General features: G+C 56.0%; 62 protein-coding genes (2 of these 62 running past the window's edge). 52 read left to right on the forward strand and 10 right to left on the reverse strand.

What is annotated here, in order from left to right:
* The 6 genes in view from pglZ to ACQGQ5_RS04320 are tightly spaced (at most 60 nt apart) and all read right to left on the reverse strand, a layout consistent with a single transcriptional unit that may run on beyond the window.
* Positions 1 to 663 carry the beginning of a BREX-1 system phosphatase PglZ type A gene (gene pglZ / locus ACQGQ5_RS04295; RefSeq protein WP_455735356.1) on the reverse strand. It extends 1,947 nt beyond the left edge of the window, so the window shows 663 of its 2,610 coding nt (coding positions 1-663); the start codon lies at positions 661 to 663; its stop codon lies off the left edge, out of view.
* Between the two features lie 12 nt (positions 664 to 675).
* Entirely contained in the window at positions 676 to 4,254 is a 3,579-nt protein-coding gene (gene pglX, locus ACQGQ5_RS04300) for a BREX-1 system adenine-specific DNA-methyltransferase PglX (protein WP_455735357.1), read from the reverse strand.
* Between the two features lie 10 nt (positions 4,255 to 4,264).
* Positions 4,265 to 7,789, reverse strand: coding sequence for a BREX system P-loop protein BrxC (gene brxC / locus ACQGQ5_RS04305; protein WP_455735358.1), 3,525 nt, complete (start codon positions 7,787 to 7,789; stop codon positions 4,265 to 4,267).
* A 13-nt stretch (positions 7,790 to 7,802) separates the two neighbouring features.
* Entirely contained in the window at positions 7,803 to 8,360 is a 558-nt protein-coding gene (locus tag ACQGQ5_RS04310; protein WP_455735359.1) for a DUF1788 domain-containing protein, read from the reverse strand.
* 15 nt (positions 8,361 to 8,375) lie between these two features.
* Positions 8,376 to 8,993 carry a DUF1819 family protein gene (locus ACQGQ5_RS04315; protein ID WP_455735360.1) on the reverse strand — a complete coding sequence of 206 codons (618 nt, stop codon included), beginning with the start codon at positions 8,991 to 8,993 and terminating at the stop codon, positions 8,376 to 8,378.
* Positions 8,994 to 9,053: 60 nt separating this feature from the next.
* A complete protein-coding gene (locus ACQGQ5_RS04320; protein ID WP_455735361.1) occupies positions 9,054 to 9,269 on the reverse strand; it encodes a helix-turn-helix domain-containing protein in 216 nt (71 codons plus the stop codon).
* A 228-nt stretch (positions 9,270 to 9,497) separates the two neighbouring features.
* On the opposite strand from ACQGQ5_RS04320, the gene ACQGQ5_RS04325 reads away from it, so the two are divergent.
* The 17 genes from ACQGQ5_RS04325 to ACQGQ5_RS04405 all read left to right on the forward strand — a co-directional run bounded on the left by ACQGQ5_RS04325 (position 9,498) and on the right by ACQGQ5_RS04405 (position 26,198).
* Positions 9,498 to 11,390 (forward strand): helix-turn-helix domain-containing protein, encoded by a 1,893-nt coding sequence (locus tag ACQGQ5_RS04325; protein WP_455735362.1) that lies wholly within the window; start codon positions 9,498 to 9,500, stop codon positions 11,388 to 11,390.
* A 430-nt stretch (positions 11,391 to 11,820) separates the two neighbouring features.
* Positions 11,821 to 12,345: an RNA polymerase sigma factor gene (locus tag ACQGQ5_RS04330; protein WP_455735363.1), complete on the forward strand. Its 525-nt coding sequence runs from the start codon at positions 11,821 to 11,823 to the stop codon at positions 12,343 to 12,345.
* Between the two features lie 285 nt (positions 12,346 to 12,630).
* On the forward strand, positions 12,631 to 12,933 hold the full coding sequence (locus ACQGQ5_RS04335) for a DNA ligase (RefSeq protein ID WP_455735364.1): 303 nt from the start codon (positions 12,631 to 12,633) through the stop codon (positions 12,931 to 12,933).
* Positions 12,930 to 14,072 carry a DUF2800 domain-containing protein gene (locus ACQGQ5_RS04340; RefSeq protein ID WP_455735365.1) on the forward strand — a complete coding sequence of 381 codons (1,143 nt, stop codon included), beginning with the start codon at positions 12,930 to 12,932 and terminating at the stop codon, positions 14,070 to 14,072. Before ACQGQ5_RS04335 ends, ACQGQ5_RS04340 begins: the two co-directional genes overlap by 4 nt.
* Positions 14,065 to 14,631: a DUF2815 family protein gene (locus ACQGQ5_RS04345; protein ID WP_455735366.1), complete on the forward strand. Its 567-nt coding sequence runs from the start codon at positions 14,065 to 14,067 to the stop codon at positions 14,629 to 14,631. Before ACQGQ5_RS04340 ends, ACQGQ5_RS04345 begins: the two co-directional genes overlap by 8 nt.
* A 13-nt stretch (positions 14,632 to 14,644) precedes the next feature.
* Positions 14,645 to 14,806: a hypothetical protein gene (locus ACQGQ5_RS04350; RefSeq protein ID WP_164919108.1), complete on the forward strand. Its 162-nt coding sequence runs from the start codon at positions 14,645 to 14,647 to the stop codon at positions 14,804 to 14,806.
* 57 nt (positions 14,807 to 14,863) lie between these two features.
* Positions 14,864 to 16,804 carry a DNA polymerase gene (locus ACQGQ5_RS04355; protein ID WP_455735367.1) on the forward strand — a complete coding sequence of 647 codons (1,941 nt, stop codon included), beginning with the start codon at positions 14,864 to 14,866 and terminating at the stop codon, positions 16,802 to 16,804.
* An 83-nt stretch (positions 16,805 to 16,887) separates the two neighbouring features.
* Entirely contained in the window at positions 16,888 to 17,325 is a 438-nt protein-coding gene (locus ACQGQ5_RS04360) for a DUF7768 domain-containing protein (RefSeq protein WP_455735368.1), read from the forward strand.
* Positions 17,309 to 17,632: a hypothetical protein gene (locus ACQGQ5_RS04365; RefSeq protein WP_455735369.1), complete on the forward strand. Its 324-nt coding sequence runs from the start codon at positions 17,309 to 17,311 to the stop codon at positions 17,630 to 17,632. The genes ACQGQ5_RS04360 and ACQGQ5_RS04365 overlap by 17 nt, the downstream gene beginning before the upstream one ends.
* Complete coding sequence (locus ACQGQ5_RS04370; RefSeq protein WP_455735370.1) at positions 17,632 to 19,905, forward strand: phage/plasmid primase, P4 family; 2,274 nt, start codon at positions 17,632 to 17,634, stop codon at positions 19,903 to 19,905. The genes ACQGQ5_RS04365 and ACQGQ5_RS04370 overlap by 1 nt, the downstream gene beginning before the upstream one ends.
* 125 nt (positions 19,906 to 20,030) lie before the next feature.
* Positions 20,031 to 20,312 carry a VRR-NUC domain-containing protein gene (locus tag ACQGQ5_RS04375; RefSeq protein WP_455735371.1) on the forward strand — a complete coding sequence of 94 codons (282 nt, stop codon included), beginning with the start codon at positions 20,031 to 20,033 and terminating at the stop codon, positions 20,310 to 20,312.
* On the forward strand, positions 20,293 to 21,657 hold the full coding sequence (locus tag ACQGQ5_RS04380; protein ID WP_455735372.1) for an SNF2-related protein: 1,365 nt from the start codon (positions 20,293 to 20,295) through the stop codon (positions 21,655 to 21,657). The genes ACQGQ5_RS04375 and ACQGQ5_RS04380 overlap by 20 nt, the downstream gene beginning before the upstream one ends.
* A 72-nt stretch (positions 21,658 to 21,729) precedes the next feature.
* Complete coding sequence (locus tag ACQGQ5_RS04385; RefSeq protein WP_455735373.1) at positions 21,730 to 22,164, forward strand: DUF1492 domain-containing protein; 435 nt, start codon at positions 21,730 to 21,732, stop codon at positions 22,162 to 22,164.
* A 111-nt stretch (positions 22,165 to 22,275) separates the two neighbouring features.
* A complete protein-coding gene (locus ACQGQ5_RS04390; RefSeq protein WP_455735374.1) occupies positions 22,276 to 22,626 on the forward strand; it encodes an HNH endonuclease in 351 nt (116 codons plus the stop codon).
* A gap of 151 nt (positions 22,627 to 22,777) precedes the next feature.
* Positions 22,778 to 23,326 (forward strand): hypothetical protein, encoded by a 549-nt coding sequence (locus tag ACQGQ5_RS04395; protein WP_455735375.1) that lies wholly within the window; start codon positions 22,778 to 22,780, stop codon positions 23,324 to 23,326.
* 3 nt (positions 23,327 to 23,329) lie between these two features.
* Positions 23,330 to 24,625: a site-specific DNA-methyltransferase gene (locus ACQGQ5_RS04400; protein ID WP_455735376.1), complete on the forward strand. Its 1,296-nt coding sequence runs from the start codon at positions 23,330 to 23,332 to the stop codon at positions 24,623 to 24,625.
* On the forward strand, positions 24,618 to 26,198 hold the full coding sequence (locus tag ACQGQ5_RS04405) for a DNA cytosine methyltransferase (RefSeq protein ID WP_455735377.1): 1,581 nt from the start codon (positions 24,618 to 24,620) through the stop codon (positions 26,196 to 26,198). Before ACQGQ5_RS04400 ends, ACQGQ5_RS04405 begins: the two co-directional genes overlap by 8 nt.
* On the opposite strand, the gene ACQGQ5_RS04410 is transcribed toward ACQGQ5_RS04405, so the two are convergent.
* Positions 26,182 to 26,355: an Arc family DNA-binding protein gene (locus ACQGQ5_RS04410; protein ID WP_455735378.1), complete on the reverse strand. Its 174-nt coding sequence runs from the start codon at positions 26,353 to 26,355 to the stop codon at positions 26,182 to 26,184. The two genes, ACQGQ5_RS04405 and ACQGQ5_RS04410, sit on opposite strands and share 17 nt — an antisense overlap.
* Before the next feature lie 111 nt (positions 26,356 to 26,466).
* Between ACQGQ5_RS04410 and ACQGQ5_RS04415 the strand changes: the two genes are divergently transcribed.
* From ACQGQ5_RS04415 to ACQGQ5_RS04580, 34 genes are all read left to right on the forward strand, one after another.
* The gene (locus ACQGQ5_RS04415; protein ID WP_455735379.1) at positions 26,467 to 26,808 is read left to right on the forward strand and encodes an SLOG family protein; all 342 of its coding nucleotides are present in this window, start codon (positions 26,467 to 26,469) and stop codon (positions 26,806 to 26,808) included.
* 63 nt (positions 26,809 to 26,871) lie between these two features.
* Complete coding sequence (locus tag ACQGQ5_RS04420) at positions 26,872 to 27,144, forward strand: hypothetical protein (protein ID WP_455735380.1); 273 nt, start codon at positions 26,872 to 26,874, stop codon at positions 27,142 to 27,144.
* Positions 27,141 to 27,458 carry a hypothetical protein gene (locus tag ACQGQ5_RS04425; protein ID WP_455735381.1) on the forward strand — a complete coding sequence of 106 codons (318 nt, stop codon included), beginning with the start codon at positions 27,141 to 27,143 and terminating at the stop codon, positions 27,456 to 27,458. Before ACQGQ5_RS04420 ends, ACQGQ5_RS04425 begins: the two co-directional genes overlap by 4 nt.
* Before the next feature lie 181 nt (positions 27,459 to 27,639).
* Positions 27,640 to 28,308: a virulence protein gene (locus ACQGQ5_RS04430; RefSeq protein ID WP_455735382.1), complete on the forward strand. Its 669-nt coding sequence runs from the start codon at positions 27,640 to 27,642 to the stop codon at positions 28,306 to 28,308.
* A gap of 13 nt (positions 28,309 to 28,321) precedes the next feature.
* Positions 28,322 to 28,552 carry a DUF4314 domain-containing protein gene (locus ACQGQ5_RS04435; RefSeq protein ID WP_455735383.1) on the forward strand — a complete coding sequence of 77 codons (231 nt, stop codon included), beginning with the start codon at positions 28,322 to 28,324 and terminating at the stop codon, positions 28,550 to 28,552.
* On the forward strand, positions 28,545 to 28,721 hold the full coding sequence (locus ACQGQ5_RS04440) for a DUF5049 domain-containing protein (RefSeq protein WP_455735384.1): 177 nt from the start codon (positions 28,545 to 28,547) through the stop codon (positions 28,719 to 28,721). The genes ACQGQ5_RS04435 and ACQGQ5_RS04440 overlap by 8 nt, the downstream gene beginning before the upstream one ends.
* A 127-nt stretch (positions 28,722 to 28,848) precedes the next feature.
* The gene (locus ACQGQ5_RS04445; protein ID WP_455735385.1) at positions 28,849 to 29,013 is read left to right on the forward strand and encodes a hypothetical protein; all 165 of its coding nucleotides are present in this window, start codon (positions 28,849 to 28,851) and stop codon (positions 29,011 to 29,013) included.
* Between the two features lie 13 nt (positions 29,014 to 29,026).
* A complete protein-coding gene (locus tag ACQGQ5_RS04450; RefSeq protein ID WP_455735386.1) occupies positions 29,027 to 29,260 on the forward strand; it encodes a DUF7678 domain-containing protein in 234 nt (77 codons plus the stop codon).
* Between the two features lie 121 nt (positions 29,261 to 29,381).
* Complete coding sequence (locus ACQGQ5_RS04455; RefSeq protein ID WP_455735387.1) at positions 29,382 to 30,137, forward strand: MerR family transcriptional regulator; 756 nt, start codon at positions 29,382 to 29,384, stop codon at positions 30,135 to 30,137.
* A 90-nt stretch (positions 30,138 to 30,227) separates the two neighbouring features.
* Positions 30,228 to 31,838, forward strand: a complete 1,611-nt coding sequence (locus ACQGQ5_RS04460; RefSeq protein ID WP_455735388.1) for a terminase large subunit — start codon at positions 30,228 to 30,230, stop codon at positions 31,836 to 31,838.
* Between the two features lie 67 nt (positions 31,839 to 31,905).
* Entirely contained in the window at positions 31,906 to 32,211 is a 306-nt protein-coding gene (locus tag ACQGQ5_RS04465) for a type II toxin-antitoxin system RelB/DinJ family antitoxin (protein ID WP_455735389.1), read from the forward strand.
* Complete coding sequence (locus ACQGQ5_RS04470) at positions 32,208 to 32,543, forward strand: type II toxin-antitoxin system RelE/ParE family toxin (RefSeq protein WP_455735390.1); 336 nt, start codon at positions 32,208 to 32,210, stop codon at positions 32,541 to 32,543. The genes ACQGQ5_RS04465 and ACQGQ5_RS04470 overlap by 4 nt, the downstream gene beginning before the upstream one ends.
* Positions 32,544 to 32,560: 17 nt before the next feature.
* Positions 32,561 to 32,857, forward strand: coding sequence for a hypothetical protein (locus tag ACQGQ5_RS04475; protein WP_275717377.1), 297 nt, complete (start codon positions 32,561 to 32,563; stop codon positions 32,855 to 32,857).
* A gap of 85 nt (positions 32,858 to 32,942) precedes the next feature.
* Entirely contained in the window at positions 32,943 to 34,211 is a 1,269-nt protein-coding gene (locus ACQGQ5_RS04480; protein ID WP_455735391.1) for a phage portal protein, read from the forward strand.
* A complete protein-coding gene (locus ACQGQ5_RS04485) occupies positions 34,186 to 34,944 on the forward strand; it encodes a head maturation protease, ClpP-related (protein ID WP_455735392.1) in 759 nt (252 codons plus the stop codon). Before ACQGQ5_RS04480 ends, ACQGQ5_RS04485 begins: the two co-directional genes overlap by 26 nt.
* A gap of 19 nt (positions 34,945 to 34,963) precedes the next feature.
* On the forward strand, positions 34,964 to 36,154 hold the full coding sequence (locus ACQGQ5_RS04490) for a phage major capsid protein (RefSeq protein ID WP_455735393.1): 1,191 nt from the start codon (positions 34,964 to 34,966) through the stop codon (positions 36,152 to 36,154).
* A 21-nt stretch (positions 36,155 to 36,175) separates the two neighbouring features.
* Positions 36,176 to 36,487: a head-tail connector protein gene (locus ACQGQ5_RS04495; protein WP_455735394.1), complete on the forward strand. Its 312-nt coding sequence runs from the start codon at positions 36,176 to 36,178 to the stop codon at positions 36,485 to 36,487.
* A gap of 2 nt (positions 36,488 to 36,489) precedes the next feature.
* Positions 36,490 to 36,825: a head-tail adaptor protein gene (locus ACQGQ5_RS04500; RefSeq protein ID WP_455735395.1), complete on the forward strand. Its 336-nt coding sequence runs from the start codon at positions 36,490 to 36,492 to the stop codon at positions 36,823 to 36,825.
* Positions 36,825 to 37,259 carry an HK97 gp10 family phage protein gene (locus tag ACQGQ5_RS04505; RefSeq protein ID WP_455735396.1) on the forward strand — a complete coding sequence of 145 codons (435 nt, stop codon included), beginning with the start codon at positions 36,825 to 36,827 and terminating at the stop codon, positions 37,257 to 37,259. Before ACQGQ5_RS04500 ends, ACQGQ5_RS04505 begins: the two co-directional genes overlap by 1 nt.
* Positions 37,256 to 37,594 (forward strand): hypothetical protein, encoded by a 339-nt coding sequence (locus tag ACQGQ5_RS04510; protein WP_455735397.1) that lies wholly within the window; start codon positions 37,256 to 37,258, stop codon positions 37,592 to 37,594. Before ACQGQ5_RS04505 ends, ACQGQ5_RS04510 begins: the two co-directional genes overlap by 4 nt.
* Before the next feature lie 3 nt (positions 37,595 to 37,597).
* Entirely contained in the window at positions 37,598 to 38,197 is a 600-nt protein-coding gene (locus tag ACQGQ5_RS04515; RefSeq protein WP_141826548.1) for a major tail protein, read from the forward strand.
* A 13-nt stretch (positions 38,198 to 38,210) separates the two neighbouring features.
* Positions 38,211 to 38,600 carry a hypothetical protein gene (locus tag ACQGQ5_RS04520; RefSeq protein WP_455735398.1) on the forward strand — a complete coding sequence of 130 codons (390 nt, stop codon included), beginning with the start codon at positions 38,211 to 38,213 and terminating at the stop codon, positions 38,598 to 38,600.
* Positions 38,597 to 38,806: a hypothetical protein gene (locus ACQGQ5_RS04525; protein WP_455735433.1), complete on the forward strand. Its 210-nt coding sequence runs from the start codon at positions 38,597 to 38,599 to the stop codon at positions 38,804 to 38,806. Before ACQGQ5_RS04520 ends, ACQGQ5_RS04525 begins: the two co-directional genes overlap by 4 nt.
* Positions 38,807 to 38,823: 17 nt before the next feature.
* Complete coding sequence (locus ACQGQ5_RS04530; protein WP_455735399.1) at positions 38,824 to 41,250, forward strand: phage tail protein; 2,427 nt, start codon at positions 38,824 to 38,826, stop codon at positions 41,248 to 41,250.
* A 12-nt stretch (positions 41,251 to 41,262) separates the two neighbouring features.
* Entirely contained in the window at positions 41,263 to 42,114 is an 852-nt protein-coding gene (locus ACQGQ5_RS04535; protein ID WP_455735400.1) for a phage tail family protein, read from the forward strand.
* Between the two features lie 2 nt (positions 42,115 to 42,116).
* The gene (locus ACQGQ5_RS04540; protein WP_455735401.1) at positions 42,117 to 43,157 is read left to right on the forward strand and encodes a siphovirus ReqiPepy6 Gp37-like family protein; all 1,041 of its coding nucleotides are present in this window, start codon (positions 42,117 to 42,119) and stop codon (positions 43,155 to 43,157) included.
* Between the two features lie 4 nt (positions 43,158 to 43,161).
* Positions 43,162 to 43,665, forward strand: coding sequence for a hypothetical protein (locus tag ACQGQ5_RS04545; protein ID WP_455735402.1), 504 nt, complete (start codon positions 43,162 to 43,164; stop codon positions 43,663 to 43,665).
* A 12-nt stretch (positions 43,666 to 43,677) separates the two neighbouring features.
* Positions 43,678 to 45,381, forward strand: a complete 1,704-nt coding sequence (locus ACQGQ5_RS04550) for a hypothetical protein (RefSeq protein ID WP_455735403.1) — start codon at positions 43,678 to 43,680, stop codon at positions 45,379 to 45,381.
* 80 nt (positions 45,382 to 45,461) lie between these two features.
* Positions 45,462 to 45,875, forward strand: a complete 414-nt coding sequence (locus tag ACQGQ5_RS04555; RefSeq protein WP_455735404.1) for a phage holin family protein — start codon at positions 45,462 to 45,464, stop codon at positions 45,873 to 45,875.
* A gap of 1 nt (position 45,876) precedes the next feature.
* The gene (locus ACQGQ5_RS04560) at positions 45,877 to 46,797 is read left to right on the forward strand and encodes an N-acetylmuramoyl-L-alanine amidase (RefSeq protein ID WP_455735405.1); all 921 of its coding nucleotides are present in this window, start codon (positions 45,877 to 45,879) and stop codon (positions 46,795 to 46,797) included.
* 116 nt (positions 46,798 to 46,913) lie between these two features.
* Entirely contained in the window at positions 46,914 to 47,120 is a 207-nt protein-coding gene (locus tag ACQGQ5_RS04565; protein ID WP_455735406.1) for an SHOCT domain-containing protein, read from the forward strand.
* A gap of 60 nt (positions 47,121 to 47,180) precedes the next feature.
* Complete coding sequence (locus ACQGQ5_RS04570; protein ID WP_455735407.1) at positions 47,181 to 48,752, forward strand: recombinase family protein; 1,572 nt, start codon at positions 47,181 to 47,183, stop codon at positions 48,750 to 48,752.
* On the forward strand, positions 48,753 to 49,184 hold the full coding sequence (locus tag ACQGQ5_RS04575; RefSeq protein WP_455735408.1) for a recombinase: 432 nt from the start codon (positions 48,753 to 48,755) through the stop codon (positions 49,182 to 49,184).
* Positions 49,171 to 50,739, forward strand: a complete 1,569-nt coding sequence (locus tag ACQGQ5_RS04580) for a recombinase family protein (protein WP_455735409.1) — start codon at positions 49,171 to 49,173, stop codon at positions 50,737 to 50,739. Before ACQGQ5_RS04575 ends, ACQGQ5_RS04580 begins: the two co-directional genes overlap by 14 nt.
* Positions 50,740 to 50,809: 70 nt before the next feature.
* Here ACQGQ5_RS04580 and ACQGQ5_RS04585 read toward each other — a convergent pair whose 3' ends face one another.
* The 3 genes from ACQGQ5_RS04585 to rlmD all read right to left on the reverse strand — a co-directional run bounded on the left by ACQGQ5_RS04585 (position 50,810) and on the right by rlmD (position 54,000).
* Positions 50,810 to 51,394: a Cap15 family cyclic dinucleotide receptor domain-containing protein gene (locus ACQGQ5_RS04585; RefSeq protein ID WP_455735410.1), complete on the reverse strand. Its 585-nt coding sequence runs from the start codon at positions 51,392 to 51,394 to the stop codon at positions 50,810 to 50,812.
* A 9-nt stretch (positions 51,395 to 51,403) separates the two neighbouring features.
* Positions 51,404 to 52,303, reverse strand: a complete 900-nt coding sequence (locus tag ACQGQ5_RS04590; RefSeq protein WP_455735411.1) for a nucleotidyltransferase domain-containing protein — start codon at positions 52,301 to 52,303, stop codon at positions 51,404 to 51,406.
* Positions 52,304 to 52,632: 329 nt separating this feature from the next.
* A complete protein-coding gene (rlmD, locus tag ACQGQ5_RS04595) occupies positions 52,633 to 54,000 on the reverse strand; it encodes a 23S rRNA (uracil(1939)-C(5))-methyltransferase RlmD (protein ID WP_455735412.1) in 1,368 nt (455 codons plus the stop codon).
* A gap of 468 nt (positions 54,001 to 54,468) precedes the next feature.
* Here rlmD and ACQGQ5_RS04600 point away from each other — a divergent pair, with 468 nt between their 5' ends.
* Positions 54,469 to 55,574 carry the 5' portion of a TrpB-like pyridoxal phosphate-dependent enzyme gene (locus ACQGQ5_RS04600; protein WP_455735413.1) on the forward strand. It continues 277 nt past the right edge of the window, so the window shows 1,106 of its 1,383 coding nt (coding positions 1-1,106); the start codon lies at positions 54,469 to 54,471; its stop codon lies beyond the right edge, outside the window.

The raw sequence follows: 55,574 nt of genomic DNA on the forward strand, positions 1-55,574 counted from the left end.
GTTGGATTTGTCGCCCTCGCGGTAACCGGTGGCCTGTGCCACCAGCACCCAGAACGGATTTTGGGCGCCGTAGTTTACAAAACTTTGATAGACACTGTTGGTTTCTATATCCAGCCCGGCGCGAATGACTGCGCGGATGATACTGTTCGGATGGACGTCTTTGAGGCCGCAGAGCGCCGCCATCACTGCGAGATGAAGTTGGGCCGCCGTAGTGATGTTTTTGTTCAGCACCGAAATTTTAGCGCGGCGTTCCTTGGAGTTAAAAAATTTCCGGTAGGCTTTGACCTGCTTCCTTAGAACAGGTAAAGCAGGCAGGCCCATTTCGTTCATCCAGATGGAAGTAAGGTCAGCGCGGAACTCCTCGCTATATAGCTCGATGTTGATGAGCCAGTTGTCTTCCGGTCTGGCATAAGAAAAGGGGCTGTAAACAAGGTAATTGCTGCTTCTGTCGTCAACGGTGAGAAGCTTCTTTGCCTCGAAGTTGTTGTTGCCGGTGAGAATAAGCAGTTTTGCGTTGCCCAGCCGAATATCATCCAGCTTGTCCTCAAATTCCCGATCCTCATCACGCCAGAAGATGATGCGGCGGCTATAGAACTCCGGCAAAGGGGCGGCAAACCGCCGGTTCAGGTCTTGTATAACGGTATCCAAATCCATGCTGACCATACAGCCACCTCCTTATTTGATGGGAGCCAGAACGTCCTTGAAAATTGCGTAATTGTGTTTCACGCCGTCGTCCAGATCGATGGAAATCATCTGGTCGGCCAAGTGGTGGATCTTTTCCTCGTACTCCCGGATTTCCGTTGCCTGCCCTTGCAGCTTGGCAAGCTGTTTATTCAGCTTGACTCGTTCGCTTCCGGAGGCGCCGTTCATGCGCTGCTCGACATCGGCGATGGCGGTACGGTAACGGGCCTGCTGCTCATGCACATAGTCGGTGCGCATCCGGGCGAGGGTATCCGGCTGATAGCGGTGCATATAAATGAGCGCTTTGAAGCCGTTTTTTTTGCCGGAATCGAAGAGCCAGTAGATCGGGCGCTTCTGATAAATCTTGCAGTGGTCGGCGTAGAAGTCATTGAGGAAATAATTCCGGATGACCTCGCGCGGTGAGCCTTTGCCGCCGAGCGCATCGGCGATAAACTTTAGGTTTTCTTCCAGTGCTTCTTTACCGTAGACCACTTCAATGAATTTTACGAAACGCCCTAAAATATCGTCCTCAAAATAATCGTCGTCACAGATTGGAATGCAATTATCAACATCCGGTGAGTAGGTAAGTTTTGTTGCTGTAGATATGTCATTACTATCTCTAAAATAAGGATAATGATATTTTGCTAAGCTTATGCCTGCATACCCGGAACCATAAGGTAAACTCCCGTCTTTATCGCATGGAGCTTGACCAAGGAATTTCCAGTAAACCTCGTCAAAATTGCCCCCGGCAAAAATGAGGCCTTCTTTGTCAAGACTATATCGCCCGAACATACAGCCCACGGCATAGGGAATCAAGCTTTTGATCACATCCTGCTTTGTCAATAGATAGGGGCTGTTTCGCATTCCCTCCGGTGCGTCCTCTTTCGTGTCCGCAATATAATGCACGGTCACGTCTTTGTCGTCTTCTTCCGGCGTGAGTTCATCCTGCAAGCCGTAGATGTCAATGAAGATACGGTTGAGTTCCTCTTCGTTGCGCTTGAGGGTTTCAAAATTTGCGGAGAAAAATGCTTTGACTCCGATATATGCTGCTTGGATGGTAAACTTCGGCTTTTCATCTCCCCAAGCTGCTGCGGGTACTCTGAATTGAATGAGCGGATGCCGCTTGAAGTCCCACGAGGTTTCAAAGCTGTCCCAGTCTAACACACATAGTTCGATACAACTTTTTACAAGATGCTCTATTAGTGTTGTATCCTTTATCTTGGCAACGGGGATTCTCTTGATGTAGCCACAATTAAAATCAAGAGTGGGTGATAAAACAGAAAGAACTTTTGCTGTATACTTTGAATTAAGCAATCCACATAAGTAGTAATAGTCTTTGTCTTTTGTGAAAACGGCTTGACCCTTATCTGCAAATATAAAGCCATCAGGATAAACACGAACGGCAAAGTCCTTGGCAATGGCCGACCAAGTTAGTCCGTGCCGAAAATAGAAAGCAATACTCTTTGCGTGGCGTGTGTAATTAACATATTTTTTTGCTATGAATGCTTTTAGTTCTCTTCCGTCATCTCTCCAATTCACAACAAACTCATTATTACCATACCACTTGCGTGGCTCGCCGCCTTTACAGAAGGGATACCAAGTTTTGTGGTTTTCGCTGACATCCGTATTGAGGTTATAGTGAGTACATACATCGTCTATAACCACTTCATGCCAAAGTCGCAAAAATCTGTTGTTGTCACAGGTCGTCAGTCCTTGCCGTGCATCCGCAATAGAATCAAGTGTGGGAAAGGTATTAAACCCAGAATAAATCTTCTGACTTACCCAGTATGATATTGGTGTCCCGTCAATCTGTGTGAAATCTTCTTGATGCGCATGGAAGGTATTCTTTTGGGGATTAGTCAAAAGCTCGTTTTTTTTGTCGTTGCTTTCAGCAAACTGAGTCAGTTGTACATAAGCACCTAAGTATGTCTTAACATACATTTTACCTGCTACAAATGCCGCAGTACCAAACCCAGAATCGAAAGCACCTGCCCCAAGATGGAGCAGATTTGTTATCCTGTTTGTCTGAATCAAACCAGACCTTAATGATTCAAAGCTGGATAGGGAAAGCCAACTTTCTGGAATAATTAGCGAGAAGTAGGCTGTCGAATTTGACATATCTGCAACTCGTTTGACAAACGCTGCGAAAGTGTCTCCTTTGTGTTCTGGATAGTGAAGTTGTAAAAACGACCTCATAGTGTCGCTCATTCCAGTCTTTGCACCTATATACGGCGGATTAGTCACAACCACGTCGTACTTCTGAGCTAATAACCGTTTGAAGTTCCATACACGCAAGTCACGCTCATAGTTATCATCGAATTCAATTTGTTCTCCGATACCTTTTTCCTGCGGTTTATCTTCAAGCGTATCCACCTTCACCAGCGAACCGTATTCCTCGCCATCGGGGAAGCCCGCCGGGTGGTAGACCTGCGGCTTTACGCCAGCGTCGAAAATGCGGCGGTTGTACTGCCGCGCTTTCATCATCAGCGAGAAATAGGCAAGCTGATAAGCTCGGCGGTCGATGTCCAGCCCATAGAGATTCTTTTCCAGTATCAATTTCGCCGCATCGCGAGGATTGTAGCCCTCACTCTCATAGATCTGCATCAGCACGTCAAAAGCGTACACCAAAATATGGCCGCTGCCCATGCAGGGGTCGATGAACTTGATCTGCTCCGGCGTCAGCGCTTTGTATTCTTCCCGAATTTTCTCAAGCTGCGCCTGCACTTCCGGCTCCTGTTTCGCCTCATCCAGATAGTATTTCCACGTGGATTTCAGCTCGTCATTCGGATGCCCCTCAATCCACAAGCGGCCGAGGCTGTTTTCCACCATGTAGCGGACGATCCAGTCCGGCGTAAAAAGCTGCGTCGCGGCGGGGATTTTCTCTTTCGTGATCTTGATGTTCTTTTTCAATCCGTCGAACACGGCCTGCTTCGGCTCAGTGTTGTAATACTGGTACAGCCAGCCGATAATCTGGACTTCGTCTTTCCAGTCTTCCTCCGGGATCATCGCAATCATCTGCTCAATGACGCTGCCTTCGCGCAGCAGGTTATCCGGGAACAGAAGCTCGGTGTAGTCCTCAATTTTCTGGAACATTCCCGGCAGGATGGCGCTCAACGCATTGCACTGGGTGATGATAAGGTATTTGAAAAGTTCGTCGGTTTGGTTGGCGGTTTTGAGAGCATAGACTTTATCCATGTCAAGGCCGTCCATTTCCAGATGAATGGCCTCGGTGAGAATCTGAGGCTTGAAAGCGTTGTTCGCATCCGTAAAAACGCGGACGTGGGTGGGGAGATAGCCGTTGACCTCCATAAAGCGCAGCGCGATAAAGCGGTTGAACCATGTGTAGGCCACTTCTTCCATGACCTGCCCATAGTTTTCCTTCTTGATCTTTGCAATGAGTGCTTGACGCTGCTTTTTCTCCACAGACGTCAGCAGATGGCCGTTCACGCTGTCCGCGCCGGCATCCACCATGTTCTTTTCGGTAATGCCGTATTGCAGCGCTTTCTGGCTCACGCGGGAGATCAGTTCGCGCCTCGCCCAGACCGCATATTTTTTGATGGCGTTTTTATCCATAACCGGCTCCTTACTTCAGCTCGATGCCGTCGCAGCTTTTCATGAGTGTTTTCAGCTGTTCGCGCATTTTTTCCACATAGGCGTCGATATCGGCGTCGCTTTCCAGCCGCTTTGCCGGGAAGACTACCTGGCGGTTTAACGCCTTGATAATCTTCTTCGGGGCAGGCTTGCCAGGGATAACAGGCGGCTTCGGCTCCGGCGGCCTGTTCATAGCTTCGATCTTGCCGCAGGTTTCGTCCTTCTGGTTCAGCAGCAGCGGGACGAGGCCGTCCAGAAGCGCGAGGCTTTTGAGTTCCGCTATGCGTTGCTTTTTCTGTGTATAGAAATTGTCTGCTGCGGTGATCAGGTTCTTGACGTCCAGATCGCCGCTTCCCGCCGTGTGGATCGCCTCCATGCATTGACGGACGATCTCCAGCAGTTCGTCTCGTTTTGCAGCCAGCAGGCGGTCATGACCCTCATGCACCGTAGCCATGAGGGTGTTCAGCTCCGGGATGCGCTTATAATCAAACTTGCCGGTGCTCATAAGAATGAGCCGGATCTGATTCAGCGCCGTATTGGCTTCCGGCTCTTTCGAGAGATAATCCAGTTCATTCGCGAGGTCGGCTTCCAGCTGCACAGCGGCGTCAAAAACCGTCACCTGGTTCTTAAAGAAGCTTTCCACATTCTGCATGGCTTCCTTATTGTCATCCAGCTCGTCCTGCCGTTTGATGACGCGGTCGATCAGGGCGATATTGTCCTTCTGCTGCGAGAGAACGTCGTCGATCAGTTGGATGCCTGTTGTTACAAGAACATGATCGGGATATTGATGCCCCTCGTAGCGTTTGCCCAGATCTGCGTAGTGCGCTTTCAGGTCTGAAAACTTCAGGATGATGAACGCAATCAAGCCATCCTCATCGTCCGGCACGTCCATGATATCGAAATAGTCGCGCAGAAACTCCTTTGCCTCTTTCATTTTGGCAACAGAAACGATCTGGCGTGTGGAAATGATTGTTTTGCCCGTCTCACTTTTTTTACGCAGCATATCCGGCAGTTTCGGATTGTTCGGCTGAATGGTCGTCCCCGCGTATTTGATCGTGACCTTCTGCTCATAAATCAGCTGGGCGGCAACCGCGGCGATATCGATTTCCCTCCAGCCATACGGAATCGCCTGATAGCGGCTCTGAATGTCCGCCATCGAGGTAGGCAGGTTCTTGCGAAACTGCATCTCCAGAAATTCTTCCATCTTAGCCGCTGCATCCTGATTTGGGGCGAAGCCCGGCAACATGCCGCTGTCGGCAGAGCCGTCAAGAATTGCAATGATATCCGCATCGGAATCGGCGTTTTTTGTGATCAGATCAAGGTCGCTGTAAACGTGGGCTACCAGATATTCAAGGGCCTGGTCAATCTTTGCTTTAGCATCTCCGCTCTTGATTTCAATGTGCTCGCCGTCCACATAGAAGGCGGCGTTTTCAATGGCCTTCCGCAGATCGTCCATCGCAGATTGCTCGTAGTCGGCGGCCTCGTCCTGCTGGTCACGGATGATGTCCTGCACGGACTTCGGTAGCTGCGCCACATTGCGCTGCTTCACATATTTGCGGATCTTCATCGCGTTTTCCAGCGATTCGTAATACGGGGAATCAGGCAGTACGACGATTGCCTGCCCGGAGGATTCTGCCATAAGCCGCAATTCGGATTTTTCAACGGCGTCTGTGGCTACTGTCAGAAATTTGAGACGCATTCCACCGCTTGCCGCGCCGACCGTGACACCGTCGACCATCTGTTCAAAGGCAAAGTCATAAATACCGTAGCGGTATTTTTTCGTCGTATAGATATCGCCGTAGATCATGTGGGCGATCCGCTCCACCATCGCGGCGGTATCCACTGGCGTGTTCTTGATTTCGCGCTGAATGTCCTGTTCTTCATCGGTGAGGAAGTTGTAGGTATCGCCGCTTCTGCCGATGTAATTCTGGCTCAGCAGCCTGTCCAGAGAGGCACGGACAGCCTCGCGCAGCAAGACCTTATCGGTGCGGATGTCGTCGGCCATCAGGATTACGAGATTGTCCAGCGTAGCTTTGATATCATCGATATAACGAACCAGATACAGCAGCTTCAACAGGTTGACATCTTGGGGTTCAATCCCGTTGCCGTTATTGGCCGCACGCTCACAGCGCTCGATCACGCGGCGGATCGACCCGTCGAGGAAAGTATGCACGGTATCATAAAAACGGAAGAACGGAACCAGAGCGTACTTGTCCTTCTCCTGAATTGCCTGTGCCGCCTCCTGGAATCCGGACAGCATGGAACGTTCGCCGCCGGAGAGATGTTTGCCTGAATTGCCGTGCTTGCGGATCTCAGCAAAAACCTTCTGTATGATGATGAACTGATATGGCACGAATGGAAAGTCTACCGCAAATTCACCGGCCCCGTTGTAACCCTTGATATCCAGCACAGAATCTGTAAAGCTGAAGAGGTTGCGCAGCACAGAATCGTTCTCGTTATACAGCGCTTCGAGTTGGGCGGCTGCCTCCGGCTTTTTATTTAGAATACGCTTTTGGATGACTTCATCCACAGAGGAGGACGACAGGGATAAGCGGGTCTTGAAACGGGCCTGAATACGGGAGAACTCGTCGGCGCGGACCTTGATAATTTCGTCAATGGCCTCTTGCCCTGTGCAGACAACCCATACTTTTCCGCCGCACTTACTGCCGATTTCCTCAATCAGCGACTGCAAGTTTAAAAGCATATCGGTGTCGGTACCGACATACTGACCGACCTCGTCGATCATAAATAGCAGCCGAAAATCCTTCGGTTTGCTGTTCACATATTCTTTGATCTCGGCTACCAGCTGCGCGATGCTCATTTCAGTAGCGGATTTATCGTTGAACCAGTTTTTCGCATCTTCCTCGCTCATATCGAGGACTTCCATGAGTGTGGGAACGATGTATTTTCCGTGGAAAGAAAATGCCTGTCTGGCCTTCAGCCATGGCATGCCCTTTTTATCTTCAAAAACGCGTCGGAATTCTTCGGTCTTGCCGCACTGATCGATATAATGCTCCAGCTTGGCGACTTTCAAATTCTCTCCATAATAGCCCAGATGCGTGTAAAACATTTTTGCAAAAACGCGAAGCACGGCAGTCTTGTCTTTATTGATAGGGCCTTCAATATCGATATTAAAAAGGATGGTTTCCGTTTTACCCCTCGTTGCCTTATCAATCAGCATGAAGGTAGCCGGATCATCCTCAAATTTTCTTCGGAACAGTTCGACCGTCTTCACACCGCCCACGTCGCGGTTCGCTAATATGTAGGAAAGCATTTTCAGAAAGTGAGATTTACCACTACCAAAGAAGCCAGAGATCCAAACGCCGATATCAGCGGTCGGAGTTTCAAAGGCGTCGCTGTAATAGTTGAAAAAAGTGATAAAGTGCCTCTTCAGCTCCTTGGTGATCACATATTCGCGGACTTCCTGATCAATCACATCGGTCGCATCCTGATCAACTTTAATGACACCGTTGATCGGACGGTTAATGTCATCGGAGAACATATCCCGGATTATCATGCCACGTTCCTCCTTATACCACATTGAACGCCCGGTAATATGGGTTGGGCGTAAGTTTATCAAACAGTTTGAGATAATTGCCATTAAATTTTCCGGGGTACATCACCAGAATGGGAATATCCGAAAAATGCGGCTGCAGCGCTTCCAAAAGGGAGTGCACACGCATAAACGGGAACACATCTCCAACACCGGTTAGCATCAATACGTCGCCATTTTCATGCGGCGCATATTGAATTTTCTCAACGAAGGCGCCTTCTGTCGCTATAGATTGCAGCTGCTTTAAGAGGAAATCTTTGCCGGAATCCCTTTCCATAGGCGGAATTTCTTCCGTAATACCCATGTCGTTGCATATCTTCAAAAATGTTTCATACAGATTGCATTCAATGATATGACAACCGAGAGACGGATCGGCGATGAGCTGGCCTATGAAATGCCGCACAATCATCTCATCTGACGCGTCATAGCAAAAGATTCGGATATTCACTTCATTGCTCAGGCCCTTTCCTTCAAGGAAGTCCCCATCCTGAACAAGCGTCCTCAATCGGTCTAAACGTTCTTTTATCTCGCTCATGCAGCCGATACCTCCTTATGAAAAGCAGTTAAACGCCGGCAGAGCCGCGTTGTCGTGATTACTTCTGATCGCATTTTCCAATATTGGGCTGAGCCAAATCGGATTCAGATGATCGGATTTGAAATTGTCAAGATACTCGTTCTCAACCAGTATTTTGGTGAGCACCTGTTTCAGTTTTGTAATGGTGGTATCACTCCATGTAGCCACAGAATCATCCTGCTCCTGTAACCGCAAAAAATAAATATTCAAGTCTATTTTACCAAACGATGTGTCCCTTAAACGGTACTTCTCACCGATCACCGTTAGCATGAAATCCCAGACCAAACGGCTGTGCTTCATCATAGCGTATAAACATATCTGCTTTGCCACTGCTGTAGGCTGTACGGCGATCGCTTGAATTAAGTTGTCATCATTCATAGCCCTCAGTCTCCTGATACAAGCATTTGCAATCCGTTTGACTGATTTTTCTGTAGGGTATTGAAATAGATTATCTGCTGCAATTTGCCCCACGATTTTTTCGTCTGGCAAACCCTCCTGCATCAATTTTGCAGTGGTCCGCATCTCATAAAACAGGAATTGTTCTCTGGTGATGGACGCCTTATAAGGGCTTTCACGGTTTAAGAGCATGACCATCGCCCTCTTCCTTTACCATATACAGCTAATCGTTCTGCCAAAACTGGACTGCAGGATTCGCTATCTATTTGAATCATCGTTTACAATCTCCATAATATCGCTAATATCGCATTCCAGCGCCAAGCAAATTTTCTCTAATATCTCCGTATTCACATTCTCATTTTTTCCGAGCTTCGTAACTGATGCGGAACTGATTCCAGCAGCTTTCTGCAGGTCCTTTTTCTTCATATCTTTGTCAATTAGAAGTTTCCATAGTTTCTTATAGCTAATGGCCACTCTCATCACCCCTGAAAGCATAAAGTCGTTTCGCATAACAGTATACCATGATTATATGCCAAAATTCAACCTTTTTCTTCACGTACACATGATTTTTTGACGAGAAATCTTGAACTTGTCACACGGTCTATGATATAATTTCGTTGGGTATATTTTCCGAGCGTGCAAAGTCATTTCAGAAGGGAACATCATATGCATCAATCATAAGAGAATACGGAGGGATCGGGCATGGCGCAGGATCGTTCGTTTAAAGAGTACGTTGCAGACCGTTTCTATAACGAGCTGTACGGCTCTGTGTCCAATTGGTTGGAACAGAACTGCCAAAGCCTCGATGTCTCCTCCAGACTGGTGCGTACGATCGACCGTGCGGAGCTGTCGGATATCAACGTCAAATGCGTTTATGTGGAAAATCTGCCCGGCATGAAGATTGCCTTCGATGTTATTCTGGAAGCGGAGTTTGAAATATCCGAAACGGACAGGCACACCGACCGATACGACGACAAAACGCAGTGGTTCAAAATTTCCTGCTTCGGCGATCTGGCGGGCAGCCTCGATGATTTCACCATCTCTTCCGTCGAGCCATACGACAGCCGCAGAAAATACTGCAATCCGATGTCCGATTCTCTGGTTCCCCTTATCAGAAGCGACCAGCTTGAAGATGTCGCCCGGGACTTCCTGGAAAGGAATTATAAAGAAGCCTTGTCCCGGCCTATGTTTGTGGATCCCGGCATATTGGCGGAGCGCATGGGCCTTTCCATCCAGATGAAAAGCGCTTCCGCGGACTGCTCCACCTTCGGTCAGATCTTTTTTGCGGACTGCGATGCCGAGTATTACGATAAATCCGACTCGTCGTTTAAAAGGACTCATGTGAACAAAGGTACGATCTTCGTCGATCCCGAGTCCTTCTTCCTGCGGAATGTCGGCTCGGTCAACAATACCATCGTGCACGAGTGCGTCCATTGGGATAAACACCGGAAAGCCTTCGAACTGGAGCGGCTTTACAACGAGAATGCGACCCAGATAAAATGCCAGGTGGTCGGCGGAATCAAGGACGGCAAAACCAGGACGGCCACCGACTGGATGGAGTGGCAGGCGAACGCCCTCGCCCCGCGAATCCAGATGCCGTACAGGCAGGCCAAAATCAAAGCGGCTGAGCTGATCCGCAAATATAAGAATATTCTCCGGACGGACGAGCTTGTCGATATTATTCAGCCGGTTATCGACGAAATGGCGACGTTTTTCTGCGTTTCGCGTCTGGCCGCCAAAATCAGGATGGCAGACCTCGGTTATGAAGAGGCTCTTGGAGCTTTCACTTACATTGACGGGCACTATGTGAAACCACACGCTTTCAAGCGGGGCGCTTTGAAACGCAACCAGACCTTTTCCATCGGCGAGCGTGATGCCATTGTCGAAAGCACGGTCAATCAGGACCTGCGCGAAAAGATACAAAGCGGCCGCTATATTTTTGCCGATTCCCACTTCTGCATCAACCATCCCAAATACATAGAATACGATGAGGACGGCACGGCAGACCTTACCGACTACGCCAGACACCACGCCGACGAGTGCTGCCTTGTCTTTGACCTAACCATCCAGAAATCCTCCAACAGCTACGGAAAGCAGTATTTTACCGAGTGTGTCCTGTACCGGGACTCCACGTCTGATATCGTCTTCGAAGCCCATTATAACACTTCGCCGGAAAATGACACGGTAGACGGCCGCGCAAAAATGCTTCAGGCTTACGCAAAAGAACTTTCGGATGTTTTGCAAAATCTGCCGGGCAGTTTTTCAGGTGCGCTGACAGCTCTTATGAAATGGCGCGGCAAAACAGTCGAAGCGCTTGCCGAAGCTTGTTCTCTGGATCCAAAGACCATAAGCCGAATGCGGAACAACGAGGAATATGAAACCACTATAGAAACCATCGTGGCAATCTGCATCGCCCTGCAGCTTCCTCCTGTCATCAGCCAAGCGTTGATCAGCCGCTCGGCCTATTCGTTGGGCAGTGGTCCCAAATTTATGACCTATCACTTTTTACTGGAAGCCTGCTATACAAAAACGATATTCGAATGCAATGACATCCTACGAGGGGTAAATCTTGCTCCGCTGACAAAAGAAAAATAAAAAATATCAGCCAGCCCGGACATTTTGTGTCCGGGTATTTTTATGCCTGTTTTCAATAACCGGCGTGCCTGTCCGTGCGAACATCTTGTTTCGCGCGGGCTTTTTTTGTACCTGCAGAGTATCTGAACGGACATTCCATGTCCGTGTGCAATGCTGCGTGCCCCGGTAAAATGGAATCATGCCAAACGGGATCACTCCCGCGGCAAAACGGACGAGCCGTCTTAGGCTCCCGGTCAAATAAATTCAAAGCCTGATTTGCAATAAAGGCCGAGGATACAAATATTGTCCTGTTCACCGCTTACGGCGGTGAATGGCAATGTCGGTACCCTTTCCTTGTTGCGCCTTTTTCAGGCAAAGGGTCTGTGTGCCGACAGTGCACAGGCTCTGTTTTTGTCCTCCGCCCACCGCGCATCAGGCGGAAAGGACAACCATGACAAACCATGAAAACCAAAGTCAACCCCGCGTCTTCAAAATCTTCCTGCCCCGTGAAAAGCAGTGGGTCGAGGTCACAGAAGCACAATACTACGCCTACTACCGTGATATCTGGGCAATCAGAAAACGCGCACAAGCACATCATCAGTGCATGTGCCCCAAAAGCAAGAACTGGATGTGCGACGGCGACTGCCTCGACTGCGAGTTTCACGCCCCCGGCGACACCCTTTCCATTGACCGTACCTATCAAAACAGCGACGGCGATGAGCTCTCCATGCTGGACAAACTTGCCGATTCAGCCGCCGGCATCGAAGACGTCGTGACTGACCAAATCATGCTGGACATGCTCTTTCAGCGTCTCGCTGAAATTATGCCGGAGGCCCGCCGCATCGGTAGCCTGCGCATGGCGGGGCTGTCCGACACAGAGATTGCCGATAAAATCGGCATCCCGCGCACCACGTTTCTCTCCCGCCTCAAAAAGGCAAAGGAGCTTCTGCAGCGCGAATACCCTGACTTGTTTTAGCCCTGTATCTTCGGCCGCCCCCAAAGCGGTCGGAGATTTTTCAAATTTTTTCCCCTGCTTCGTCAAAACGCCCTTCCCACCTCCAGTGGGTAGTGGAAAGAGCAAAAATGACAACCGCTCCTTCCGGGGAGGTGAACAAGGTGTACGAAACCGACATCCGAGCCCGCGCTGCGGACAGAGAACTCATTGAAATCCTGACCGCAATCAGCGCCGTGTCCAAACGCATGGCAAGGAAACTCACGATACTTGCCGATCAGAGTCAATCCGAGGAAGGAGGAAAAGCAGATGAGCAAAATGGGCGATATGGCTGCCACCATCGAAGAACTGCGCAGCGCCGCTGCCGCTATTAACGACGCGGCGAACTGGCTGGCCGAGGCGTTCGGCGCAAAAGAGCCAGCCGAAAAAGCGCCCCCGGCAGAACCGGCTCTGACGCTGGAGGAAGTAAGAGCCGTGCTCGCGGACAAATCCCGTGCGGGCCACACCGCCGAGATTCGCTCCCTGCTTTTGAAGCACGGCGCCGCAAAGTTGTCGGAGGTAAGTCCTGCGGAATATCCCGGGCTTTTCAAGGAAGCGGAGGCCCTGACATGAGGGCGCACGCACTTCTCTCCGCATCCAGCGCCGACCGCTGGCTCCACTGCCCGCCGTCTGCCCGACTTTGTGAAAGCTATGCGGACAAAGGCAGCGACTACGCCGCCGAAGGCACCGACGCCCACGCGCTGTGCGAATACAAGCTCCGCAGGGCGCTGGGGCTTCCCGCCGAGAACCCGGCCGACAACCTGACCTGGTACAACGAGGAAATGAACGACTGCGCCGCCGGCTACGCCGCTTATGTGCTCGAACAGGCGGAAACCGCCAAGCAGAGCTGCGCCGATCCGGTGGTGCTCATTGAACAGCGCGTCGATTTCTCCCGCTGGGTGGAAGGCGGATTCGGAACGGCCGACTGCATCATTATCGCGGACGGCACCCTGCGGGTCATCGACTATAAACACGGTCTCGGTGTTCTGGTAACCGCTGAGGAAAATCCGCAGATGCAGTGCTACGCGCTCGGCGCGCTGGAGCTTTTCGACGGCATCTACGACATCGAAACGGTCGGCATGACCATCTACCAGCCGCGCCGGGACAACGTCAGCACCTGGGAAATCTCCAAAGACTCCCTGTATCACTGGGCCGACGAGGTGCTGAAGCCCACCGCCAAGCTTGCCTTTGCCGGCGACGGCAATTTTCTCTGCGGAGAATGGTGCGGCTTTTGTAAGGTAAAGGCCGACTGCCGCGCCCGGGCCGAGGCCAATCTTGCGCTGGCGCAGTACGAGTTCAAGCTGCCGCCTCTCCTCACGGACGAGGACATCGAGGACATTCTTTCCAAAGCGGACGAGCTCGTTTCGTGGGCGTCGGCCATCAGGGAATACGCCCTGCGGCAGGCCGTCAGCGGCAAGAAGTGGACCGGCTGGAAACTGGTCGAAGGCCGATCCAATCGGAAGTACGTGAATGAAACAGTCGTCGCCGATGTGGTCGAGCGCGCGGGCTTCGACCCCTATGAGCGCAGGGTGCTCGGCGTCACCGCCATGCAGAAGCTGCTCGGAAAATCCCGCTTTGACGAGCTTTTGATCCCTTACATCGAAAAACCCCAGGGCAAACCCACGCTCGTGCCGGAGAGCGACAAACGCCCGGCCATGTCAACGGCGGAAGCCGATTTTAACGAAAATGAAGGAGGACAATCCTATGTCTAACAAAGTCAGCAATCCCATGAAAGTGATCACCGGCCCCGATACCCGCTGGAGCTACGCCAACGTCTGGGAGCCCAAGTCCATCAACGGCGGCACGCCGAAATACAGCGTCAGCCTGATCATCCCAAAGTCTGACACCAGAACCGTCGCCAAGATTAAGGCGGCCATCGAAGCGGCCTACCGCGAGGGCGAGTCCAAGCTCAGAGGAAACGGCAAGACCGTGCCGCCGCTGGCCGCCATCAAGAACCCGCTTCGCGACGGCGACGCGGAACGCCCCGACGACCCCGCCTATGCCAACGCCTACTTTATCAACGCCAACTCCACGACGGCTCCCGGCATTGTGGACGCCGACCTGAATCCGGTGCTCACCCGCTCCGAGGTGTACTCCGGTGTGTACGGCCGCGCCAGCATCAACCTGTATGCTTTCTCTGCAAATGGTAATAAGGGTATAGCCTGTGGTTTGAACAATCTACAGAAAATACGTAATGGCGAACCTCTCGGCGGCAAGACCAGCGCCGAAAACGACTTCGCGTCCGACGACGATGAAGATTTTCTGAATTAAGGAGGAGGCGGACATGTCTGATATTCAAAGCATGATGCTTTCCGTGTGCTTCGGCGCCACCGTCGGCTACTTAATCGGAAATCTTGTGGGGATTATCATCTGCGCCGTGAGAGAATTCAAGGAAAAGCGCCGCAAACGCAAGAAAGCCGAGGGAACTTCCACAAAAACGGAGTAAGCACAGGGCGGCGGGGACTCGTTCTCTGCCGCCCTTTCTCCATGAAAGGACAATTCCATGAAAACTCTCTCGATTGATATTGAAACCTACAGCAGCGCGCCGCTTTCCAAATGCGGCGTTTACAAATACGCGGAATCCCCCGACTTTGAGATTCTCCTGTTCGGCTGCAGTGCGGACGGCGGCCCGGTTCGGGTTGTCGACCTCGCCTGCGGGGAGAAGCTCCCGCCTGAAATTGCCGCGGCTCTTACCGACGAGGCCGTTGTCAAATGGGCGTTCAATGCAAATTTCGAGCGCGTCTGCCTCTCCCGGTTCCTCGGGCTGCCCGCCGGAGCCTATCTCGACCCCGCCCAGTGGCGCTGTTCCATGGTTTGGGCGGCGGCCATGGGCCTGCCGCTGTCGCTGGAGGGTGTGGGCACAGTGCTGGGGCTGGAAAAGCAAAAGCTCACCGAGGGCAGGGAACTCATCAAATATTTCTGCCGGCCCTGCGCGCCGACAAAAGCCAATGCCGGCCGCACCCGCAACCGTCCCGCGCACGCACCGGACAAGTGGGCCGCCTTCAAGCGGTACAATGCCCGCGATGTGGAAACGGAGATGTCCGTTCAGGCGCGGCTTTCCAAGTTCCCGGTGTCCGAAAGCGTTTGGGAGGAGTATCAGCTGGATCAGGAAATCAACGACCGGGGCGCCGCGCTGGATCTGACGCTGGTCAGGCAAGCCATCGCGATGGACGCCCGCTCCCGCCGGCAGCTTACCGCTGCCATGAAGAAGCTGACGGAGCTGGACAATCCGAATTCGGTTCAGCAGATGAAGCACTGGCTTGCGGAAAACGGTCTGGAAACGGATACCCTCGGAAAAAAGGCTGTTGCAGAGCTGATGAAAACCGCACCGGAACCCCTCGGCGACGCGCTCTCCCTCCGACAGCAGCTTGCCAAATCCTCGGTGCGGAAATATCAGGCGATGGAGACCGCCGTCTGCGCCGACGGACGCGCCCGCGGCATGTTCCAGTTTTACGGCGCCAGCCGAACCGGGCGCTGGGCCGGCCGGCTCATTCAAATGCAAAACCTGCCGCAGAACCACCTTCCCGACCTGGAGCAGGCCCGCGCGCTGGTGCGCCGCGGAGATTATGACGGTGTCGAAATGCTCTACGAAGATGTCCCGGATACGCTCTCCCAGCTGATCCGCACGGCATTCGTGCCGCGGGCGGGTGCAAAATTCATCGTCGCGGACTTCAGCGCCATCGAAGCCCGCGTGATCGCGTGGCTTGCCGGCGAGCAGTGGCGGCAGGCGGTTTTTGCAAAGGGCGGCGACATCTACTGCGCCTCCGCCTCTCAGATGTTTAAGGTGCCGGTCGAAAAGCACGGAATCAACGGGCATCTGCGGCAAAAAGGGAAAATTGCGGAGCTGGCGCTCGGGTACGGCGGCTCGGTCGGCGCGCTCAAAGCCATGGGCGCTCTCGAAATGGGCCTTGCCGAAGACGAGCTTCCTTTGCTGGTCGACGCGTGGCGGCAGTCCAATCCGAATATCGTAAAGCTCTGGTGGGATGTAGACCGCGCGGCGATTGAGGCCGTCCGCAATAAACATGCCAACAGCACCCACGGCATTGTGTTCTCCTGCCGGAGCGGGATGCTTTTTGTCACACTGCCTTCCGGCCGGCGGCTTGCCTATGTAAAGCCGCGCATCGGTCAAAACCGGTTCGGCGGGCAGTGCGTCACCTATGAAGGCGTCGGCGGCACGAAGAAATGGGAGCGCCTCGATTCCTACGGCCCTAAATTTGTGGAAAACATTGTGCAGGCCACCGCGCGCGACATCCTCTGCTATGCCATGCGGACACTGCGCCGCTGCGCCATCGTCATGCACATTCACGATGAAGTGGTCATCGAAGCCGAACCGGGCATGTCTCTGCAGGCCGTCTGCGAACAGATGGGCAGAACGCCGCCCTGGGCAAAGGGTCTGCTGCTCCGCGCCGACGGATATGAATGTGATTTTTATAAAAAAGACTGAAGCGTGTTCGTCAAAAGCGGGCCGCCGCCTCCAGTGGGTAATAGAGACGGGCGGCAGCAGCCCGCCCGGGAAGGAGGTCTGCCATGAGCATCGGCAAACGCAACAGCGAAGGCTACCCGGACCCCACCGCCTGCGAAGCTCTGTCACTGATTGAAAAAGAGGAGCGCGCGCTCCGGGCTTTTCGTCCCATCGTCTACATCTGCTCTCCCTATGCGGGAGATGTCGAAAGAAACGTCCGGGCCGCGCGGAATTACTGCCGCTTCGCCGTGGACAAGGGGTTTATTCCGATCGCGCCGCACCTGCTGTTTCCGCAGTTTTTGAACGACGCCGACCCGCGGGAGCGGGAGCTTGGGCTGTTCTTCGGAAACGCCCTGATGAGCAAATGCTCCGAGGTGTGGGTGTTCGGCGGCAATATCACAGCCGGCATGCAGGCGGAAATCAAACGCGCCAGGTGGAAGAACTACCGCCTGCGCTGCTTCACGGAAGATATGGAGGAGGTACAGGATGTTTGCAGTCACTGAAGGCACGCGCCGCATCGGCGGCACAGAAATTCCTACTTATACGCGCGAAATTGTCAGCGCCAACGTTCTCGAGGCTGAGGCCGGCACCAACGGCTATCAGGGCGGAGACACCGGGCACGGAAGCCGCACCTATTTCCGCATTTCGGACGAGGGCGGCACGGATATTCGGGTGCGCCCGCTGGGCCGCTGCGGAGACGAGGGCTTCGAAGTCACGCTCGGCGGCGACTGTGAGCTGGAAACCATCATCACGGCGCTGAAGTTCATCACCAAGGTATTGGAGGACGGCGCGAAGAAGGTGCGCGACTGATGTTTACGCTGTACAGCGCCGACATTGTCGGCAACCCCGGCAACTGCTCCTATCCCCACAAAACCGAAGTCACGGACGAGGAAAGCCTGCGGGCGGCGGTCTGCCGCGACTACGTCTGCGCCGAGTACAAAAACAGCTACCGAAGCGGCGACAATTTTCTCGGCGCGGACTGCCTGCCCGTGGACTGCGACAACGACCACTCCGAAAACCCGGCCGATTGGGTTCGCCCGGCCGATGTCGCCGCCGCGTTTCCGGATGTCGGCTTCGCGGTCCATTACAGCCGCTGCCACATGCGCGAGAAAAACGGGAAGCCCGCCCGGCCGAAGTTCCATATTCTTTTCCCGATTACGCGCATCACCGACGCGGCTGCTTACAGCGATATGAAGAAGCTGGTAAGCACCATCTTTCCGTATTTTGATACCAGGGCGCTGGATGCGGCGCGCTTCTTCTTCGGCACATCCCGCGCCGATGTGGAACTCTTCCCCGGCAGGATGAATCTGACCGAATTTCTGGAGGACGACGACTTTGACGCGGATCTTCCCGGCGGCAGCGGAACCGGCCCGGTTATTCCGGAGGGCAGCCGCAACGCCACCCTGTCCCGATTTGCCGGCAGGGTTATCAAGAAATACGGCGACGGCGATGAGGCGTATCAATGCTTTCTGGAGGAAGCCGCAAAATGCGCGCCGCCGCTTCCGGACGCCGAGCTTTCGACCATCTGGCACAGCGCCCAGCGGTTTTACGCCAAAATTCAGCGTCAGGACTGTTATGTGCCGCCCGAGGTGTATAACAGCGATGTCTCATACAAGCCCGGTGATTTCTCCGACGTCGGGCAGGCCGAGGTGCTGGCAAAGCACTTTTCCGGTGAGCTGCGCTATTCGCCGGCGACACACTTTCTCCGATACACGGAGCACTACTGGAAGGAAACCGAGCCGGGCGCGCAGGCAGTGGCCCACGAGCTGACCCGCCGCCAGCTGGAGGAGGCGACCCGGGATCTGCTGGCCGCCGCCAAAAAGATGGCCGACTGCGGAGCGCAGGGCATTCTCGACACGACTTCCAAAGCCAAGGCGGAAGCGCTGTTCAACGACGCGCAGTCCGAGGCCTACGACGAATATCTCGCGGCGAAAGCCTACCAGTCCTATGCGATCCGCCGCCGCGATTCCAAGAACATCACCGCGGCGCTCAAAGAGGCGCGTCCGATGCTGGAGATTTCCCCGCGGGATCTGGATGCGGACTGCTTTCTTCTCTGCACGCCCGAAGCCACCTACGATCTGCGCAAAGGTCTCGAAGGCGCGCGGGAGCACGCGCCGTCGGACTTTATCACCAAAATCACCTCCGTTTCGCCCGGCAGGAAGGGCGGGCAGCTCTGGCAGGACAGCTTAGACCTTATCTTCTGCAAAGACCGCGAACTCATCGACTATGTGCAGATGATCTGCGGCCTTGCCGCCGTCGGCAAGGTCTATGTGGAAGCGCTCATCATCGCCTACGGCTGCGGGCGCAACGGCAAGTCCACCTTCTGGAACGCGGTTTCCCGCGTGCTGGGCCTGTACAGCGGCAACATCTCCGCCGACACGCTGACGGTGGGCTGCCGCCGCAACATCAAGCCGGAGCTGGCCGAGGTCAAGGGCAAGCGCCTGCTCATCGCCGCCGAAATGCAGGAGGGCGCCCGGCTCAACGACTCCACCGTCAAGCAGCTCTGCTCCACCGACGATGTGTTCGCCGAGAAAAAGTACAAGGACCCGTTCAGCTTCACGCCCTGCCATACGCTGGTTCTCTACACCAACCACCTGCCGAAGGTCAGCGCCTCCGACGACGGAATCTGGCGCAGGCTGATCGTGATTCCGTTTGGCGCAAAGATAGAAGGAAAAAACGACATCAAGAACTACGGCGAATATCTTTGCAACAATGCCGGCGAGAGCATTCTGGCGTGGATCATCGAGGGTGCCCGAAAGGTGATCGCGCTGGATTACAAGCTCCCCGTGCCGGCATGCGTGCAAAAAGCCATTGACGAGTACCGGGCGCAGAACGACTGGTTCGGTCATTTTCTGGAGGACCGGTGCGAGCTTGCCGCCGGTTTCCGCGAAAGCTCCGGCGCTTTGTATCAGGCGTACCGCAATTACAGCATCGACACAAACGAATATGTCCGCAGCACCGCGGATTTTTATTTCGCACTGGAAAAGGCCGGCTTTGAGCGGATTGTCCGGGACGGCCGGCGCTTTTTTAACGGGCTCCGTCTCAAAACGGACGACGGAGATTTCGAGCGCTTTTTGCAGTAAACAAGATAATCAAGTGACCTCGACGAAGGTCTCTTCCAAAACTTTTCTTAGGCACATAAAAAATCTCGTAAGAAAGAGTTCGGTAAATGACATGCGCCGAGGTCACTTGAAAGGGGAAAACGGCCGTGAGAGAAAAGGAAATCGAGCAAAAACTTACCCTGATGGCAAAGCAGGCGGGCGGTCTGGCCTTAAAATTCGTCTCTCCCGGCATGAGCGGAATGCCCGACCGCCTTGTGCTGCTGCCGGGCGGACGCATGGCCTTTGTGGAGGTCAAGGCTCCGGGCAGGGCGCCGCGCTCCCTGCAGGAAACCAGACACCGGACGCTGCGGCGGCTGGGCTTTCGGGTTTTCGTGCTGGACCGGCCAGAGCAGATTGGAGGAATTCTGGATGAAATACGAACCCCATAGCTACCAGACCTATGCCGTCCGTTACATCGAGGATCACCCCGTCGCGGCGGTCCTGCTGGATATGGGCCTCGGCAAAACGAGCATCACGCTGACCGCCCTGAATAACCTGCTGTTTGACAGCTTCGAGGCTCACCGTATTCTGGTAATCGCGCCTCTCCGCGTGGCCCGCGACACATGGCCCGCCGAGATTCAGAAATGGGATCACCTGTCGCTTTTGACCTGCTCCGTGGCGGTGGGCACCGAGGCCGAGCGCAGGGCGGCGCTTTTGCGGCGGGCGGATATCTGCATTATCAACCGGGAAAACGTCCAGTGGCTCATTGAGGAGAGCGGCGTCCCCTTTGATTTCGACACCGTGGTGGTCGACGAGCTGTCGTCCTTCAAAAGCCACCGGACAAAACGCTTCCGGGCGCTGATGAAGATCCGCCCGCGCGTCCGCCGCATCATCGGCCTGACCGGCACCCCGTCCGCAAACGGCCTTATGGATCTGTGGGCCGAATACCGGCTGCTGGATATGGGACAGCGCCTCGGCCGCTTCATCGGGCAGTACCGAACGGACTATTTTCTTCCTGACAAGCGCAGCGGGCAGGTGGTGTTCACCTACAAGCCGCTGCCCGGCGCGGAGGAAGCAATCTACCGCAGAATCGCGGACATCACCATCAGCATGAAGTCCGCCGACCATCTGCGGATGCCGAAGCTTATCAGCAGCGAATACGAGGTGCGGCTTTCTGAGGAAGAACAGGCGCGGTACAACGATCTGAAAAAAGATCTGGTGCTTCGGCTCCCGGACGGCGAGATCACCGCCGCCAACGCCGCGGCGCTGTCAAACAAGCTCTCGCAGATGGCAAACGGCGCGGTCTATGACGACGCCGGCGGCACGATTCATATCCACGGCCGCAAGCTGGACGCGCTGGAGGATTTAATCGAAGCGGCGAACGGCAAGCCGGTGCTGGTGGCCTACTGGTTTAAACACGACTTTGCCAGGATCTCCGAGCGCCTGCGAAAGCTTCACATTCCGTTTTCGCCTCTCGACACCCCGGAGAGCATCCGCAGATGGAACGCCGGCGAACTGCCCGTGGCGCTGGTGCACCCCGCGTCCGCCGGCCACGGGCTGAACCTGCAGTCGGGCGGCTCCACCATCATCTGGTTTGGGCTGACATGGAGCTTGGAGCTTTACCAGCAGACCAACGCCCGGCTCTGGCGGCAGGGGCAGACGGCGGACACCGTTGTGGTACAACATATCGTCACCAAGGGCACCATCGACGGCCGCATATGCAGGGCGCTTTCCGCCAAGGACCGCACGCAGTCCGCCCTGATTGAGGCGGTCAAAGCCGATCTGAAAATCTGATGACAATAAGGGACTTCGTCCCTGAGACAATTTGTGCCAATCCGAGGGATTCAGAAACCGGAGGTACGGATTATGAATACGCAGGAAATGACGGCGAAGGAGTACCTTTCCCAAGCTTATCGAATCGACCAGCGCATCAACTCAAAACTGGAGCAGGTCCAGTCGCTCCGGAATTTGGCGGAGAAAGCCTCCGCCGCTCTGGGAGAGACGCCGAACAGCGGCACAAGGAATTTCCACCGCATGGAGGATGTGATCTGCAAAATGATCGACCTGGAGGACGAAATCAACGCCGACCTGAACAGACTTATCGACCTGAAGCATGAAATTGTCACGATCATCCGTTGTGTGGAAGCGCCCGACCTCCAGACGATTCTGGAGCTCCGCTACCTGTGCTTCAACACATGGGCGGAAATTTCCGTGGCGCTGCATCTCGACATCCGCTGGGTGCACCGCCTTCACAACAAGGCGTTAAACGAGGTGGATGCGATTCGCCACCTGAGGCCATAGAAAGCCACGCGGCTCTTATGATATTGTTAGAGTGGCGAAAAAATCAGAAAGCCTTCATGGGAGCAAAACCCGCGGAGGCTTTTTCCATGCGCCGGAACGGAGGAAATCACGGTGCCGTACAAAGCAAAAAAGCCATGCGCCTACCCCGGCTGCCCGAACCTGACAGCCGGCAGATTCTGCGAGGAGCACGCGAAGCTGGAAGCCAAGCGCTACAACCGGTACGGCCGCGACCCGGAGAGCAACAAACGCTACGGCAGGTCGTGGGCGAAGATCCGGGCGGCATACCTTTCGGCGTATCCGCTGTGCGAGGTTTGCAAGGCAGAAGGCAGGCTGACCCCCGCCGAGCTGGTTCACCACAGGCGCAGGCTGACCGACGGCGGCACCAACGACTGGACGAACCTGCAGGCGCTGTGTCAGGAGTGCCACTCAAGGCTTCATGCCGAACGCGGCGATTATTTCTGATTTTATGAAATAAATCAAAGGCTGTGAATTCAACGGGAGGGGCGGTCCGAATCTCTGCGGCTTTCGGGCAGGACAGCGCGCCCGGCCCTTCGTATGAATTTTCGCAGAATCAAAAACTTTTTCAAAAAGCGCGGCAAAGGAGGCGATGCCCGTGCCGAGAGGAGGAGCAAGGCCGGGCGCGGGCCGCCCAAAGAAACCGCTCGCGGACAAGATCATCGAAGGCAACCCCGGAAAACGGGAACTGACCAAGCTGAAATTTCCCGCGGGTGAAAAATCAAACACAGGTTTTGAAAAAAATTCAAACGCGCAGAAATCAAAAACCAAAAGCAGCCGCCGTATGCCGTCCTTCCTTGACATGGCTGCCAAGGAAGGCGGCGACGTGCTGCCGCCGGCAAGCGGGATTTATAAAATGCTCGCAGAGTGGGTCGATGGTTCCGGGTGCGGAGAACTGGTCGCGCCGAACCTGATCGAGGACTTCGCGTTCCTGCGCAGGGCCTATCTGGAATGCGAATACATGAACCGCCGGCTGGGGCGCATCGCGTCCGGCAAGCGGTCGCCTTACGTCAACATGGCGCTGGATTATCAGAAAGCCATGATGGCGGTCTACAACCAAATCTGGCTGATCGTTTCGCAGAACTGCGAAACCAAATACGAGGGCAAGAACGAATTCCTCGAGATGCTCAGGAACAGGGGGTTTTAGCCAATGCAGCCGACGGAAAGACTTCCGGCCGGGACTTCCCGGTTTGAAAAAGTGAATATCGACAAACTGGTGCCATACGCCCGCAACGCACGGACGCACTCCAAGGAGCAGATTCTGCAGCTTCGCGCCTCCCTGCGGGAATTCGGCTTCGTCAATCCCGTCATTGTGGATAAGGACTGCAACATTATCGCGGGGCACGGGCGCGTGCTGGCGGCGAAAGCCGAGGGCATGACCGAAATCCCCTGCGTGTTTGCGGAACATTTGACCGAAGCGCAGAAGCGCGCTTATATCCTTGCGGACAACCGCCTTGCGCTGAATGCCGGATGGGACGAGGAACTGCTGGCTTTGGAATTCGGCGAGCTGAAGGACCTCGGCTTTGATGTGGAACTGACCGGCTTCGGGGCAGATGAGATTGAAAAGCTCTTTGCCGCCGACACCGGCGCGGTGCAGGACGATGACTTTGACCTCACGGCCGCTTTGGAAGAGGCGGCTTTTGTTCTGCCCGGAGATGTGTGGACGCTGGGACGGCACCGGCTGATCTGCGGCGACGCCACCGACGCGGAAACGGTGAAAAAGCTGATGGGCGCCGGGAGCTCCGGTGGAAGCCGCAAGGCGAACCTTGTCCTGACCGACCCGCCGTACAACGTGAACTTTGAGGGTTCCAGCGGACTGAAAATCAGGAATGACAGCCAGAAATCAGACCAGTTCTATGCTTTTCTGCTTTCGGCATTCCGGAATCTGGCGGACAATCTGGAAAGCGGCGGCTCCGCCTACATCTTTCACGCGGACACCGAGGGCGAAAATTTCCGCCGGGCGTTCCGGGAAGCCGGCTTTCACCTCTCCGGAACCTGCATCTGGGTAAAAGACAGCTTTGTCATGGGACGTTCGCCCTACCAGTGGCAGCACGAGCCGATTCTCTACGGCTGGCTCAAAACCGGTACGCACAAGTGGTACGCCGGCCGCTCGGAAGCCACGGTCTGGAATTTCGCCAAGCCGAAAAAGAACAGCGACCACCCGACGTCAAAGCCCCTTGACCTGCTGGCCTACCCCATCCGCAACTCCAGCCAGGCAAATGCCATCGTGCTGGACACTTTCGGCGGTTCCGGTTCCACACTTATCGCCTGCGAGCAGACCGACCGCATCTGCTTCATGATGGAGCTGGACGAAAAGTACGCGAGCGTGATTTTACGCCGGTATGCCGAATTCAAACAGAACGGCGGCGCGGACGTCACCTGCGAGAGGGACGGCAAGACCTATGCCTACGCCGACCTTGTGAAGGAGGTGGCGGGACGTGAATAATAAACTGACGCTTGGTTCGCTCTTCGACGGCTCCGGCGGTTTTCCGCTCGGAGCCGTTTTAACAGGGATCGAACCGCTGTGGGCTTCAGAAATTGAGCCGTTCCCCATACGGGTTACCACAAAACGCCTGCCGGGGATGAAGCACCTTGGCGACATCAACAGGATGGACGGCTCCAAAGTTCCTCCCGCGGATATTGTCACGGGCGGCTTTTGCTGCCAAGACCTCTCGGTCGCGGGCCGGCGCGCCGGACTTCACGGAGAACGGTCGGGACTCTTCTTTCAGGTAATACGGATTATCCGTGAAATGCTCGCTGTCACAGACAACGAATACCCGAAGTTCGCTGTGCTCGAAAACGTCCCCGGGATGTATTCCTCAAACGGCGGGCTCGATTTTCAGGAGGTGCTCAATGAACTCATCCATATCAAAGACGAAACCCTGTCAGTACCTCTGCCTGAAAAGGGCCGATGGTCGACCTCCGGCGAAATCGTGGGAAAAGGTTTCTCCGTCGGCTGGCGCACGCTTGACGCTCAATTTTGGGGAGTCGCCCAGAGACGCCGCCGCTGTTACATTGTCGTCGATTTTACAGGCAAACGTGCCGGAAAAATATTATTTGACGAGTCGCGCCTGCGCGGGCATCCTACGCAGAGCGGCTGTCCGTGGCAAGCAGCTGCCGGAAGTGCTGAGACTGGCGCTGGAAACGCAGTCGGCTTCGAACCCGGCGCCTGCTCGAGATTAGGAGGCCGGGCATGGGCGATTGAGAATCATCCTGTGGATAGCCGCGTGAAGTTCTGTGAAAACGGCATTGTCCAAACTCTTTCCGAACGCATGGGAACAGGCGGCGGCAACATTCCGCTCGTGATGAACGAAAAGAAAGAAACTCCGCCAAACCCCGCCGCGTTTATGGGCGGACAGGGATCGGACGCCGGAAGCATTGCCTACAGCGAAACAGTCACGCCGACCCTGCGGGGGCAGGCGGGCGGCAACTCCGTTCCGATGGTGATGACGGCGTTCGGCATCGGGTCCCATGGAAGCAGCGCCATGCTTTCGCCGAATCCGCACAGCGGGTTTTATGAAGCCGGCACCTCGCGGACGCTCGATCTGAACTGCGCCCGCCCGGACTGTCATCAGGGCGGCGTTGCGGTGGTAAGCTATGGAATCGACCGCGCGGCTTTTAACCAAGGAAAAGGCGCGCAGTACAAGCCCCAGTTCACGAAGGAAAGCGCGGCCACGCTCACATCCCGCGGGCCTTCCGCGGTTTGCTCCCGTTATATCGTCCGGCGGCTCACCCCGACCGAATGCGCCAGACTGCAGGGCTTCCCCGATTGGTGGTGCTCCGGTCTCGGTACGGAGCACCCGACCGAAGAGGAAATCGCCTTCTGGTCGGAAGTGTGGGAAACGCATCGTCGCGTAATGGGCGCGCCCTCCAGAGCAAAAAGCCGGAACCAGACAGTCAAATGGCTCCGGCACCCTCATACGGATTCCGCTGAATATAAAATGTGGGGAAACGGCGTGGCTCTGCCGTGCGTCCGGTTCGTGCTGGAAGGAATCGCGGCGGCTACCTCTTCCGCTTGACCTCGATTTTCCCAAGCTTTTGCTCATACTCCTCGATGCATTTGCGGATGAGATAGATGATCTGGCTGTTGGCGGAACGGCCTTCATAGTCCGCAACGACGTGAAGCTGATCCAGCATATCCTCCTCAATCCGTATCGATAAGCTCTTTATAGCCATATGAAACCTCCGTTTTAGATACGTTATGCGTTTATTTTATAGTCGGTTTATGGTACAATGTTCAAAACAAACGCAAAACATGTCTAATATATATCCAATCGGAGGCCTGCCATGAGAGTTGCGGTCATCGGATCAAGAGACCTTTCCGTCCGGAATCTTGGGGATTATCTGCCGTCGGGCACGGACGAAATCGTCAGCGGCGGGGCGCGGGGCGTCGACGCCTGCGCGCGGGAATACGCCGAGGCAAACGGTATAAAGCTGACGGAGTTTCTGCCCGAATATGAAAAATACGGCCGTTCGGCTCCGCTTCGGCGCAACATTACCATCGTTCAGCACAGCGACCTTGTCCTCGCCTTTTGGGACGGGCACAGCCGCGGAACAAAATTCGTCATCAACAAATGCAAAGAACTCGGCGTTCCGGTCAGGGTGTTCCGGCCGAAAGCAGAGAAATGACTTGCTATCACACCCGTTTGGAGTGATGGATATACCCACCGAAAGAAAGGTGGGTCAGGGAAAGTGGATGAAAAACTGAGAAAAGCCATGGACGAATTTATGACAAGAAGGCTCGGAGATCTCGGGACGGATTCCCCGGAAACGGTCACCGCGGCCATTACCCAAGCCTCCCGGTGCATGGAGCGGCTGGCGGGGGCGCTGGCGGAAGAACAGCGGAAACTGTGGACAGACCTGGAGGACGCTCTCGCCCTGCAGATCGGGGAGGAAACGCGCTATTACTACAAATCGGGGTTTGAGGACGCCGTCCGATTCCTTCTGGAGTGGGGCGGTCTATGAGGGAACCCACGGCATATTTTGTAAGGCTGCCGCGCCGGCTGGAAGATTTGCGGAAGCCTCATTTCGTTTCGGACGAAAAGCCGTATGTGGTCAACAAAACAGTCGCCCTTGCCGCCATCGACTATGAAAACTTCGTTACAGACCTGCGCGCGGACCGGCGGTTCATCGAAGAAAACGCCGGCCTGTGCCGTATCGGCGGCAGCGGCGTATGGCACTGCATCCTTGCGAAACAGCGAAACCGGACGAACGGCGTGCTGGTCATGTCCGGAGGGGAGAACTTTCCCCTGTGGGCGGCGTACATAGGACAAACATAAAAGAGCCTTTCGGGGCTCTTTTTGCTGTCCGGAAACGCAGTATGATACACAAATCCCTGCGCACATCTTTGTCGGCATTACGGCGCCGAAAGGACTTGCTATTCTCACGCTTCGGAGTGATATATGTAGTCACCGGAGGACGGAAGCCCGCCGGAATCAAAGCAAAACGGAGGATTCCATCATGAAGCTCAACTACAACCTTGTCGGAGAGAAACGCAAGTCGCTGGCCAGCGCCGCCGGTGAAATTCTGAATCAGCCGGTCCGTTACCTCGGCGCGCCCTCGTTCGAATACGAGGTCGGCGCCTACCGCGTCGGCAAAACCGGGTTGGTCGCCGGCCCGGACAGCCGGGAGCTTGAGGAGGCCCTGAAAGAACGCGGCTTTTCCGCCGAGGTTCGCGCTTACGATGAACCGGAAGCGGAAAAAGCGAGCGCCGCCCCGGACATTCTGACCATCGAGATGCCGATGGACGGCTTTTCCCCCAGAAAGGTCGACAACCTCTGCAAAATGGTGAACGCCAAGGCCGCGCTTCTGAAAGCGGCGCTGGGAACGGAGGATCTGCCCATCCGGCAGACGAACGAGGACGGCGGCAGGCTGTGCTTCCCCTGGTTCCGGTTTACGGACGATGCCGACACCGTCGCCGCCTACACGGCCCTGATTGCCAAGCTCTGCGAAGCGGCCAAAAAGAAAAAGCGCGTCACCGCCCGGGAACACGAGGCGGATAACCCCAAATACGCCATGCGGTGCTGGCTTCTTTCGCTGGGCTTCATCGGGGAGGAATACAAGCAGGCGCGGAAAATCCTGCTGGCAAACCTCAAAGGCAACGGCTCCTACAAATCCAGAGTACGGTAAGGCGGTGAACACAATGAATTTTCCAAGCAGAGAAACGGTGGAGCGGCTCCGCCGGCAGTATCCCACGGGCTGCCGCGTGGAACTGGTGCGGATGAATGACCCGCAGGCCCCGCTCATAGGAACCCGCGGCACGGTGCGTGGCGTGGACGACGCCGGCAGCATCATGGTCGCGTGGGACAACGGGAGCGGCCTTTCGGTCGCCTACGGCGCGGATATTTGCAGGGTGGTGAGCAAGCATGACTGAAAAAGTGAAGAAGCAGATTCTGGCCGTGCGCGACACCGGGCGGACCAACATGTTTGATACGAACGCCGTTCAGCGCATCGCGCTGGAAATGGACTTTTTTGAGCTGGCGGACTTCCTCGAAACCGAGCGCAAAGCCTATTCCCGGTTCATCCTCACGGGCGAGGGTTAATCACACAATCTCCAAGCGAGAACTTTGTGTAATATATATCCTCAAAATGACTTGCTGTTCCGGGCGCTCAGAGTGATATATATACATGCCGAAAGGCACACAACACTTTTTCAGGGAGGAACCCACGATGGATTACAGGCAGATGATCAGGGAACAGCTCGGCGAAGGCTGGCGCTTTATCAAGGCATACAACGCCTTTGAAAACGGCGAACTGCGCATTATCGCGGCGGACGAAACCGGGCGGGAGCACCGCTGCATTCTGGTCGACGGGAAGCTGACCGAGAAACCGTAAGGAGGAAACCGCCATGTGGAGCGAAGGCATTCTCACCGGCCCGGAACCGGGCGTTCCGTACAAATACTGGGTCAAGCACTACGAGGAAGGCTCCGAATTCGGCATTGACGGCGGCCGCATTTCCAAGCTGACCATCCGCAGGCTGAACGACCACCGAGACCTTTGCAACTACGACCGCGGCTGGGACGTAAAGCCCGCCGGCGAGGTCAGAGCGGTTTACGCCATGGTTCTCGAAAAGTACAATTAACCGCGACAGCAATCGGGAGCGCCCCCGCGAGGGGCTGGCTCTCGTTCCATATATTTTCAAAAAAGTATTGACATTGACGTTGCGTCATGGTTTACACTGATACTCACAGGAGGAAACGTCAATGGAATACACCATCAACCAGCTTGCAAAACTGGCGGGCGTCAGCACCCGGACGCTTCGCTATTATGACCAGTGCGGCCTGCTCCCGCCCAAAACCGTGCGCTCCAACGGGTACCGGATTTACGGGGAAGCGGAGGTAAACCGGCTCCAGCAGATTTTGTTCTACCGGGAATTGGGCGTGGAACTCTCGGAAATCGGGCGTATTTTGGCGGAGAATGACTTTGACGGGCTGTCCGCTCTGCAGAACCATCTCGCCGCTCTGCGGGAGAAACGCGCCCGGCTGGACCGACTGATCGGCAATGTACAGAAAAGCATTTCGTCAATGAAAGGAGAAACGGAAATGACAGATGAGGAAAAATTCGAGGGCTTCAAGGAAAAGCTGATTTCGGACAACGAGCAAAAATACGGCGGGGAAATCCGGGAAAAATACGGGGACGAAGCCGTCGGCCGTTCGAACGCAAAACTCAAAAACATGACGAAAGAGCAGTACGGCGAACTGGAAGCCCTGACGCAGGAGCTGAACCGCACCCTGAAGGCGGCCTTCGAGCAGGGCGACCCCGGAAGCGAACTGGCGCAGAAAGCCTGCGCGCTCCACAAAAAGTGGCTTTGCTTTTACTGGGATCATTACAGCAAAGAAGCGCACAGGGGCGTTGCGCAGATGTATGTGGACGACCCGCGATTCACTGCGTATTATGACGCCGTCGCGCCCGGATGCGCCGTGTTCTTAAGGGACGCAGTTCGGATTTTCTGCGCGTAACACCAACAAAATCATTCAGGCAAAAGGTGACGGACAAAAACAGTCCGCCGCCTTTTTTGCGCGCATTTTTATAAAAAGGAGGTTCCGCCGATGGGCGCTTTTCAATATACACCGACCCCGCTGATGCTGCCGACCAGCCATTATGACACCCGGCGGGCCGACTTCGCGGTGAATTTTATTCAGATGCTCAGGCACACCACCGGCGAATGGTACGGCAGGCCGTTTTGCCTGATGCCGTGGCAGGAGCAGATTGTCCGGGACATTTTCGGTATCGTGGACGCGGACGGGTACCGGCAGTTCCGCACCGCGTATGTGGAGGTGGGCAAGAAAAACGGCAAGTCGGAGCTGGCCGCGGCCATCGCCCTTTATCTGCTGTTCGCCGACGGCGAAGCGGGCGCGGAAGTCTACTCCTGCGCCGCCGACATCAATCAGGCGTCCATCGTGTTCAACACCGCCCGCGCCATGGTGGAGCAGTGCCCCGACCTGCGGGCGCTTTCCAAGCTGGTCCCTTCCACCAAGCGGATCATCTTTCCCTACACCAACAGCTTCTACCGGGTGCTCTCCTCCGAAACCAAATCCAAGCAGGGCTTCAATGTGTCGGGGCTGATTTTCGACGAACTGTTCGCCCAGCAGACCCGGGAGCTGTTCGACACCATGACCAAGTACACCGGCGACGCCCGGCGTCAGCCGCTGTATTTTCTCATCACCACCGCCGGTCGGGATAAGACTTCCATCTGCTATGAAATCCACTGCAAAGCAAAAGCTGTGATGGACGGCACAAAAATCGACCCGTCGTTTTATCCCGCCGTGTTCGGCATCGAGGAGGGCGACGACTGGAAGGACGAGGCTGTCTGGCGGCGGGTGAACCCCTCCATCGGCGTGACGATTCCTTTTGAAACCGTCAGGGCCGCGTATGAGCAGGCAAAACAGAACCCCGCCGAGGAGATGCACTTTCGGCAGTTCCGCCTGAACGAATGGTGCAACGCCGACATCCGCTGGATGCCGATGGACAAATGGGATGCTTTGGGTGAGGACATCGACTGGGAGGAATACGAAGGCCGGGACTGCTGCTGCGGATTGGATTTGTCCTCCACCGGCGACCTGACCGCTCTGGTTCTTGTTTTTCCTCCGGGCGGCGGGGATATGAAATATACCGTCCTGCCGTTTTTCTGGCTCCCGGAGGACGTGATCGATCTGCGGACGCGGCGCGACCACGTTCCCTACGCCGTGTGGAAAAAGCAGGGTGTGTTCAACACCACCGAGGGAAACGTGGTGGACTACGACTACATCGTGGCGTTCATCGGAAAACTGGCGGAGAAATACCGAATCCGCGAAATCGCCTACGACCGCTGGGGCGCGGAGAAAGTACGCCGCGACCTTGAGGAATTGGGCGAGGAAAAGGGCTTCACGGTCTTTCCGTTCGGGCAGGGCTTCGGCTCCATGTCACCGGCCAGCAAGGATTTCTACCAGTTCGTGATGGAGGGCCGAATCCGCCACGGCCGGCACCCCGTCCTCGACTGGAATATGGCAAACGTCATCATCGATCAGGACGCAGCGGGCAACATCAAGCCCAACAAGAAAAAGTCTACCGAGAAAATCGACGGCGTGGTGGCGATGATCATGGGCTTTGCCCGGGCTGCGCTGGGAGCCGGCGGAACAGCGGAGAGCGTGTATGACGAAAGGGGGCTGCTGATTCTGTAACATTTTTGCGAAGCGATTGCATATCGCAATACAATCGGGTATAATAGCGGTATGGGAGGTGTTCGCAATGGCAAGAACATCAAATATTTTCGCGCGTGTCGAACCCGAAATTAAGGAACAGGCCGAACAGGTGCTGGAACAGCTCGGCATCCCCATGTCCAACGCGATCGGTCTTTTTCTGAGGCAGGTCGTGCTGCAGCGCGGGATTCCTTTCGATATGAAACTGCCGCGGAGCAAACCGCTGCCCGTCGGCGCGCTCAGCGAGGAGCAGTTCAACGCCGAAATTGAAAAGGGGCTGGCGGATCTGGCCTCGGGTAAGGTTGTTTCAGCGGACGGCGTTGCCGACAGGATGCGCCGGGATTACGGAGTATGAGCGTCTGGAACGTGGCCTACACCGAGCAGGCGGAGCGCGACCTGCGCGATATTTACGAATATATCGCTTTCTCGCTGCTGGAGCCGGAAATCGCAAAGAAGCAGGCCCGGCGTATTCTGGACGCGGCGGCAAGATTGAACGAGATGCCGCTTCGCTTCCCGCTCTATGAAAAAGAGCCGTGGCATGGCAAAGGGCTGCGGGTTTTGCCGGTTGATCACTATCTGGTGTTTTATCTGCCGATAGAAACCCGGAAAACGGCCGTCGTCATCCGCATCATGTACGGCGGGCGCGATCTTGACGCGCAGCTGCGGCAGACGGAAGAGAACACCTGAGAAACGGGGGAAAACGCGTGGATAATTTTGACGCGATCAAACGCATGAGCCGCGAGCAGATGGAGTCCTTCCTGGATAACGTGTATGTGACCGGCCTCAACAACGGTACTTACGCCGCGTCCCTTGAAAACGACACGGAGGAACAGCGGGCCATGCTGGACGACAATCCATACGACGGAAAATGGCTGGCGGAGGAATCCGAAGACGCCACGCGCCTTGTTTTCGCGGAAGACGGGGACAATTATCTTACGAACGCTCTCTGTGAAGCAATTTTCAGAGCCACGGGGATTGACCCGGAAAAGCAACGGGATTAAAAAAGCCATTTACATTATACAGCGCTCGAAAGGACGACCGATCGGCCGTCCTTTTCTTATGCCCATTTTTAGGAGGTGACGCCGTTTGAGCATATTTTCAGGCCTGTTCCGTTCCCGTGACAAGCCGCAGAACAGTCTTCCCGGCCGCCCGAGCTTCCTGTTCGGCGGCACGGCCAGCGGCAAAGCGGTCAACGAGCGGACGGCCATGCAGACCACGGCGGTTTACGCCTGCGTGCGCATCCTGTCCGAAGCTGTCGCCGGGCTTCCCGTGCATATTTACCGTTACAGGGCGGACGGCGGAAAGGAACGCGTTCCCCTGCATCCGCTTTACCGCCTGCTCCATGACGAGCCGAACCCGGAAATGACCTCGTTCGTGTTCCGGGAAACGCTGATGAGCCACCTTCTCATATGGGGAAACGCCTACGCGCAGGTCATCCGCAACGGGCGCGGGCAGGCGGTGGCGCTGTATCCGCTCCTGCCGAACAAAATGGACGTCGGCCGCGGCCGGTCGGGAGAGCTTCTCTATACCTACTGCCGCGATGCGGACGAAAGCGGTTTAAGCCCAAAGGGCGGATACGTCACGCTTCGCCGGGACGAAGTCCTGCACATTCCCGGGCTTGGGTTCGACGGCCTGATCGGCTACAGCCCCATCGCCATGGCGAAAAACGCCATCGGGATATCCCTTGCCACCGAGGAATACGGAGCCAGCTTCTTTGCCAACGGCGCAAACCCCGGCGGCGTGCTGGAGCACCCGGGCGTTATCAAGGATATCGGGCGCGTCAAGGACAGCTGGAACGCTGTCTACCAGGGAAGCGGCAACGCCCACCGCATCGCGGTTCTGGAAGAAGGCATGAAGTTTCAGCAGATCGGCATTCCGCCCGAGGAGGCGCAGTTCCTGGAAACGCGCAAGTTTCAGGTCAACGAAATCGCCCGCATCTTCCGCGTGCCGCCCCACATGGTGGGAGACCTTGAGAAATCCAGCTTCTCCAACATCGAACAGCAGAGCCTGGAATTCGTGAAGTACACCCTCGACCCGTGGGTGATCCGCTGGGAACAGAGCCTTCAGCAGTCCCTGCTCCTTCCCTCCGAAAAAGCATCGCTGTTCATCCGGTTTAATCTGGACGGCCTTCTGCGCGGCGACTACCAGAGCCGCATGAACGGGTACGCCGTCGGGCGGCAGAACGGCTGGCTCTCCGCCAACGACATCCGCGAGCTGGAGGACATGAACCGCATTCCCGCCGAGGAAGGCGGCGATCTCTATCTGGTCAACGGAAACATGCTCCCGCTTTCTCAGGCGGGAAATTTTTATGAAGAGGAGGCTTCTGAGAATGCAGGTACAAACGCGGGCAGGTAGCCCTCAAAAAGATCAAAGCCGGGGGCGCGAATCGCCGCCGGCGGCTCGCCGCTTCTGGAACTGGGTGCGGGATGAGGATTCCCAGGAGCGCACGCTCTATCTCAACGGCGTCATCTCGGACGAAACCTGGTGGGGCGACGAAGTCACCCCCAAGATGTTCAAGGACGAACTTTTTGCCGGCGACGGCAGCGTCACCGTGTGGATCAATTCCCCCGGCGGCGACGTGTTCGCGGCGGCGCAGATTTACAACATGCTGATGGACTACGCCGGGCGCGTCACCGTAAAGATTGACGGGCTGGCGGCGTCCGCGGCCTCGGTCATCGCCATGGCGGGAGGCGATGTATATATGTCCCCCGTGTCCATGCTGATGATCCATAACCCCTCGACCATCGCCGTCGGCGACAGCGAGGAGATGCTCCGGGCCAAGGCCCTTCTGGACGAGGTAAAGGAAAGCATCATCAACGCCTACGAGCTGAAATCCGGGCTGTCCCGGACAAAGCTCTCTCACCTGATGGACGCCGAAACCTGGATGAACGCCAACAAGGCGGTGGAACTGGGGTTCGCGGACAAAATCCTGTTTGCCGAAAGCGAACCGGCGCCCGCCGACGCCATGATCTTTTCCCGCACGGCGGTTACGGCGTCGCTGATCAGCAGGCTTCCCAAAACGCCGAAACCCAAGACAGGAACCCCGATCGCGGCGCTGGAACAGCGTCTTTTTTTGATTACTCACTGATTTTAAGGAGGAAAACAGCATGAACAAGATTCTCGAACTGCGCGAAAAGCGCGCCAAAGCGTGGGACGCGGCCAAGGCGTTTCTGGATTCCAAGCGGAGCGGCGACGGCCTGCTTTCCGCCGAGGACACGGCGGTCTACGACAAGATGGAAGCCGACGTTATGGCGCTGGGAAAGGAAATCGAGCGTTTGGAACGCCAGTCGGCTATCGACGCGGAGCTTTCAAAGGCGACCAGCGCTCCCATTACCAACACCCCGGAAAAGACCGGCGGAGCGCCGAAAAGCATCCGCGCCGCCGCCGAATACCGCGCCGATTTTCTGAACATCCTGCGCGGCAGAGCGCCCGTCAACAACGTTCTGAGCACGTCCCCCGACACGGACGGCGGATATCTGGTTCCCGAGGAGTTTGAAAACCGGATTGTCGCGGGGCTGGAGGAAACCAACGTCGTCCGCTCGATCGCCAAGGTGATCACGACCTCGGCGGAGCGCAAAATTCCCGTTGCCGCCACCCATTCCACCGCCCAGTGGACGGCGGAAAACGCCGCCTACACCGAGAGCAATCCGACCTTTGCCCAGAAAACCATCGACGCCTTCAAGCTGACCGACCTTGTGAAGGTTTCCGTGGAGCTTCTGCAGGACAGCATGTTCGATTTGGAAAGCTACATTGCCCTCGAATTTGCACGCGCCTTCGGCGTTGCGGAAGAAGAAGCCTTCTGCGTCGGCACCGGAACCGGCCAGCCCACGGGCATCTTTGCCGAAAGCGGCGGCACGGTGGGCGTAACCGCGGGCTCCGCCACGGCGATCACCGTCGATAACCTGGTCGACCTGATCTATGCGCTGAAATCCCCTTACCGCAGGAACGCAGTGTTCCTGATGAAGGATGTGACGGTCTCCGCCCTGCGCAAACTGAAGGATGTCAACGGCGCGTACCTCTGGCAGCCTTCCGTACAGGCAGGCCAGCCGGACAGACTGCTGGGCTATCCGCTCTATACCAGTCCGTATGTGCCGGCGGCGGAGGCGGGGTCTCTCCCTATTGCGTTTGGTGATTTCTCCAACTACTGGATTGCCGACCGCATGGGGCGCACCGTACAGCGCCTGAACGAACTGTATGCCGGCAACGGACAGGTGGGCTTTATCGCCGCCGAACGCGTGGATGGCAAGGTGATTCTTGCCGAGGGCATTCAGCTGCTCAAAATGGCGGCGGGTTCGTAATGAAGAAAGGGGGCGGCGGTCATGGACACTCTGCTTGAAAAAGTCAAAGCTAATCTGATTCTTTCACATACGGAAGACGACGAACTTCTCCAGATGTACATCACCGCCGCCGTCCGTTATGCCGAAAGCTATCAGCATATTACGGAAGGTTTCTATACGGAAAACGAGATGACACCGACCTCCGAGCAGGCGGTCATCATGTTGGCAAGCCATTTTTATGAAAGCCGTGACGGCTCCACCGGCGGCTTTTTTGCCGACTCTGTGCAGGCGGGCAAGCAGGTCTGGGATACGGTCAATCTCCTGCTGCGGCTGGACCGGGATTGGAAGGTTTGAGTATGTCTTTCGGAAAAATGAACCGCTTCATCGACATTATCTCCAACGCGCCGGTCAAGGACGAGGACGGCTTTGTTACCCAAGGCGACACAATTCTCGCTTCCGTCCGTGCCTACAAAGAGGATCGCAACGGCTCGGAGCGCTGGGCGAACATGGCGGTCTTTTCCGAAGCGTCCGTGCTGTTCCGCTTCCGCAAAATCCCCGGCGTCGAGGTCAGTCCGTCTCTCTTCATCGTCTGCGAGGAGAAGCGCTATCGCATCACCAGCGCGGAGGATGTGCGCGGGCGCGGAATGTATGTCGAATGTCTGTGCGAGCTGGTGGAAGGGAGCGTGAATTGATGGCAAAAGCAGAAATGAAAATGCCGGAGGACTTTCTCCTGAAGGTTTCCCGTCTCAATGAAAAGACGGACGAAATCCTGCCCCGTGTGCTGGAAGCCGGCGGGCAGGTCGTGCTGGAGCGGGTAAAATCCAACCTCTCCGCCGTCATAGGCAAAGGCACGAAAGAACCGAGCCGCTCCACTGGTGAACTGGAAAGCGCGCTGGGGCTTTCGCCCGCCAAACCCAAACGGGACGGCTCGGGCTGGGATATCAAGGTCGGCTTTGCCGAGCCGCGCTCGGGCGGCGGCAGTAACGCAAAAATCGCCAACATCCTCGAGTATGGCCGGCACGGCCAGCCGCCCAAGCCCTTTCTCAAACCGGCGAAAATCCAGAGCCGCAAGGCCTGTATCGAAACGATGAAATCAAAGCTGGACGAGGAGGTGCGGCGGATATGAGCGTGCTTTCGGAACTGAATACGCTTCTCAAACCCATTCTTCCGGTGGAGACGGGCGTTTTTTCGGGCGTTCCGCCCGACGAATATCTGGTGCTGACACCGCTGACGGACGATTTCGCCCTGTTCGGCGACAACGCGCCGCTGATGGATGTGTCGGAGGTGCGGATTTCGCTCTTTTCCAAGGGCAACTATCTTCAGCGCAAGCGGCAGATTACGCAGGCGCTTTTGAACGCCGATTTCACCGTCACCGGACGCACCTATGTCGGGCATGAGGACGATACCGGCTATCACCACTACGCAATCGACATTTCAAAATCCTATGAAACGGAGGAATAATTTATGGCGACCATTGGGCTGGATAAGCTCTATTACGCAAAAATCACCGAAGCCGAGGACGGCGAGGAAACCTATGATACGCCCGTCATCCTCGCAAAGGCCATCTCGGCGGAACTGTCCGTGGAGCTTGCCGAAGCGACGCTTTACGCCGACGACGGCGCGTCGGAAGTGGTCAAGGACTTCAAGTCCGGCAAACTGACGCTGGGCGTGGACGATATCGGCATCACTGCCGCGCAGGATCTCACAGGCGCGGCGGCGGACGACAACGGCGTGCTCATTTCCGCCGGCGAAAACATCGCCCCGCCGGTGGCGATCGGCTTCCGCGCTCTGCGGGCAAACGGCAAGTACCGGTACTTCTGGCTGTACCGCGTTATTTTCGGCATCCCTGCGACTAACCTGCAGACAAAGGGCGACTCCATCACCTTTTCCACGCCGAGCATCGAGGGCACGGTCATGCGCCGCAACAAGCAGGACACCAAGGGAACGCATCCGTGGAAGGCGGAGGTTTCCGAGGGCGCCGCGGGCGTTACGTCCGAAACCATCACCGGCTGGTTCGGGCAGGTGTACGAGCCGACCTACACCGAAGCGCCGGCCGGCGAATAAGGAGGGCTGACAAATGGAAAACGAACGAACCGCCGTGATTACAATCGGCGGTAAGCAATATGAACTGATTCTCACCACCCGCGCCACCAAGGAAATCGCCCGGCGCTACGGCGGGCTGGAGAACCTCGGCGAAAAGCTGATGAAGTCCGAGAACTTCGAGATGGCTCTGGATGAGATCGTCTGGCTGATTACACTGCTGGCGAATCAGTCCATTTTGATTTACAACCTCAAAAACAAGGACGCGCCGCAGGAGCTGCTAACCGAGGAGGATGTGGAACTGCTGACCTCACCGCTGGATCTGGCGGCGTACAAAAACGCCATCACCGAGGCGATGTTCAAAGGAACGGCAAGGAACGTGGAAAGCGAAAGCGAAGACGGCGCAAAAAACACACAGGGCGCGTGAACAATCCCTGCGGGGGAAACACGGAAGAAGTGTTCACGCGCTTGCTCTATTACGGAACGGTGCAGATGGGCATGAGCGTGGATGATTTCTGGCTCACGCCCATCGGGCTGTTTCTGGATTTATGGGCGTGTCACAAGCAGTTTCTCGGCATGGAAAAGCCGAAACAGACCTTTTCCATTGACGATATCATCCCGCCGGGGATTTAAAGGGAGGTGAGCGGCAGATGGCGGATAATTTCGGCCTGAAAATCGGCGTGGAGGGCGAAAAGGAATTCAAAAAAGCGCTCTCGGACATTAACCAGTCTTTCAAGGTGCTCGGCAGCGAAATGCAGCTGGTCACCAGCCAGTTTGACAAGCAGGATAAATCCGTGCAGGCGGCCGCCGCCCGGAACGAAGTTCTCAATAAGCAGATCGACGCCCAGAAGGCGAAAATCGAAACCCTGCGCGCCGCTTTGAAAAACGCCTCCGACTCTTTCGGTGAAAACGACCGCCGCACCCAGAACTGGCAGATTCAGCTGAACAAGGCGCAGGCGGAACTCAACGGCATGGAGCGCGAGCTTTCGCAGTCAACCGAGGGCGCGGACAATTTGGGAGATGAACTCAAGGAAAGCGGCGACGAGGCGGAAAAGTCCGGTTCCAAGTTCGAAAAGCTGGGCGGCGTTTTAAAGGGTGTCGGCGTGGCGATGGGCGCGGTCGTAGTCGCCGCTGGCGCCGCCGCCGTCAAGCTCGGCAAGGAAGTCGTCGCCGCTTATGCGGACTATGAGCAGCTGGTGGGCGGCGTGGACACGCTGTTCAAGGATTCCGGCGCGGCCGTCCAGCGTTATGCCTCCAACGCTTTTAAGACCGCCGGCATGTCCGCCAACGAATACATGGAAACGGTCACAAGTTTTTCGGCCAGCCTCATCCAGTCCCTCGGCGGCGACACCGCTAAAGCGGCAAAGGCGGCGGACACGGCGATTACCGATATGGCGGACAACGCCAACAAGATGGGCACGAACATTTCCTCCATCCAGGACGCCTATCAGGGCTTTGCCAAGCAGAATTACACGATGCTGGACAATCTCAAACTCGGCTACGGCGGCACGAAAACCGAGATGGAACGCCTGCTCGCCGACGCCGAGAAGCTGTCCGGTCAGAAATACGACATCAGCAATCTGAACGATGTGTACGCGGCCCTCCATGTCATTCAGACGGAAATGGGCATCACGGGCACCACCGCCAAGGAAGCGACAGAGACTATCAGCGGCTCCATCGCCGGGATGCAGTCGGCCATCGGCAACCTGACGGCGGGGCTTGGCGACGCGGACGCGGATATCCAGCTGCTGATCGGCAACGTGGTGGAAGCGTTTCAGAACGTGGTCAAGAACATCACGCCGGTGATTGAAAACATTGTCGCCGCCCTGCCTGCCGCTTTGGACGGGGTTCTGCAGGCGGTCGGAGAACTGCTCCCCACGCTGCTGTCCACGGTGGTCAGCCTGTTCACGCAGGTGCTCGACACGCTTCTGACGCTTCTGCCCCAGCTGATTCCGGCGGCAGTGGACGCGGTCATGACCATCGTTTCCGCGCTCATCGACAGTCTGCCGCTCCTCATCGACGCGGCGGTGCAGCTGGTGACGGCATTGGTGGAAGGCATCAGAAATGCGCTCCCACAACTGATTCCCGCGGCGGTGAACGCCGTGACCACCATCGTGCAGGGACTGATTGACAATCTGCCAATGCTGCTGGAGGCGGCGCTGCGGCTCATCCTCGGTCTGGCGCAGGGACTGCTCGACGCCATTCCGCAGCTGGTGGCGGCGCTCCCCGCCATCATCACCGCGTTGGTGAATTTCCTCATTGGCTCGATACCGCAGATCATCGAAGCCGGCATTCAGCTTCTGACTTCTCTGGTGGCCGCCCTGCCGCAGATTATCGAGGCGGTGACGGCGGCGATTCCTCAGATTGTGGACGGTCTTGTGAACGCGCTGATTCTTTCCATTCCCCTCATTGTGGAAGCGGGCGTCAAACTGTTTATCGCGCTGATTCAGAACCTGCCGCTCATCATCACGACGGTGGTTTCCGCCATTCCGCAGATTGTCGCGGCGCTGTCAAGCGCCTTCGCCGGGAACACCGGGAAAATCATCACGGCGGGCGTGAATCTGCTGGTTTCGCTGATTGCCAATCTGCCCTCCATCATTGCGGCAATCGTCAGGGCGGTGCCGCAGATCGTGGCGGGGCTTGTCCGGGCGTTCACCGGGTACATCGGACAGATGGCGCAGGTGGGCGGAAACCTCATCAAGGGCTTGTGGCAGGGCATTTCGGATGCGGGCGCGTGGCTGTGGAACAAAATCAGCGGCTTTTTCGGCGGCATTGTGGACCGCATCAAGGACTTTTTCGGCATCCATTCGCCCTCGGCGCTGTTCGCCGGGCTTGGCCGAAACATGGGCGAAGGTATCGGCGTGGGGTTCGAGGACGCGATGGCTTCCGTCTCCCGTGAGATGCAGAACGCCATCCCCACCGGCTTCTCCGTAAGTGCCGGCGCGTCCGGGCGGACAGTTTCTGCTGGAACGAGCATCACGCAGAACATCTCGGTGGTTACTCCCAAGGCGCTGTCCGAAAAGGAACTGGCCCGGGAATTTAAAAACCTCTCGCGCAAGCTGGCGCTGGAGTACTAAAGGAGGGACGGCATGGAACTGACCTACACCAACGAATCGGGAGATAAACTGACGCTGCGGCAGGCAAAGCCGTTTTTCCTGACGAAACTCGACGGCGCCGGGAGCGTCCGCCAGACCGTCAATACATTCCAAGCGCCCCAGCAGGACGGCGCTTTTTTCATCTCCTCCGCGCTGGATATGCGCAACATCACACTGGAGGGCACGATTGTGGCGTCCTCGCCCGATGCGGCGTATGAACGCAGAAAGCAGTTTCTGCGGATTTTCACGCCCAAACAGCAGGGCACGCTGACCTACCGGAACCGGCAGATTGCCTGCGTGGTGGAGGAAGCCGGGTTCACTGCCTCGGGCAGGGAGCGCGTGCCGGGCTTTTTTGTCAGCCTGCTGTGTCCATCGCCTTTCTTTGAGGCGCTCTCGGAAGTCCGCGCGGAGCTGGCGCGCTGGACGCCGCTGTTTCATTTTGTGCTGGAAATTCCCGACGGCGGCATCGAATTCGGCTCCCGCCAGCCCAGCCGGATTATTGCGGTGGAAAATTCCGGGGACGTGTCCTGCGGATGCCGGATCGTGTTCCGCGCGCTGGGCGAGGTAACAAACCCCGAGCTGATGGACGTCGCCACCGGCGAATATGTCCGCATGAACACCGTCCTGACTGCCGGGGAGGAAATCCGCGTCTACACCCATTTTGCGGGCAAGCGCGTGGTGCGGGTGCAGAGCGGCGAGGAAATCAGCGTGTTCAGCCTGCTGGACACCGGCTCGACCTTCCTGCAGCTTCCGCCGGGAGAAACCACCCTGCGCTACGACGCGGCGGCGGGCAAGGAACTGTTGGAGGTCAGCCTGTACTACCGTCTGCAGTATCTGGGGGTGTGATTATGGAACTGTATGTTTTTGACACAAACCGCCGGCCCGCCGGCGTGGTGGAGTCTTTTGAATATCTGCGCTGGACAAGACGGTATTCCCAGTGCGGGAGCTTTGAGCTCAAGGCCATCGCCACGGCGGAAAACCTCGCTCTGCTGACGCTGGGGAACATCCTTTGGAAAAGCGGCGGTGAGGAAGCCGGCATCATTGAATATGCGGAAATCTCGCAGGATGAAAAGGAACTCATCACCGTCAGCGGACGGTTCGCCGTCTCCTACCTCTCCCGGCGCATCGTGTGGGATACGGAAATCTTAAACGGCACGCTTGCCGACTGCGCGGGACAGCTGGTAAACAACCACCTTATCAGCCCGGGCAATACCGACCGGAGGATGGACTTCATCGCCTACGACGGCGGCGGGCTGTCGGACCCGGTCAGCACGCAGATTTCCTACAAAAACCTTATGGACGCGGTGACCGGCCTGTGCGAGGCGGCGGACGCGGGTATTAAGGCGGTGTTTAGTCCAGAATCCCGCATGTTTACGATTCAGCTGTACAAGGGCGCCGCGTCGCAGGCGGTGTTTTCGTGGGAGTACGAAAATCTCACGTCCCAGACCTTTACCAAAAGCGCCTCGGACTATGCCAACGTGGCGCTGATCGGCGGCGAGGGCGAAGGCGTGGAGCGCGTTTTTGCCGTGTACGGGGAAAGCGAGGGCGCCGAACGCCGGGAGGTATTTGTGGATGCTAAAGCTCTGCGCTCCGAGGATTTCGGGGATGAATACACCGCCGCCCTGCTCTTTCAGGGGCAGAGCAAGTTAAGCGAGTTTGCGATGGCGCAGTCCTTTGACGCATCCGTCAATCCCCACGGCAATCTGACCTACGGCACGGATTTTGACCTTGGGCAGACCGTGAAGGTGGTTTCAAAGAAATGGGGCGTGACGCTTACCACCCGCATTGCGGAGATTGAGGAGAGCTATGACGGCACCGGGCAGAGTCTGGACATCACCTTCGGCAGGGGCGTGCTCACGCTGGCTCAAAAATTAAAACAGGAAGGGTGATACGATGGAGAAAAGCGGATTTTTTAACAGCACCGGCGGCGACCGAATGTACGACGCGTCCGATTTCGCGGGATATTTTGCAAAGCTGGTGTCAAACGGCATCTTCTACGTCAATGCCGACAATCTGCGCGTGACGCCGGGCGGCGGGCTGTCGGTGAATGTCCTCGCCGGCAGCGCGTGGATCAACGGCTATGCCTACGAAAACACTGAAGAACGGAACCTGACGATTGCGGCGGCGGACGGCGTGAATCCCCGCATCGACCGGGTGGTGATCCGCTGGGACGCGGTGGAACGCCAGATTTCCGCGGCGGTGCTGACGGGAACGGCGGCGGCTTCTCCCACAGCGCCCACGCTGACCCGGAGCGACAACATCTATGAGCTGGCACTGGCGGATATTGCCGTCGCGGCAGGTGCGGTCAGCCTTGCCGCCGGGGACATCACCGACCGGCGGCTGGACACCGCCCTGTGCGGCACGGTCAATTCGCTGATTACGGCGGTCTATGAATAGGAGGTGATTTGATTGGCGGATATCAACGGCGTAACCCTGAACGCGGGCAGCGGCCCCACGGTTCACTATACCATCACCTATACGAAAAGCCGGCCGAACAACAGCCAGATGACCTACCATTTTACGATTGCGGCGGCGCTGGCCTCCTCCGGTTCCTACATTCACAGCGGCTATGCCCTGCTCTGCACCATCACCGTTAACGGCTCGTCCGGGCAGGTGCGCATCAAAGCGGCCGACAATGACAACTGGGATGGCACCACGCCCCGCTACCGCTACGTGACGGTGACCTGCTCGTCCACAACCGGCAACGCCGCACAGGGCGTGCGCTTCCGGGTGGTGTCGGATGGGCGTATGTCGCTGAGCTCCGGCGTCATCGACAATTCCGGTTATACGGTGACCAGCTCCGCGCTCCTGACCACCGCCTGCGGCGCGCCGTCCGCCTGCTCGGTTTCCCCAACGGTGGCGGAGGGCAATGCGACGCTTTCGTGGAGCGGCGCGTCCGGCGGGACAAACAACGCCGTCACCGGCTTCGAAATCCAGTACAGCGATTCTTCCAACAACACCGACTGGGGCAGCTGGACGGCGCTGAGCACGGTTTCTTCCTCTTCCGGCTCGGGAAGTTTGTCGGTCGCGCCGCCCGCCGCGCGGGGGACTTACCGCCGGTTCCGGGTGCGCACGCAGGGTTCCGCCGGCTCCGGCTACTATTCGGGCTGGAAGGTGTCCACGAATTCCGTAAGGAAGAATACGCCGCCCCAGCCCGCGGCGAACTTGGCCGCTTCGCCTTCCGTTTACAGCACAGGTTCCGTGACCATTTCATGGAGCGGCGCGTCCGGCGGCACCAGCCCCATCAAGGGCTACATGCTGGCCAGCCGCACCTCGACGGACGGATCGGCGTGGACGGCGTGGAACGTGCTGGAGACCTTCGACCTGTCTGCCTCCGGCGGAAGCCGAACCGTCCCGGCTTCGGATGTTCCGGGCACCTACACAAAATACGGCCTGTGGACCATCGACACGCTGGACGTGTATTCCAGCGAGCAGGTGTCCAATACCATTCTTTGCGTGGCGGCCGCCTGCGACGAACCGACAATCGCAGCGCCGAAAAACGGCTCTGCTACCTACAATCCGAATCCCCGCGTGCTGATGACCACCGGCGCACAGCCCTCCGAACAGGTGGCGCAGGTGAGAATCGGCGCGGGAAGCTGGCGGGACGGCGTGAACAATCCGTCCCTGTTTTCTCCCAGCGGTACGGTCGGCGGCAGTGCGGCGGTGATGTTTAAAGCCGAAACACAGACGGCGGGTACAAAAACGCTCACGGTGCGCTGTGTCAATCCCGACTTTGAAGCGCCCAGCGCGGAGATTTCCCGTTCCTTCACGGTACTGGCGTCCCCTTTTGAGGAGATTGCGGCCAATGAAACCAAGGTGAAGGCTTCCCACATCACAGCGCTTCGCACCGCCGTCAATACTGTCCGCGGGTATTACGGCCTTGCTCTGGTTTCGTGGGGAGAGGAAATCACGGCGGGCAGAACGGAAGTGAAAAACTGGCCGCTTCACATTCTTGAAATCCGCGCCGCCGTGGAGCCGGTGATTGCGGTCATCAACCAGTACAGCACCGACCCGGGCTTTGCTGTGCCGGAACCGGACTGGGAGGAGCTCGGCACCGGCAGGCCCCGGGCGGCGGTGATGAACCAGCTTGCCGAACTGATTCTGTCGCTGTAACAACCACAAATTCAAGCGTTTCCGCTTTGCGCGGGAGCGCTTTTTTCATACATACCAAGCAAAGAAACGGAGGTTTTACAATGAAGGAAATCTGGGTTTGGGTCCAGGCCTCGCTGGCCGCAGTCGGCGGTGCGCTCGGCTGGTTCCTCGGCGGGTGGGACGGCTTTCTCTACGCGCTGCTGGCGTTTGTCATCCTCGACTATCTGACGGGCGTGCTGTGCGCGGTTGCCGACAAACAGCTCTCCAGCGAAATCGGCTTCAAAGGCATCTCCCGTAAGGTGCTGATCTTTGCGCTGGTGGGCATTGGAAACATCATCGACAGCCAGGTGCTGGGCGACGGCGGCGCGGTGCGCACGGCGGTCATCTTTTTCTATCTGTCCAACGAGGGTGTGTCCATTCTGGAAAACGCGGGGCATCTGGGGCTTCCCATCCCCGAAAAACTGAAGGCGGTTCTGGAACAGCTCCACGACCGCGGCGACGAGGAGGACAAATGACATGAACCTGCACAAACTGCTTCTGACCAACAACGCCTGCTATAAGGCGGGCCGTACCATTACGCCCCGGGGCATCATGGTGCATTCCACCGGGGCGAACAATCCCAATCTCAAGCGCTATGTAGGCCCGGACGACGGTCTGCTGGGCAAGAACCAATACAACAACCACTGGAACACCGACAAGCCGGGCGGGCGACAGGTCTGCGTCCATGCCTTCATCGGGAAACTGGCGGACGGCACGATTGCAGCCTACCAGACCTTGCCGTGGAACATGCGCGGCTGGCACTGCGGGAGCGGCTCCCAAGGCTCCGGCAATGACACGCACATCAGTTTCGAGATTTGCGAGGACAATCTCGCGGATTCCGCATATTTCAACGCGGCCTACAAGGAAGCCGTGGAACTCTGCGTATATCTCTGCAGGCAGTACGGCATCCGCCCGGAGCGGCCATATCTCATCTGCCACAGTGAGGGGCATGAACTGGGCATCGCCAGCAACCACGGCGACGTGATGCACTGGTTCCCGAAGTTTGGCAAGAGTATGGACACCTTCCGCGCGGAGGTAAAGCGCCTGCTGGAAAACGGTTCGGGAACCTCTTCTTCATCCACAGCCAAATTGGTGGATGAGCTGGCGCGGGAGGTCATCCGCGGGGACTGGGGCAACGGCGCGGAGCGAAAAAATCGCCTGACCGCCGCCGGGTATGACTATGCCGCCGTGCAGGCAAGAGTCAACGAGATTCTGGCCGGGGAGAAAACGAAACCCACACCGGCATATGGAACCTACACCGTGGTCAAGGGCGATACGCTCTGGGGCATCGCTTCCAAAAAGCTCGGCAGCGGCACGCGGTACAAGGAAATCAAGACGCTGAATGGGCTGAGCTCGGACACCATCTACGCCGGGCAGAAGCTGAAACTGCCGAAATAAGTGCAAAACCCACTGAGGATTCGTTCCTCGGTGGGTTTATTTTTTTGCCTGTTTTCGTCAAAGCGGCGCCTTCACCTCCAGTGGGTAGTGAAGAAAGCTGCTTTGGGGGTAATGTCATGGACAGACTGCAGACAGACGGAACAATTCCAACCACGCCGCGCATGACGCAGGAGGCGCTTCAGCGGGAAGCGGACTACGCGCGGGCGCAGAAAATACTCGAATCCATGCGCGGCCGAGGGCTGATTTCATTGTCCGAATTCGACCAAATCACCGCCTTAAACCGCGAATCTTTTTCTCCCGCGCTGGCGGAGATTATGCCTTAAAACCGTTGCTATCACAGCGTTTCAGAGGTAATATGTCACACTGACCAAGGAGGTGAAAACGTGAAGAAGGTCACGAAAATAGATTCCCGCGCTGTCAACCCGATTGGGGAAAATGAAAAGCCGAAACTGCGTGTCGCGGCCTACTGCCGTGTTTCCACCGACAGCGACGAGCAGAAGGAAAGCCTGGAAACGCAGATTCGGCACTATGAATCATACATCAAGGCCAATCCCGCGTGGACGTTTGCCGGCGTGTATTCCGATGAAGGCATTACCGGAACCAAAAAGGAAAAGCGTCCGGAGCTTCTCCGGATGATTGCCGACTGCGAGGACGGGCGGATTGACTACATCGTCACCAAGTCCATCAGCCGGTTTGCGAGAAACACCGCCGACTGTCTGGAACTGGTGCGCAAGCTGCAGAAGCGCGGCATTTTTATCTGTTTTGAGAAGGAAAATTTGGATACCGGCACCATGGAAAGCGAATTCATGCTGTCCATCCTGAGCAGCCTTGCCGCGGAGGAATCGGCTTCCATCTCTCAGAACAACAAATGGTCGATTCAGCGCCGGTTCCAAAACGGCACGTATAAAATCACCTGCCCGCCCTATGGATACGATTCCGTTGACGGAATGCTGGTCATAAACGAACGGCAGGCGAAAGTTGTTCGCTTTATCTTTTCGGAAATGCTGTCCGGGAAGGGAATGCCCAAAATAGCCGAAGAACTGAATCGACAGCGCATTCCCGCCAAAATGGGCGGGCTCTGGAAAGCCGCGAGTATTCGCGGAATGGTGGTCAACGAGAAATATGTAGGCGACGCTGTTTTTCAGAAAACCTATACCGACTCGAATTTCAACCACCGCCGCAACGACGGGGAAAAGGAAAAATATCTGCTTCGGGGCCATCACGAACCGATTGTCAGCCGCGAGGACTTTGAAGCCGTGCAGGCCGTTATCGCCCAGCACCGCAGAGAAAAAGGCATACAAAAGAAGCAGGCAAAGTATCTGAACCGGTACCCGTTTTCGGGGAAAATTGTGTGCGGACACTGCGGCGGCACGTTCAAGCGCCGTACCCACGCGTACGGGCGGCATAAAATCGCGTGGTGCTGCGGTACCCATATTCAGGACATCAAAAAATGCCCGGTGAAATACATCCCCCAGTCCGCCCTCGAATGCGCCTTTGTCACGATGATGAACAAGCTCATCTTTGCCAATCAGGCCGTTCTCAAGCCCCTGCTGTTCAGTCTGCGCGGGGTAAACGCCGGCGACGGCATGGAGCGCTTCGGACAGCTCGAAAAAAGTCTGGAGGAAAACCGGCGTCAGCAGGAAATGCTGGTCAGTCTGATGAGCAAGGGGTATCTGGAACCCGCCGTCTACAAGAAAAGCAATAATGAACTGCTTCGGGAAGCTGAGCGGATTCAGCATCAAAAAGATTCCATTTCCCGTCTTTTGAACTGTGACAGTCAATATCTGACGGAGGTCAGCGAACTTCTGCAGTACTGTACGAAAGCAAAAATGCTGCGGGCTTTTGACGGAGAACTGTTCTCCCGCTTTGTGGAGCGGATTCACGTGTATGAGCGCGAAAGAATCGGCTTCGAAATGAAATGCGGCGTAACGCTGAAAGAAAGGCTGGTGATTTGAATGAGCCACATCCCCTACGGCTACCGGGTTGAAAACGGGCGTGCCGTGATTGACGAAGATGCCGCCGGGCGGGTACGGACGCTGTTTGACGCCTATCTGTCCGGTGATTCCATGAATACCGCCGCCGGCAAAGCGGGGATTAAAAGTTTCCACGCTGGAATCGGCAGGATGCTTACAAACGCCCGCTACCTGGGCGATGGGTTTTATCCCGCAATCATCGACGCGGACACCTTTGCGGCCGCAGAAGCGGAGCGCGCGAGTCGGGCGGAAAAGCTGGGCCGTATTCAAAAGCCGAAAGAACCGGAAAAGGCGGTCTTTCCCACATCTTTTCGCATGCGCGGAGGAACGGAGCAGTTCGACGACCCGTTCGAGCAGGCGGAATACGCCTACAGTCTGATAGAAACGGAGGTGGAGAAAGATGGATGTCAGTAAAAATATTACGGTCATCCCGGCGAGAAAACACAGGCGCGCCGAACCGGGCGAGGAAAAGCCGAAGCTGCGTGTCGCCGCCTACTGCCGGGTTTCCACCGATACGGAGGAGCAGGCCACCAGCTATGAAACGCAGATTGACCATTACACCGCCTACATTAACGGTCATCCGGACTGGACGCTGGCGGGCGTTTTCGCGGACGACGGAATCAGCGGCACCAATACCAAGAAGCGCGACGAGTTCAACCGCATGATTGACGGGTGCATGGCGGGAAATATCGACATGATTGTCACCAAATCCATCAGCCGGTTTGCCCGCAATACGCTGGACTGCCTGAAATACATCCGTCAGCTGAAAGAAAAAAATATTCCCGTATATTTTGAAAAAGAAAACATCAACACCATGGATTCCAAGGGTGAAGTGCTCTTAACGATTATGGCGTCCCTTGCCCAACAGGAGAGCCAGTCTTTGAGCCAGAACGTGAAGCTGGGCCTGCAGTACCGCTACCAGCAGGGACAAATCCAAGTCAACTGCACCCGCTTCCTCGGCTATACCAAGGACGAAAACAAGCATCTGGTGGTCGCTCCGGAGGAGGCAAAAATCGTTCGGCGCATTTACCGGGAATACCTTGAGGGCGCCAGTATGCTCAAAATTGCCCGCGGGCTGGAAGCGGATGGAATCTTAAACGGCGCGGGCAATGCGCATTGGCACACCAGCAACATCAGCCAGATTCTGCGGAACGAGAAGTACATTGGCGACGCCCTTCTGCAAAAAACCTACACCACGGATTTCCTCACGAAAACACGCGTCAAAAACCAAGGCATCGTCCCGCAATATTACGTGGAAAACAGCCACGAAGCCATTATTCCGCGTGAGATTTTCATGCAGGCGCAGGAGGAACTGGTGCGCCGGCGGCTGGTTCATAAAAGTCCAAACGGGAAAAAGCGGGTGTTCAGCAGCTGCCACTGCCTGTCGAACATCGTCTACTGCGGCGGATGCGGGGAGTTTTACCGCCGAATTCACTGGTACAACCGGGGCAAGAAGTCGATTGTCTGGCGGTGCATCAGCCGGCTGGAGAACACCGGCCTGTACTGCGACGCCCGCACCGTGCCGGAGAGCCGGCTTGAGCAGGTGCTGGTCAAAGCCATCAACCGAACGCTCTGCGACAAGGACGATTTCCTCGACGTTTTGAAGAAAAACATTGAAACCGTCCTCAGCCACGGGAATGACCAGGCACTTGCCGACATTGACCGGCGGCTGAAGGACCTGCAGGCGGAGCTTTTGAAGCTGGCCGCGTCCAACGCGGATTACGAGAAAGTGGGCAATGAAATTTACCGCCTGCGGGACGAAAAGCAGAAAGCCCTGATGGAAAGCGCCAACCGCGACGAGGTCAAGAAACGTATCGCCGACATGGGCGCCTTCCTGCGGGAGCAACCCGCAGAAATTACAGAATACGATGAATCGCTGGTGCGCCGGCTGATTGATAAGGTTACTGTCTATGAGGACAAATTTACCGTGGAATTTAAGTCTGGCGTAACGGTGGATGTGAAGGAATGAAGGTTCCTGCTGACCGGATGCCCAAGTGCCAAGACCTAAATTCTGGATACCAGGCCCAATTTGTAGTCAATTACTTCTCGGCTTCAAACTTCATCGAGCCTCTTGATTTTCTCCCGGTAAAATAGTTCCCTTCAAGTATCATCGGATTGCTTACATTCAATATTGCTGTTCCATAGTGCATTGGGCTTCGGTCTTGAATTTCTGCGTGTGGATCATTCTGATAAGTATAAATTAGATATCGGACGCTCTGTACGTCACTAAATGAGGCTGCCAAACTTCTGCTACTACTCTCATCTGTTTTTAGTTGTACTGCCACAGATAAGAATGTTTGGTCAATAATCATTGTTCCCAAGCGCTTTATGCCATCATAATCCGATATGAATTCTCCATTATAGCTCTTTGCAAGCACAGGGATATCATGCGTCCAACGTAGCCATTTCCACTTCCATGCGCGTTTATTGAATACTGCCATTACAATGGCCGTCACGCCGATAGCTTCACCGATAAATCCAAAGAAGCTATAACAGAGACTAAATATATGGCCAGCCTCCCACATGTCTTTTACATCTGTCCATGAAATAAGGAGACGAACCAGTAAAAGAATTGCTGTGAGCCAAATACTAATATTTACGAACTTCCTATCATTTTCAGTCATAGATTAACCTCACTCAAACTCAAGGTAGTTATACATGTCGCAAAGGAAGTCTTTCGTTTCTACTGCTGTCCATTTCCGCCCAGGATGGAATAAATACAACCGCTCACTGACTTCTCCCCACTCTTGGTGATTCTCATCCTTAATGGACTTCCATAAATAAGCGATAGCATTCTGAACGGTCCCTGACCATGTATTGCTTCCCGTGATTGTATCATTCGGCACATTCCAAACGAGGCATTCAATCAGGAAAGATGTGATTTTATCTCCGTTCACCTTTCCATCATCAACCATATCATTGCGTGTGTGCTTCATAATTCGGACGAGCTTCTTGTATTCATAGTTGGTGTTGTTATTCTTCTGCTTGCCGTTGTTGATGTGGTCTTTAGGGTAATTAATTACTTCAGTACCGTCCTTTGCAAAGTACTTAATACCCTCTACATATTTTGCTGGATCTATGCTGTTTATAATTTTAAAGTCCCTGTACTGAAAGGCAGGAACAACATCTGCATTTACATGATAACTATTCGATTTAATATTGATAGACTTATTTCCAACGGCAACCACATCTTCTCCAAATTTCCCCTTTAACGCTTCAACAATATAAGATTTATAATCGTTATATGTAATTGAGCCTGTTGTGTATCCGTAATCCTCATCAGTCTTTCCATCAACATAATTGCAAAAAACTGTAGATGTAAGCATCACGCAAATATCCACATCACTATCTTGCCTGACATTAGTATTGTTTGCATAAGAGCCTTGCGCGAAGACTTCCATCGTACAATCTGACAACTTGTCATACGAAGTAACAGCGTCTTTGATCATTCGGATCGTATTTTCAACACGCTGCTCTTCAGTTTGGGAAAGCGGCGAAGTCCATGAGCTTAAAGTATCTTCTGTGTATTTCATTGATATAATCTCCTTTTCTGTACAGTCCCACTTTTTATCTTTTTAGACTCCCTATATGCTTTTCGTTGACATTTGTCTGCCAACATTGTCCTATTCCCACGCGCATCAGAAAACCGCCCAAAACATCTATCCTGTACACTCGTGAAGCCCCTAAAATCCGAAACATCTATCCTGTTCACACGCGAACCACCGACATCAATCTCGTTCACTCGCGCCCGAAATCCGCCCCATGGACTTGTTCCCTCAAAGCGATATTCCGCCGTTTTCAGCACACCGGATTTTTGCTCGAAAACCCCGGAAGCACCAGTAATACTGGGCTTTTCGCACACTCACTTTTCTACCCGCGACATCAATACCACGCACTCAACGTGCGCTGTCCTCGGGAACATGTCCACGGGGGTAACGGCCTTCGGGTCATAGCCTTTCTGCGCGAAGAGCTTCAGGTCGCGCGCAAGGGTAGCCGGGTCGCAGGAAACATAGACGACGCGCTGCGGGGCCATGGCGGCGACGGTATCGATCAGGGAAGCGTCACAGCCCTTGCGCGGGGGATCGAGGACCACCACGTCGGGACGGGTCCCGCGGTTTTTCAGCATGGACGCGGCCTTCGCGGCGTCCGCGCAAAGGAACTCCGCATTGGTGATTCCGTTCAGCTCCGCGTTTTTTTTCGCGTCCTCCACCGCCTGCTCAATGATTTCCACACCGATGACATGCGCGGCATTTTTCGCCATGGAAAGGCCGATGGTGCCGGTCCCGCAGTAAAGGTCCAGCAGGGTCTCTTTTCCGGTCAGGCCGGCATATTCGCCCGCAAGCGCATAGAGCCGCTCCGCCTGGTCGCGGTTGACCTGATAAAACGACATGGGAGAAATATGGAAATGCAGGCCGCAGAGCGTATCCGTAATAAAATCGCTGCCCCAGACGGTACGGCATTTCTGTCCGAGAACCACATTCGTGCGTTCCCGGTTCACATTGATGACAACGCTTTTTAGGTCCGGCACCTTTTTCCTCAGCATTTCCACCAGTTCCGGTTCAAAATGCACCCCGTTGCCGTTGACGACCACACAGACCATCACTTCGCCGGTCGCGCCCGCGCGGCGCAGGTACAGGTGCCTCAGCCTTCCCTTGCCGGTTTCCTCGTCATAGACATCCTCTCCGCTCTGGCGCGCCCACTCCTGAAAAGCTTCCATGGCGGCGGTAAACTCAACCGGCTGCAAAAGGCACTCCGAACAATGGATGATGCGGTGGCTGTGGCTGGCGAAAAAGCCCATCCGCACCTCGTTCCCCGGGCCGCGCCCGATGGGAAGCTGCGTTTTGTTGCGGTAACGGTCGGGATTTTCCGCGCCGACAATCGGCCGGATTTCCAGCTCATGAAAGCCGCCGATGCGCTCGAGGGCGTCCCGCACGCGCTGCTGCTTCGCCTTTAGCTCCGCCTGATAGCCGATATGGCGGTATACGCAGCCCCCGCACTGCGCAAACTGGGCGCAGTCGAGCGGAACGCGGTCCTTTGAAGCGGTCACGATTTTATCGATACGGCCAAACGCATAGGTTTTGGCCGTTTTCAGTATTTTTACGCGAAGCCTGTCCCCCGCCGCCGCGAGCGGCACAAACACCGCAATGTCCCGATAGCGGCCGACGCCGTTTCCTTCCGCGGTATAGCCCGTTATTTCCATATCCACAATTTCGTTCTTTTTAATATCCATGTTCTCCCCCGTAAAATCGAATGGATTCCGCCACCCTTATTCATCTCATTATTTTAGCATTATACCCCCATAAATACAATACCGGCGAAAATCCGCGGAATTTTGAAACAATGCTTGACAAGGCGCCGATACCCGAATATAATAGTACAAAAGACAGCAAACCGATGAGTAAGAGTAGTAAACAGGCAAAGCGCCGGAAAAGAGAGCCGCAGGCGGTGTGATTGCGGTACGGCGGGGTCTGCCGAATGGACTTACGAGGGCAGCGCGAAAGGAAACAAGTAGCCGCTGACGGGAACTCCGCCCGTTACCAAGGGAGCGCGCATGCTGGTGCGCGGAAAAAGAGGCGCTTTCGCGCAATCCGGGTGGTACCGCAGGAGCAATCGCTCTTGTCCCTGAGTTTCAGGGGCAAGGGCGTTTTTTTATACTTTTTTTCACCCATACTATTTTTGATCTGAAAGGAGAATCATCATGAAAAACATCCCGCACAGAATGATCTTATCCGAGGAGCAGATGCCCACGCAATGGTACAATCTCCGCGCGGACATGAAATCCCTGCCGGACCCGATGCTGAACCCCGGCACCTTAAAGCCCATCCGCACCGAGGAGCTTTACCCCATTTTCTGCGAAGAGCTGGCAAAGCAGGAGATGGACACTGCCACCCCCTATATCGATATTCCGGAAGAGATTCTGGATGTTTACAAAGCATACCGTCCCTCCCCGCTCAACAGGGCCTATGCGCTTGAAAAATATCTGGATACGCCGGCGAAGATCTATTACAAATTTGAGGGCGGCAACACCTCCGGCAGCCACAAGCTCAATTCCGCCGTTGCCCAGGTTTACTACGCGAAGAAGCAGGGCCTGACCGGCCTGACGACCGAAACGGGCGCCGGCCAGTGGGGCACCGCGCTGGCGGAAGCGTGCGCCTATTTTGGAATCGGTCTGGACGTCTTCATGGTCAAGGCCTCCTTTCAGCAGAAACCCTACCGCAAGTCGATCATCCAGACCTTCGGCGCCAATGTGGTCGCCAGCCCCAGCTCCACCACGCAGGTCGGCCGCGCTATCCTTGAAATGGACCCCGATACGACCGGCAGTCTCGGCTGCGCGATCTCGGAAGCGATCGAAAAGGCTACGACGACCCCCAACTGCCGCTATGTCCTGGGCTCGGTGCTGAACCAGGTGCTGCTGCACCAGTCGATCATCGGCCTGGAATCCAAAAAGGCAATGGAGCTGCTCGGCGAATACCCGGATATCGTCATCGGCTGCGCGGGCGGCGGTTCCAACCTCGGCGGGCTGATCGCGCCGTTCATGCGGGATAAGCTGCTCGGCAGAAAGAACCCGTATTTTATCGCCGTGGAGCCCGCCTCCTGCCCCTCCCTGACCCGGGGCCGCTATGCCTACGACTTCTGCGACACCGGCAAGGTCACCCCGCTGGCGAAAATGTATACGCTGGGCAGCGGTTTTATCCCCTCTCCGAACCATGCCGGCGGCCTGCGCTACCACGGCATGTCCCCGATTATCTCCAAGCTGTACCACGACGGATACCTTGACGAGGCGCGCTCCGCGGAACAGACCAG

This window comes from Caproiciproducens sp., from assembly GCF_053840905.1.

What these genes read in the sequence shown, in the direction of transcription:
- pglX (WP_455735357.1), bottom strand. Translation starts at nt 4,254, where the DNA reads ATGGATAAAAACGCCATCAAAAAATATGCGGTCTGGGCGAGGCGCGAA.
- brxC (WP_455735358.1), bottom strand. Translation starts at nt 7,789, where the DNA reads ATGATAATCCGGGATATGTTCTCCGATGACATTAACCGTCCGATCAAC.
- ACQGQ5_RS04310 (WP_455735359.1), bottom strand. Translation starts at nt 8,360, where the DNA reads ATGAGCGAGATAAAAGAACGTTTAGACCGATTGAGGACGCTTGTTCAG.
- ACQGQ5_RS04315 (WP_455735360.1), bottom strand. Translation starts at nt 8,993, where the DNA reads ATGGTCATGCTCTTAAACCGTGAAAGCCCTTATAAGGCGTCCATCACC.
- ACQGQ5_RS04325 (WP_455735362.1), top strand. Translation starts at nt 9,498, where the DNA reads ATGGCGCAGGATCGTTCGTTTAAAGAGTACGTTGCAGACCGTTTCTAT.
- ACQGQ5_RS04330 (WP_455735363.1), top strand. Translation starts at nt 11,821, where the DNA reads ATGACAAACCATGAAAACCAAAGTCAACCCCGCGTCTTCAAAATCTTC.
- ACQGQ5_RS04335 (WP_455735364.1), top strand. Translation starts at nt 12,631, where the DNA reads ATGAGCAAAATGGGCGATATGGCTGCCACCATCGAAGAACTGCGCAGC.
- ACQGQ5_RS04340 (WP_455735365.1), top strand. Translation starts at nt 12,930, where the DNA reads ATGAGGGCGCACGCACTTCTCTCCGCATCCAGCGCCGACCGCTGGCTC.
- ACQGQ5_RS04345 (WP_455735366.1), top strand. Translation starts at nt 14,065, where the DNA reads ATGTCTAACAAAGTCAGCAATCCCATGAAAGTGATCACCGGCCCCGAT.
- ACQGQ5_RS04350 (WP_164919108.1), top strand. Translation starts at nt 14,645, where the DNA reads ATGTCTGATATTCAAAGCATGATGCTTTCCGTGTGCTTCGGCGCCACC.
- ACQGQ5_RS04355 (WP_455735367.1), top strand. Translation starts at nt 14,864, where the DNA reads ATGAAAACTCTCTCGATTGATATTGAAACCTACAGCAGCGCGCCGCTT.
- ACQGQ5_RS04360 (WP_455735368.1), top strand. Translation starts at nt 16,888, where the DNA reads ATGAGCATCGGCAAACGCAACAGCGAAGGCTACCCGGACCCCACCGCC.
- ACQGQ5_RS04365 (WP_455735369.1), top strand. Translation starts at nt 17,309, where the DNA reads ATGTTTGCAGTCACTGAAGGCACGCGCCGCATCGGCGGCACAGAAATT.
- ACQGQ5_RS04370 (WP_455735370.1), top strand. Translation starts at nt 17,632, where the DNA reads ATGTTTACGCTGTACAGCGCCGACATTGTCGGCAACCCCGGCAACTGC.
- ACQGQ5_RS04380 (WP_455735372.1), top strand. Translation starts at nt 20,293, where the DNA reads ATGAAATACGAACCCCATAGCTACCAGACCTATGCCGTCCGTTACATC.
- ACQGQ5_RS04385 (WP_455735373.1), top strand. Translation starts at nt 21,730, where the DNA reads ATGAATACGCAGGAAATGACGGCGAAGGAGTACCTTTCCCAAGCTTAT.
- ACQGQ5_RS04400 (WP_455735376.1), top strand. Translation starts at nt 23,330, where the DNA reads ATGCAGCCGACGGAAAGACTTCCGGCCGGGACTTCCCGGTTTGAAAAA.
- ACQGQ5_RS04410 (WP_455735378.1), bottom strand. Translation starts at nt 26,355, where the DNA reads ATGGCTATAAAGAGCTTATCGATACGGATTGAGGAGGATATGCTGGAT.
- ACQGQ5_RS04415 (WP_455735379.1), top strand. Translation starts at nt 26,467, where the DNA reads ATGAGAGTTGCGGTCATCGGATCAAGAGACCTTTCCGTCCGGAATCTT.
- ACQGQ5_RS04425 (WP_455735381.1), top strand. Translation starts at nt 27,141, where the DNA reads ATGAGGGAACCCACGGCATATTTTGTAAGGCTGCCGCGCCGGCTGGAA.
- ACQGQ5_RS04430 (WP_455735382.1), top strand. Translation starts at nt 27,640, where the DNA reads ATGAAGCTCAACTACAACCTTGTCGGAGAGAAACGCAAGTCGCTGGCC.
- ACQGQ5_RS04435 (WP_455735383.1), top strand. Translation starts at nt 28,322, where the DNA reads ATGAATTTTCCAAGCAGAGAAACGGTGGAGCGGCTCCGCCGGCAGTAT.
- ACQGQ5_RS04440 (WP_455735384.1), top strand. Translation starts at nt 28,545, where the DNA reads ATGACTGAAAAAGTGAAGAAGCAGATTCTGGCCGTGCGCGACACCGGG.
- ACQGQ5_RS04445 (WP_455735385.1), top strand. Translation starts at nt 28,849, where the DNA reads ATGGATTACAGGCAGATGATCAGGGAACAGCTCGGCGAAGGCTGGCGC.
- ACQGQ5_RS04450 (WP_455735386.1), top strand. Translation starts at nt 29,027, where the DNA reads ATGTGGAGCGAAGGCATTCTCACCGGCCCGGAACCGGGCGTTCCGTAC.
- ACQGQ5_RS04455 (WP_455735387.1), top strand. Translation starts at nt 29,382, where the DNA reads ATGGAATACACCATCAACCAGCTTGCAAAACTGGCGGGCGTCAGCACC.
- ACQGQ5_RS04460 (WP_455735388.1), top strand. Translation starts at nt 30,228, where the DNA reads ATGGGCGCTTTTCAATATACACCGACCCCGCTGATGCTGCCGACCAGC.
- ACQGQ5_RS04465 (WP_455735389.1), top strand. Translation starts at nt 31,906, where the DNA reads ATGGCAAGAACATCAAATATTTTCGCGCGTGTCGAACCCGAAATTAAG.
- ACQGQ5_RS04470 (WP_455735390.1), top strand. Translation starts at nt 32,208, where the DNA reads ATGAGCGTCTGGAACGTGGCCTACACCGAGCAGGCGGAGCGCGACCTG.
- ACQGQ5_RS04485 (WP_455735392.1), top strand. Translation starts at nt 34,186, where the DNA reads ATGCAGGTACAAACGCGGGCAGGTAGCCCTCAAAAAGATCAAAGCCGG.
- ACQGQ5_RS04490 (WP_455735393.1), top strand. Translation starts at nt 34,964, where the DNA reads ATGAACAAGATTCTCGAACTGCGCGAAAAGCGCGCCAAAGCGTGGGAC.
- ACQGQ5_RS04495 (WP_455735394.1), top strand. Translation starts at nt 36,176, where the DNA reads ATGGACACTCTGCTTGAAAAAGTCAAAGCTAATCTGATTCTTTCACAT.
- ACQGQ5_RS04500 (WP_455735395.1), top strand. Translation starts at nt 36,490, where the DNA reads ATGTCTTTCGGAAAAATGAACCGCTTCATCGACATTATCTCCAACGCG.
- ACQGQ5_RS04505 (WP_455735396.1), top strand. Translation starts at nt 36,825, where the DNA reads ATGGCAAAAGCAGAAATGAAAATGCCGGAGGACTTTCTCCTGAAGGTT.
- ACQGQ5_RS04510 (WP_455735397.1), top strand. Translation starts at nt 37,256, where the DNA reads ATGAGCGTGCTTTCGGAACTGAATACGCTTCTCAAACCCATTCTTCCG.
- ACQGQ5_RS04515 (WP_141826548.1), top strand. Translation starts at nt 37,598, where the DNA reads ATGGCGACCATTGGGCTGGATAAGCTCTATTACGCAAAAATCACCGAA.
- ACQGQ5_RS04520 (WP_455735398.1), top strand. Translation starts at nt 38,211, where the DNA reads ATGGAAAACGAACGAACCGCCGTGATTACAATCGGCGGTAAGCAATAT.
- ACQGQ5_RS04530 (WP_455735399.1), top strand. Translation starts at nt 38,824, where the DNA reads ATGGCGGATAATTTCGGCCTGAAAATCGGCGTGGAGGGCGAAAAGGAA.
- ACQGQ5_RS04535 (WP_455735400.1), top strand. Translation starts at nt 41,263, where the DNA reads ATGGAACTGACCTACACCAACGAATCGGGAGATAAACTGACGCTGCGG.
- ACQGQ5_RS04540 (WP_455735401.1), top strand. Translation starts at nt 42,117, where the DNA reads ATGGAACTGTATGTTTTTGACACAAACCGCCGGCCCGCCGGCGTGGTG.
- ACQGQ5_RS04545 (WP_455735402.1), top strand. Translation starts at nt 43,162, where the DNA reads ATGGAGAAAAGCGGATTTTTTAACAGCACCGGCGGCGACCGAATGTAC.
- ACQGQ5_RS04555 (WP_455735404.1), top strand. Translation starts at nt 45,462, where the DNA reads ATGAAGGAAATCTGGGTTTGGGTCCAGGCCTCGCTGGCCGCAGTCGGC.
- ACQGQ5_RS04560 (WP_455735405.1), top strand. Translation starts at nt 45,877, where the DNA reads ATGAACCTGCACAAACTGCTTCTGACCAACAACGCCTGCTATAAGGCG.
- ACQGQ5_RS04565 (WP_455735406.1), top strand. Translation starts at nt 46,914, where the DNA reads ATGGACAGACTGCAGACAGACGGAACAATTCCAACCACGCCGCGCATG.
- ACQGQ5_RS04575 (WP_455735408.1), top strand. Translation starts at nt 48,753, where the DNA reads ATGAGCCACATCCCCTACGGCTACCGGGTTGAAAACGGGCGTGCCGTG.
- ACQGQ5_RS04580 (WP_455735409.1), top strand. Translation starts at nt 49,171, where the DNA reads ATGGATGTCAGTAAAAATATTACGGTCATCCCGGCGAGAAAACACAGG.
- ACQGQ5_RS04585 (WP_455735410.1), bottom strand. Translation starts at nt 51,394, where the DNA reads ATGACTGAAAATGATAGGAAGTTCGTAAATATTAGTATTTGGCTCACA.
- ACQGQ5_RS04590 (WP_455735411.1), bottom strand. Translation starts at nt 52,303, where the DNA reads ATGAAATACACAGAAGATACTTTAAGCTCATGGACTTCGCCGCTTTCC.
- rlmD (WP_455735412.1), bottom strand. Translation starts at nt 54,000, where the DNA reads ATGGATATTAAAAAGAACGAAATTGTGGATATGGAAATAACGGGCTAT.